At 71.1% G+C, this 54,919-nt stretch carries 50 protein-coding genes and 1 pseudogene (1 of these 51 cut by a window edge); 17 read left to right on the plus strand and 34 right to left on the minus strand.

The window, feature by feature from the left end:
• The 6 genes from JW613_RS25090 to JW613_RS25115 form a co-directional block, all read left to right on the plus strand.
• Positions 1-472, plus strand: the final stretch of a protein-coding gene (locus tag JW613_RS25090) for a helix-turn-helix transcriptional regulator (protein WP_209213176.1). Its footprint begins 521 nt before the window's first position; 472 of the gene's 993 nt are visible here — the last part of the coding sequence; its start codon lies off the left edge, out of view; the stop codon is at positions 470-472.
• A 173-nt stretch (positions 473-645) separates the two neighbouring features.
• On the plus strand, positions 646-1,566 hold the full coding sequence (locus JW613_RS25095; RefSeq protein ID WP_209213177.1) for a TetR/AcrR family transcriptional regulator: 921 nt from the start codon (positions 646-648) through the stop codon (positions 1,564-1,566).
• 39 nt (positions 1,567-1,605) lie between these two features.
• Positions 1,606-2,496 (plus strand): beta-keto acid cleavage family enzyme, encoded by an 891-nt coding sequence (locus JW613_RS25100; protein ID WP_209213178.1) that lies wholly within the window; start codon positions 1,606-1,608, stop codon positions 2,494-2,496.
• Positions 2,497-2,558: 62 nt separating this feature from the next.
• Complete coding sequence (locus JW613_RS25105; protein WP_209213179.1) at positions 2,559-3,521, plus strand: 3-hydroxyacyl-CoA dehydrogenase NAD-binding domain-containing protein; 963 nt, start codon at positions 2,559-2,561, stop codon at positions 3,519-3,521.
• Complete coding sequence (locus JW613_RS25110) at positions 3,518-3,976, plus strand: thioesterase family protein (RefSeq protein ID WP_209213180.1); 459 nt, start codon at positions 3,518-3,520, stop codon at positions 3,974-3,976. Before JW613_RS25105 ends, JW613_RS25110 begins: the two co-directional genes overlap by 4 nt.
• A 209-nt stretch (positions 3,977-4,185) precedes the next feature.
• The gene (locus tag JW613_RS25115; RefSeq protein ID WP_209213181.1) at positions 4,186-5,124 is read left to right on the plus strand and encodes a TauD/TfdA dioxygenase family protein; all 939 of its coding nucleotides are present in this window, start codon (positions 4,186-4,188) and stop codon (positions 5,122-5,124) included.
• Between the two features lie 74 nt (positions 5,125-5,198).
• Here the strand turns inward: JW613_RS25115 and JW613_RS25120 are convergent, their stop codons facing one another.
• From JW613_RS25120 to JW613_RS25165, 10 genes are all read right to left on the minus strand, one after another.
• Positions 5,199-6,188, minus strand: coding sequence for a zinc-binding dehydrogenase (locus JW613_RS25120; protein WP_209213182.1), 990 nt, complete (start codon positions 6,186-6,188; stop codon positions 5,199-5,201).
• Between the two features lie 96 nt (positions 6,189-6,284).
• The gene (locus JW613_RS25125; RefSeq protein ID WP_209213183.1) at positions 6,285-7,271 is read right to left on the minus strand and encodes a hypothetical protein; all 987 of its coding nucleotides are present in this window, start codon (positions 7,269-7,271) and stop codon (positions 6,285-6,287) included.
• A gap of 109 nt (positions 7,272-7,380) precedes the next feature.
• Positions 7,381-9,264, minus strand: coding sequence for an AMP-dependent synthetase/ligase (locus tag JW613_RS25130; RefSeq protein ID WP_209213184.1), 1,884 nt, complete (start codon positions 9,262-9,264; stop codon positions 7,381-7,383).
• 454 nt (positions 9,265-9,718) lie between these two features.
• Positions 9,719-10,372 carry a TetR/AcrR family transcriptional regulator gene (locus JW613_RS25135; protein ID WP_209213227.1) on the minus strand — a complete coding sequence of 218 codons (654 nt, stop codon included), beginning with the start codon at positions 10,370-10,372 and terminating at the stop codon, positions 9,719-9,721.
• A gap of 187 nt (positions 10,373-10,559) precedes the next feature.
• On the minus strand, positions 10,560-11,954 hold the full coding sequence (locus JW613_RS25140; RefSeq protein ID WP_245226270.1) for a dicarboxylate/amino acid:cation symporter: 1,395 nt from the start codon (positions 11,952-11,954) through the stop codon (positions 10,560-10,562).
• A gap of 443 nt (positions 11,955-12,397) precedes the next feature.
• Positions 12,398-12,739 (minus strand): DUF4229 domain-containing protein, encoded by a 342-nt coding sequence (locus JW613_RS25145; protein WP_209213185.1) that lies wholly within the window; start codon positions 12,737-12,739, stop codon positions 12,398-12,400.
• A 177-nt stretch (positions 12,740-12,916) separates the two neighbouring features.
• A complete protein-coding gene (locus tag JW613_RS25150; RefSeq protein WP_209213186.1) occupies positions 12,917-13,615 on the minus strand; it encodes a UdgX family uracil-DNA binding protein in 699 nt (232 codons plus the stop codon).
• Positions 13,616-13,725: 110 nt separating this feature from the next.
• Positions 13,726-14,544 carry a hypothetical protein gene (locus JW613_RS25155; protein WP_209213187.1) on the minus strand — a complete coding sequence of 273 codons (819 nt, stop codon included), beginning with the start codon at positions 14,542-14,544 and terminating at the stop codon, positions 13,726-13,728.
• A 94-nt stretch (positions 14,545-14,638) separates the two neighbouring features.
• Positions 14,639-15,091 carry an Lrp/AsnC family transcriptional regulator gene (locus JW613_RS25160; protein WP_099883380.1) on the minus strand — a complete coding sequence of 151 codons (453 nt, stop codon included), beginning with the start codon at positions 15,089-15,091 and terminating at the stop codon, positions 14,639-14,641.
• A gap of 42 nt (positions 15,092-15,133) precedes the next feature.
• The gene (locus JW613_RS25165; protein WP_209213229.1) at positions 15,134-15,832 is read right to left on the minus strand and encodes a UbiX family flavin prenyltransferase; all 699 of its coding nucleotides are present in this window, start codon (positions 15,830-15,832) and stop codon (positions 15,134-15,136) included.
• 175 nt (positions 15,833-16,007) lie between these two features.
• Here JW613_RS25165 and JW613_RS25170 point away from each other — a divergent pair, with 175 nt between their 5' ends.
• Together JW613_RS25170 and JW613_RS25175 are read left to right on the plus strand one after the other, a co-directional pair.
• On the plus strand, positions 16,008-17,180 hold the full coding sequence (locus JW613_RS25170) for a hypothetical protein (protein WP_209213188.1): 1,173 nt from the start codon (positions 16,008-16,010) through the stop codon (positions 17,178-17,180).
• Between the two features lie 155 nt (positions 17,181-17,335).
• A complete protein-coding gene (locus tag JW613_RS25175; protein WP_209213189.1) occupies positions 17,336-17,950 on the plus strand; it encodes a rhomboid family intramembrane serine protease in 615 nt (204 codons plus the stop codon).
• Between the two features lie 21 nt (positions 17,951-17,971).
• Here JW613_RS25175 and JW613_RS25180 read toward each other — a convergent pair whose 3' ends face one another.
• From JW613_RS25180 to JW613_RS25190, 3 genes are read right to left on the minus strand one after another with little or no spacing between them, the layout of a single operon-like run.
• Positions 17,972-18,547, minus strand: a complete 576-nt coding sequence (locus JW613_RS25180; RefSeq protein ID WP_245226237.1) for a Uma2 family endonuclease — start codon at positions 18,545-18,547, stop codon at positions 17,972-17,974.
• 48 nt (positions 18,548-18,595) lie between these two features.
• Positions 18,596-19,516: a menaquinone biosynthesis prenyltransferase MqnP gene (gene mqnP / locus JW613_RS25185; RefSeq protein WP_209213191.1), complete on the minus strand. Its 921-nt coding sequence runs from the start codon at positions 19,514-19,516 to the stop codon at positions 18,596-18,598.
• Positions 19,517-19,565: 49 nt separating this feature from the next.
• Positions 19,566-21,017, minus strand: a complete 1,452-nt coding sequence (locus tag JW613_RS25190) for a menaquinone biosynthesis decarboxylase (protein WP_209213192.1) — start codon at positions 21,015-21,017, stop codon at positions 19,566-19,568.
• Positions 21,018-21,163: 146 nt separating this feature from the next.
• On the opposite strand from JW613_RS25190, the gene JW613_RS25195 reads away from it, so the two are divergent.
• Entirely contained in the window at positions 21,164-21,580 is a 417-nt protein-coding gene (locus tag JW613_RS25195) for a PLD nuclease N-terminal domain-containing protein (RefSeq protein ID WP_307866033.1), read from the plus strand.
• Between the two features lie 54 nt (positions 21,581-21,634).
• Here JW613_RS25195 and JW613_RS25200 read toward each other — a convergent pair whose 3' ends face one another.
• From JW613_RS25200 to hemL, 7 genes are all read right to left on the minus strand, one after another.
• On the minus strand, positions 21,635-22,216 hold the full coding sequence (locus JW613_RS25200; RefSeq protein WP_209213193.1) for an SRPBCC family protein: 582 nt from the start codon (positions 22,214-22,216) through the stop codon (positions 21,635-21,637).
• A 40-nt stretch (positions 22,217-22,256) separates the two neighbouring features.
• Entirely contained in the window at positions 22,257-23,375 is a 1,119-nt protein-coding gene (gene ccsB, locus JW613_RS25205; protein WP_209213194.1) for a c-type cytochrome biogenesis protein CcsB, read from the minus strand.
• On the minus strand, positions 23,372-25,204 hold the full coding sequence (gene resB, locus JW613_RS25210) for a cytochrome c biogenesis protein ResB (protein WP_209213195.1): 1,833 nt from the start codon (positions 25,202-25,204) through the stop codon (positions 23,372-23,374). Before resB ends, ccsB begins: the two co-directional genes overlap by 4 nt.
• A gap of 3 nt (positions 25,205-25,207) precedes the next feature.
• Positions 25,208-26,020 (minus strand): cytochrome c biogenesis CcdA family protein, encoded by an 813-nt coding sequence (locus tag JW613_RS25215; RefSeq protein ID WP_372447999.1) that lies wholly within the window; start codon positions 26,018-26,020, stop codon positions 25,208-25,210.
• Between the two features lie 7 nt (positions 26,021-26,027).
• Complete coding sequence (locus tag JW613_RS25220; protein ID WP_099883370.1) at positions 26,028-26,630, minus strand: TlpA family protein disulfide reductase; 603 nt, start codon at positions 26,628-26,630, stop codon at positions 26,028-26,030.
• A gap of 93 nt (positions 26,631-26,723) precedes the next feature.
• A complete protein-coding gene (locus tag JW613_RS25225) occupies positions 26,724-27,380 on the minus strand; it encodes a histidine phosphatase family protein (protein WP_245226274.1) in 657 nt (218 codons plus the stop codon).
• 95 nt (positions 27,381-27,475) lie between these two features.
• Complete coding sequence (hemL, locus tag JW613_RS25230) at positions 27,476-28,831, minus strand: glutamate-1-semialdehyde 2,1-aminomutase (RefSeq protein WP_209213197.1); 1,356 nt, start codon at positions 28,829-28,831, stop codon at positions 27,476-27,478.
• A gap of 421 nt (positions 28,832-29,252) precedes the next feature.
• Between hemL and JW613_RS37065 the strand changes: the two genes are divergently transcribed.
• The gene (locus JW613_RS37065; protein WP_016472851.1) at positions 29,253-29,687 is read left to right on the plus strand and encodes a hypothetical protein; all 435 of its coding nucleotides are present in this window, start codon (positions 29,253-29,255) and stop codon (positions 29,685-29,687) included.
• 128 nt (positions 29,688-29,815) lie between these two features.
• On the opposite strand, the gene JW613_RS25240 is transcribed toward JW613_RS37065, so the two are convergent.
• Positions 29,816-31,612: a BCCT family transporter gene (locus tag JW613_RS25240; RefSeq protein WP_209213198.1), complete on the minus strand. Its 1,797-nt coding sequence runs from the start codon at positions 31,610-31,612 to the stop codon at positions 29,816-29,818.
• Between the two features lie 392 nt (positions 31,613-32,004).
• Here JW613_RS25240 and JW613_RS25245 point away from each other — a divergent pair, with 392 nt between their 5' ends.
• The 3 genes from JW613_RS25245 (at position 32,005) to JW613_RS25255 (ending at position 35,413) form a co-directional block, all read left to right on the plus strand.
• Positions 32,005-32,910: a hypothetical protein gene (locus tag JW613_RS25245; protein WP_209213199.1), complete on the plus strand. Its 906-nt coding sequence runs from the start codon at positions 32,005-32,007 to the stop codon at positions 32,908-32,910.
• A 246-nt stretch (positions 32,911-33,156) separates the two neighbouring features.
• A complete protein-coding gene (locus JW613_RS25250; protein ID WP_209213200.1) occupies positions 33,157-33,870 on the plus strand; it encodes a DUF3558 domain-containing protein in 714 nt (237 codons plus the stop codon).
• Between the two features lie 193 nt (positions 33,871-34,063).
• Entirely contained in the window at positions 34,064-35,413 is a 1,350-nt protein-coding gene (locus JW613_RS25255; RefSeq protein WP_372448000.1) for a DUF2637 domain-containing protein, read from the plus strand.
• A gap of 103 nt (positions 35,414-35,516) precedes the next feature.
• On the opposite strand, the gene lysS is transcribed toward JW613_RS25255, so the two are convergent.
• Positions 35,517-37,262 carry a lysine--tRNA ligase gene (lysS, locus tag JW613_RS25260; RefSeq protein WP_209213202.1) on the minus strand — a complete coding sequence of 582 codons (1,746 nt, stop codon included), beginning with the start codon at positions 37,260-37,262 and terminating at the stop codon, positions 35,517-35,519.
• A gap of 148 nt (positions 37,263-37,410) precedes the next feature.
• On the opposite strand from lysS, the gene argS reads away from it, so the two are divergent.
• Positions 37,411-39,189 (plus strand): arginine--tRNA ligase, encoded by a 1,779-nt coding sequence (argS, locus tag JW613_RS25265; protein ID WP_209213203.1) that lies wholly within the window; start codon positions 37,411-37,413, stop codon positions 39,187-39,189.
• A 97-nt stretch (positions 39,190-39,286) separates the two neighbouring features.
• Here the strand turns inward: argS and hemB are convergent, their stop codons facing one another.
• The 6 genes from hemB to JW613_RS25295 all read right to left on the minus strand — a co-directional run bounded on the left by hemB (position 39,287) and on the right by JW613_RS25295 (position 45,740).
• The gene (gene hemB, locus JW613_RS25270; RefSeq protein ID WP_209213204.1) at positions 39,287-40,288 is read right to left on the minus strand and encodes a porphobilinogen synthase; all 1,002 of its coding nucleotides are present in this window, start codon (positions 40,286-40,288) and stop codon (positions 39,287-39,289) included.
• A complete protein-coding gene (locus JW613_RS25275) occupies positions 40,285-41,937 on the minus strand; it encodes a bifunctional uroporphyrinogen-III C-methyltransferase/uroporphyrinogen-III synthase (RefSeq protein WP_099886698.1) in 1,653 nt (550 codons plus the stop codon). Before JW613_RS25275 ends, hemB begins: the two co-directional genes overlap by 4 nt.
• 86 nt (positions 41,938-42,023) lie before the next feature.
• Positions 42,024-43,034 (minus strand): hydroxymethylbilane synthase, encoded by a 1,011-nt coding sequence (gene hemC / locus JW613_RS25280; RefSeq protein ID WP_209213205.1) that lies wholly within the window; start codon positions 43,032-43,034, stop codon positions 42,024-42,026.
• The gene (locus JW613_RS25285) at positions 43,031-44,338 is read right to left on the minus strand and encodes a glutamyl-tRNA reductase (protein ID WP_209213206.1); all 1,308 of its coding nucleotides are present in this window, start codon (positions 44,336-44,338) and stop codon (positions 43,031-43,033) included. The genes hemC and JW613_RS25285 overlap by 4 nt, the downstream gene beginning before the upstream one ends.
• Complete coding sequence (locus tag JW613_RS25290) at positions 44,335-45,147, minus strand: redox-sensing transcriptional repressor Rex (RefSeq protein WP_099883356.1); 813 nt, start codon at positions 45,145-45,147, stop codon at positions 44,335-44,337. The genes JW613_RS25285 and JW613_RS25290 overlap by 4 nt, the downstream gene beginning before the upstream one ends.
• Positions 45,148-45,503: 356 nt before the next feature.
• Entirely contained in the window at positions 45,504-45,740 is a 237-nt protein-coding gene (locus JW613_RS25295; RefSeq protein WP_099883355.1) for a glutaredoxin family protein, read from the minus strand.
• Positions 45,741-45,975: 235 nt separating this feature from the next.
• Here JW613_RS25295 and JW613_RS25300 point away from each other — a divergent pair, with 235 nt between their 5' ends.
• The 3 genes from JW613_RS25300 (at position 45,976) to JW613_RS25310 (ending at position 49,861) form a co-directional block, all read left to right on the plus strand.
• Positions 45,976-46,914 (plus strand): HAD family hydrolase, encoded by a 939-nt coding sequence (locus tag JW613_RS25300; protein ID WP_185017823.1) that lies wholly within the window; start codon positions 45,976-45,978, stop codon positions 46,912-46,914.
• Between the two features lie 382 nt (positions 46,915-47,296).
• Positions 47,297-48,283: an ECF subfamily RNA polymerase sigma factor, BldN family gene (locus JW613_RS25305; RefSeq protein WP_209213207.1), complete on the plus strand. Its 987-nt coding sequence runs from the start codon at positions 47,297-47,299 to the stop codon at positions 48,281-48,283.
• 228 nt (positions 48,284-48,511) lie between these two features.
• Positions 48,512-49,861: a DUF5667 domain-containing protein gene (locus JW613_RS25310; RefSeq protein ID WP_209213208.1), complete on the plus strand. Its 1,350-nt coding sequence runs from the start codon at positions 48,512-48,514 to the stop codon at positions 49,859-49,861.
• A 77-nt stretch (positions 49,862-49,938) separates the two neighbouring features.
• Here JW613_RS25310 and JW613_RS25315 read toward each other — a convergent pair whose 3' ends face one another.
• The 6 genes and pseudogenes from JW613_RS25315 to JW613_RS25340 all read right to left on the minus strand — a co-directional run bounded on the left by JW613_RS25315 (position 49,939) and on the right by JW613_RS25340 (position 54,894).
• Positions 49,939-51,201, minus strand: coding sequence for a lysophospholipid acyltransferase family protein (locus JW613_RS25315; protein WP_209213209.1), 1,263 nt, complete (start codon positions 51,199-51,201; stop codon positions 49,939-49,941).
• On the minus strand, positions 51,194-52,261 hold the full coding sequence (locus JW613_RS25320) for an NAD-dependent epimerase/dehydratase family protein (protein ID WP_209213210.1): 1,068 nt from the start codon (positions 52,259-52,261) through the stop codon (positions 51,194-51,196). Before JW613_RS25320 ends, JW613_RS25315 begins: the two co-directional genes overlap by 8 nt.
• A gap of 133 nt (positions 52,262-52,394) precedes the next feature.
• On the minus strand, positions 52,395-52,493 hold the full coding sequence (locus tag JW613_RS25325; RefSeq protein WP_003948845.1) for a 30S ribosomal protein bS22: 99 nt from the start codon (positions 52,491-52,493) through the stop codon (positions 52,395-52,397).
• A gap of 184 nt (positions 52,494-52,677) precedes the next feature.
• Positions 52,678-52,887 carry a helix-turn-helix domain-containing protein gene (locus tag JW613_RS25330; protein WP_157846443.1) on the minus strand — a complete coding sequence of 70 codons (210 nt, stop codon included), beginning with the start codon at positions 52,885-52,887 and terminating at the stop codon, positions 52,678-52,680.
• A 128-nt stretch (positions 52,888-53,015) separates the two neighbouring features.
• A pseudogene (locus tag JW613_RS36905) lies at positions 53,016-53,192 on the minus strand (phosphatase); the annotation flags it as partial.
• 523 nt (positions 53,193-53,715) lie between these two features.
• Positions 53,716-54,894, minus strand: coding sequence for an acetoin utilization protein AcuC (locus JW613_RS25340; protein WP_209213232.1), 1,179 nt, complete (start codon positions 54,892-54,894; stop codon positions 53,716-53,718).
• Positions 54,895-54,919 lie beyond the last annotated feature (25 nt).

The raw sequence follows: 54,919 nt of genomic DNA on the forward strand, positions 1-54,919 counted from the left end.
CGTCCTCAAGGGCGGCATCTGGTACGCGGTCGCGGTCGCCGCGGCCCAGAACGCGGACGGCGAGGGCGCCGTCCGTACGTACCGGATCTCCCGGCTGGTGGAGGTCAGCACCGCCGACGAGACCTTCGAGCGGCCCGCGGGCTTCGACCTGCCCGGCTACTGGGAGGCGTCGACGCAGCGCCTGGAGGCGATGCTCCGCCAGGAGGTGGCCCGGCTCCGGCTCTCCCCGGCGGGCCGACGGCTGCTCGTCGCGAAGTTCGGTACCTCGGGCGAGCGTGCGCTGGAGGGCGCGGGACCGTCGGGCGAGGACGGGTGGGCCGAGGTGGAGCTGGCCGTCGAGTCGCTGCCGGTCGCCGTCTCCGATCTGCTCAGCCTGGGCGCGGAGGCGGAGGTGCTGGGGCCGCCCGCACTGCGGGAGGCCGTGGTCGAAGCCGTCCGCGCCCTGGCGGCCCGCTATCCACCAAAAGTCTGACGGCACACCGGCGACGAGATCGGGCAGCCCAGGGCCGGAGCGTGTTGCGCTCCTGACTGATGCATCAGTCAGGAGCACAATCACCTCTGATTCACCGGGTATACCTGCGCAAACGCAAACAAAGCGACCACCCGATCATTGCGCTTATCTCAACGTGCCCGTACGGTGGCCGCATGCGGAACACAGCGGGCGACAGGATCCAGGACGGCGCGGGCGAGATCGCCGAGCGCGTCCGCAAGGTCGTCGAGGCCGCCGGATGCAGCCAGCGGGAGTTCGCCCGGCGCATCGTGATGGACCCGTCCAAGCTCTCCCGTTCGCTCGGCGGCACCCGCCGCTTCACCGTCGCGGAACTGGCGCGGATCGCCGACGCGGGGCAGGTCGACGCCGGATGGCTGCTCGGATCCGGCAGCACCGGGTCCGACGAGCCGAAGACCCCGAGCGTCGCGCCGCCCCCCACCGGCGGGACGCGGACGACTGCGCTTCCCGCCGCCGGACGCCCGCTGCAGATCGTGCGGGAGACGGTGCGGCTCATCGCGGAGCACGGTTTCCATGCCGTCCGGGTGGCCGACATCGCCGCAGCGTGCGACACCAGCACCGCCGCCATCCACTACCACTTCCCCGGCCGCGCCGAGCTGCTGGAGGCGGCGGTGCGCTGGTGCATGGACGAGGACACCGCCCGCCGCGCTGCGCGGATCGCCGAGGCCGGCGCGGACGAGGACGCCGCCGCGGAACTGGACGAGCTCCTCGCCCTGCAGACACCTCGTACCGAGCAGCAGCGGCGGCAGTGGCTGGTGTGGCTCGACCTGTGGGCCGAGGCCGCGCGCTCGACCGCGATCGGAAAGCTGCACGTCGAGTACTACCGGCAGTGGCGCACCACCGTCGCCGACGTCGTCCGGCGCGGTATCGCCCAGGGCGTCTTCCGCGAGGTCGACCCCGAGTTCAGCGCCCTGCGGCTGACCGCGCTCGTCGACGGACTGGCCTCCCAGGTGCTGGCCAGCGCAGCCGGAGCCGAGGACGGTACCGGCCCCGACGACATGTACGCGGCGCTGCGCGCGTATGTGCGCACCGAGCTCCTCCCCAAGCCCACCGACTGAGCACCGACCACTCCGCCCACCCCTCCCGGAGGTATCGCCATGCCCATGAACGAGAACGTCATCATCACCGCCGCCCTCACCGGCGCCGGTGACACCGTCGGACGCAGCCCGCATGTGCCCGTCACCCCCGAGCAGATAGCCGTATCGGCCGTCGAGGCGGCCGAGGCGGGCGCCGCCGTCGTGCACATCCACGTACGCGACCCCGAGACCGGCGCCCCCTCGCGGGACCGGAAGCTGTACCGCGAGGTCGTCGAGCGGATCAAGGAGACCGGTACGGACGTCGTCATCAATCTGACCGCCGGCATGGGCGGCGATCTGGTGCTCGACGCGGACCAGCCGCTGGAGAAGGGCGCACTGGAGGGTACGGACCTGGTCGGCGGCCTCGACCGGCTGCCGCACGTGGAGGACCTGCTGCCCGACATCTGCACCCTGGACTGCGGGTCGCTCAACTTCGGCGACCAGCTGTACATCTCCACGACGGAGATGCTGCGCAAGGGGGCACGGCGCATCCAGGAACTCGGCGTCAAGCCGGAGCTGGAGATCTTCGACACGGGGCAGCTGTGGTTCGCCAAGCAGCTGCGGGACGAGGGGCTGCTGGACGAGCCGACCCTCTTCCAGCTGTGCATGGGCATCCCGTGGGGCGCCCCGGCGGACCCGGGTGTGCTGCAGTCGATGGTCAACTTCCTGCCGGCGGGTGCGCAGTGGGCCTCGTTCGCGCTGGGGCGGATGCAGATGCCGTGGGTGGCGCAGTCGATTCTGCTCGGCGGAAATGTGCGGGTGGGGTTGGAGGACAACCTGTATCTGAGCCGGGGTGTGAAGGCGACGAACGCGCAGTTGGTGGAGCGCGCCGTGACCATCACCGAGTCCCTGGGAGCCTCGGTGGCCTCCCCCGCCGAGGCCCGCACCCGGCTGGGACTCGCGCCCCGGTGACCCCCACCCCGCCCCGTCCCCCGTCCCCCGAGATACAGCACGAGCACGAAGGAGCCCACACCATGACAACAGCACTCCCTCCCGATGAGGTGCGCCGGGTCACCTGTGTCGGCGCCGGTGTCATAGGCGGCGGCTGGGTCGCCCATTTCCTGGCCCGCGGTTACGACGTCACCGCGTGGGACCCCGCACCGGACGCCCCCGAGAAGCTGCGCCGCCTGGTGGACGCGGCCTGGCCGGCGCTCACCCGGCTGGGGTTGGCCGAAGGCGCGTCGCCGGAGCGGCTCACAGTCGCGCCGGCCCTCGAAGAGGCCTGTGCGCAGGCGCAGTTCGTCCAGGAGAGCGCGCCGGAGAAGCTGGAGCTCAAGCGGGACCTGCTGGCACAACTGGACGCGGCGACGCCGAAGGATGTCGTCATCGCCTCGTCCACGTCCGGCTACCCGATGACGGACATGCAGACGCAGGCCGCGGACCCGCAGCGGCTGCTGGTGGGGCACCCGTTCAACCCGCCGTATCTGATCCCGCTGGTCGAGGTGGTCGGCGGGCGGAGCACCGCGCAGTGGGCCGTCGAGTGGGCGTCGCGGTTCTACGAGGTGGCGGGCAAGTCGGTGATCACGATGGAACGGGAGCTGCCCGGGTTCATCGCCAACCGGTTGCAGGAGGCGCTGTGGCGGGAGGCGCTGCACATGGTCGCCAACGGAGAGGCGACGGTGAAGGAGATCGACGACTCGATCACCGAGGGGCCGGGGCTGCGATGGGCGTTCATGGGCCCGTGCCTGACGTTCGCGCTGGCGGGCGGCGAAGGCGGAATGGGTCATATGCTCGACCACTTCGGGCCGTCCCTGAAGTCTCCGTGGACCCGGCTGGAGGCTCCCGAGCTGGACTCCGCCCTGCGGGAGGCGATGGTCGCGGGGTGCGAGGAGGCGGCCGACGGGCGCAGCATCGCCGAACTGGTCGCCGAGCGGGACCAGGGCGTCATCGACGTGCTGCGGGCCACCGGCCGGCTGCCGGGTGGGGATGCCCGATGACGCGGCTGCCTTCCTTCGAACAGACGGTCCGCCCCGAGTGGATCGACTACAACGGCCATATGAGCGAGGCGTTCTACGTCCTCGTCTTCGGCCACGCGACCGACGCGATGATGGACGCTGTGGGCCTGGGCCCCACGTACCGGGAGCGCACGGGCTGTTCGCTGTACACCGTCGAGGCGCATGTGCGGTATCTGAGTGAGGTGCCGGAGGGAGCGCCGCTCGCGGTGCGGACCCGTGTTCTCGGTGTCGCCGGGAAGAAGCTCCGGTTCGTGCACGAGATGAACGTCGAGGAGCAGGTGGTCGCCACCAGCGAGCTGTTCGCGCTGCACGTCGGGGCCGAAGGCAGCGTGCCGTTCCCCGACGAGGTGGAGCAGCGGCTCGCGGACCTCGTCGAGGAGGCACCGGAGTGGGCGGGTCGGGCCATCGCGCCGGTCGGCTGGCCTGGGCGATGTTGACGTTTCAGGGTGGGAATCCGACAATGAGCCCCATGGTCGCGCACTCCACCTCACCGCTCGGACGCCACGGCGTCCCGTGGCGGCGTGGGTGCGAGCGATCCGGTCTCTAGGTGTGACGCCGGCTCCCCGTGCGGGAGCGACGGAGCCACCGCGCCATGGCGCGGTAGGTGCATTGTCCACCGTTGATCGGATCCGCTGGAGGACCTTTCATGAGCACCACCATCCCTGAGACGACTGCCGCTCTTCGTGACGCCCGCGTTCCGGAGGGCGGCCTGTACGAAGGCGTGCGTATTCTGCGGCCCTTCCCCGAGAGCTGGGAGGAGCGCCCCTACGAGCTGATCGAGGTCGTGCCGCAGACGCGCGTCATCGGCGCGGAGATCCGGGGCGCCGATCTGTCCCGGCCGCTGAGCCCCGCGCTGCGTGCGGAGCTGAACCGGGCGCTGCTGGAGTGGAAGGTCCTCTTCTTCCGCGGCGCCGACCTCACCCCGCAGCAGCAGGCCGCGTTCGCGCGGCACTGGGGCGAGTTGGAGACCAACCCGCTGCTGGCGCGCGGCTCCAGCGACGAGATCGTCCGCTTCGACAAGGGCGCCGCGACGCGGCCCACGTACGAGAACGTGTGGCACACCGACGTCACCTTCCGTGAGCGGCCCGCGATGGGTGCGGTGCTGCAGCTGCGGGAGGTGCCGCCGCTGGGTGGGCACACCATGTGGGCCGACATGGCCGCCGCGTACGACAATCTGCCGTCCCATGTGCGGGAGCGGATCGACGGGGCGACGGCGGTGCACGACTTCATCCCCGGGTTCGCACGGTTCACCTCGGCCCAGCGGCTGGCCGAGCTGCAGGAGCAGTTCCCGCCGGTCGAGCACCCGGTGGTGCGAACGCACCCGGAGACGGGCCGCAAGATGCTGTTCGTGAACACCTCGTTCACCACCCACATCGTGGGGATGGAGCGCGAGGAGAGCGACCAGCTGCTGGCCGAGCTGGTCCGTCAGGCGCATGTCCCGGAGTACCAGGTGCGGTTCGCCTGGCAGCCCGGTGACATCGCGTTCTGGGACAACCGGGCCACCCAGCACTACGCCCTGTTCGACTACGCGCCGCACCGGCGGGTGGCCGAACGGGTGGCCATCGTCGGCGACAGGCCCTTCTGAACCGCCGACCTCAAGCCGCTTCGCCCGCCCCCCTTCCCCCGGAGGGGCGGGCGAAGCCGTCCCCCGCGCGGGTTTCACCCCACCGTCAGCAGCGTCTTGCCCAGCACTTCGCGGGCCTCGATGGCGGTGTGCGCCTTGGCGGCGTCCTCCAGCGGGAAGGTCTGCCCGACCACCGGGCGCAGCCGGCCTGCCGCGGCCTCGGACAGGGCGCGGTCCAGCAGGGGCTTCGCCTCGGCCGGGGACAGCTGGACCTGTTCGATACCTGCCAGCGTGACCTCGCGGGCCTCGGCCGCCTCCGGGTCGACCTCCGCGAAGCCGCCGGAGGGTGCCCCGTGCGCGGAGAAGCGGGCTCCGCGTGCGGCCAGCTCGAAGGCCCGGCTGCCGATGGTGCCGCCCACGCCGTCGAACACCACATGGACGCCGGCTTCGCCGACCGCCTCCCGCACCCGGTCCGGCCAGTCGGGCCGCGCGTAGTCGACCACCGCGTCGGCGCCCAGCTCCTGCTGGGCGAGGGCGAGTTTCCGTTCGCCGCGAGCAGCCGCGACGACCCGGGCGCCGGCGGCCTTGGCCAACTGCACCAGCAGTGCGCCGAGCCCACCGCCCGCCGCCAGGACGAGCACCCAGGCGCCGGGGCGCAGATTGCCTGCGCCGACGGCGTTGTCGAAGAGCCGTACGGCGGTGGGGCCGTCGTGCACCAGCGCGGTCGCCGTGGCCAGGTCGAGCCCCGCGGGTACGACGCTGACCGTCTCGATCGGGGCGAGCGCGCGCTGCGCGTACCCGCCCGCGGCAGGCGCTGCGGTCTTGCTGACGACCTGCCTTCCCCGCCAGGCGGCACCGATGTCCGCGCCCAGCAGGTCGATCCGGCCGCCGACCGCGCCGCCGGGTACATACGGCAGCGCGGGGTCGAAGAAGGCACCGTCCCGCCTGATCTGGGTCTCCAAAAAGATCACGTCGGCGTAGGCGACCTCGATGACCACCTGCCCGGGGCCGGGGGCGGGGTCGGGCAGTTCGACGACCTCCAGCACTTCGGGACCGCCGAAGCGCGATACCTGGATTCCACGCATTGCAACCACTCTCCTCACGCCGACGACCGTCGGCTGGACACGAGAGCAGTCTTCAACTTGAACAAAGGTTGAGGTCAACTCGGGCGGGCGAGGCGGTCAGGCGGGCGTACGCACCTCGTCGCGGATGCGGCTGACGCGCTCCGCCCAGGCCTCAAGGTCCACGCTCTTCGGGTCGACCGAGTAGGTGTCGGCGCTGTCCTTGGCGACGTAGGCCGCGGTGCCCGGGTCGCTCCAGGCGCAGACGGGGATCGTCAGCTTCCGGCCGGCCTGCGACTTGACCAGCACCTCGCAGGTCAGCGGGTCGCCACCGGCCGGGGTGATGTCGCGGCGCTTGACGGCCACCTCCATGGCCGAGCCCGACTCCATGCCGTCCATCATCTGGTTCTTGGACAGCTCCGGGTTTCCGTAGTCCTCGCCGGTGGCCGCGCCGTAGAGGAGGCGGGAGGTGTCGGAGGAGTTGGAGTAGGAGCCCAGATGGGCCGTCTCGCCCGGCCGTGCGGGCTTGACCGAGTCGCTGAGGTCCTTGCGGAGCCGGTACCGGCCGTCCTCCAGCGTCTTGGGGAAGCTCAGCTTGTAGGTGGTCCTCGACTCGCTGGGGCTCGGCGTCGGCTCCTCGTCGTCGGAAGGCTCCTCGGAGGGCTCGCCGGAGGACTCGTCGGAGGGCGAGCCGGACTGCTCGGAGGAGGCCTTGTTGTCGGCGGAGTCGTTCTTGTCGTCGTCACCGCCCGAGAGGGCCAGCAACGTCCCCGCCACCGCGACGGCGACGACCAGGACGGCGGCCACCACGATGCCGACGACCTTGTTGCTGCGGTTCGGTGAGGGCGGCGGGCTGCCGTACGGGGCCGGGAAGCCACCGGGGCCGTACGGTGCTCCGGGCCCGCCCGGTGCTCCGGGGCCGACCGGTGCTCCAGGGCCGACCGGTGCTCCGGGCCCGGCCGGTGGCTGCCCGTAACCGCCGCCCGGCGGCCCGCCGAAACCGCCGTTCTGCGGCTCGCCGAAGCCACCCCCGGACGGGGGGCCGAAACCACCGCCGCCCGGAGGGTGGCCCGGGGGCTGGTTCGGTGGCTGCGGGGGTGTCGTCATCCCGTGTCCCTCCCGGCGAGGGAGGAGTTCCCCGTCCCCCGACCGTGCTCTGCCTGCGCTGAGGTCACGGTACCGCCGTTGGCCAGAGGATGACTCTCGGGATATCCGCTCAGCGCACGTAGAGCTTGTCGATCTCCGCGGCGAAGTCCCGCACGATCGCTGCACGTCGCAGCTTCATCGACGGCGTCAGATGTCCGTCCTCCTCGCTGAAGTCGCGCTGCAGCACGGCGAATCGCCGGATCGACTCGGCCCGCGACACCAGCGAGTTGGCCTCGTCCACGGCCTGCTGGAGACTGCGCAGCAGATCGCCGTCGACGACCAGCTCGGCCGCGCTCAGATGCTGCTTCTTGTGCATCCGCTGCCAGTGCGCGAGCCCGTCCGGCTCCAGCGTCACCAGCGCCGTCACGTACGGCCGGTTGTCACCGATCACCAGGCACTGGCTGACCAGCGGATGCGCCCGCAGCCAGTCCTCCAGCGGGGCCGGCGCCAGGTTCTTTCCCGCGGAGGTGATGATGATGTCCTTCTTGCGCCCGGTGATGCTCAGATACCCCTCCGAGTCGAGCGCGCCCAGGTCCCCGGTGGGCATCCACCCCTCCGCGTCCCGGTGCGGGGTCACGCTCCCGGTACGGGCGTCCCAGTAACCGGCGAAGACGTGTTCGCCCTTGATCAGCACCTCGCCGTCGTCGGCGATCCGCACCGCCGTGCCCGGCACCGGCCAGCCGACCGTGCCCAGGCGCGGTTTGAGGGGTGGGGTGGCGGTGGTCGCCGCGGTGGTCTCGGTGAGGCCGTAGCCCTCGAACACCGTGACCCCCGCCCCCTCGAAGAACGCCGCGAGCCGGTGCCCCAGCGGGGAGCCGCCGCAGATCACATAGCGGCAGCGCCCGCCGAGCGCCGCCCGGATCCGCCGGTAGATGAGCGCGTCGTAGAGGCCGCGCGCGGCACGCAGCCCGAACCCCGGGCCGCTGCCGAAACCGTGCTCCTGCGCCTCGACGGCCTCTCCGTACCGCTGCGCGATACGGGCGCCCCGGTCGAAGGACGAGGCGCGGCCCATCTGCTCGGCCCTCGCCCGGCCGGTGTTGTAGATCTTTTCCAGCACGTACGGAATCCCCAGCAGGAACGTCGGCGCGAAGCCCGCCAGATCGGGGAGCAGGTCCTCGGTCCTGATGCTCGGCGCGTGCGCGAGCCGGACCCGGGCCCGCAGACAGCCGATGGCCACCATCCGGCCGAACACGTGCGACAGCGGCAGGAACAGCAGCGTCGAGGCGGGCTCGGAGTGTTCGGCTCTGAAGACCGGGTGCAGCAGCTCGATCGCGTTGTCGACCTCGGCGAAGAAGTTGCCGTGGGTGAGGACGCAGCCCTTGGGCGGGCCGGTGGTGCCCGAGGTGTAGATGAGCGTCGCGATGTTCCGCGGACCCAGCTGTGCACGGCGCTCCGTGACCAGCGCGTCGGGTATCTCCCGCCCCGCGTCCACCACATGGCCCACCGCGCCCGCGGTGAACTGCCACAGATGCTCCAGCGCCGGCAGGTTGCCCCGCTCGGCGCTGAGCATCCGGGTCTGTTCGACGTCCTCCACGAAGCAGGCCCGGGTCAGGGAGTCCTGCAGGATGTGCCGGGCCTGCGAGGCCGACGAGGTGGGGTAGACCGGCACCGTGACCAGGCCCGCCGCCCAGGCGGCGAAGTCGGTGAGGGTCCACTCGTAGGTCGTACGGGCCATGATGGCCAGCCGGTCCCCCGGCTGCAGCCCCAGCGCGATCAGGCCCTTGGCCATCGCCTGGACCTCGGCGGCGAAGTCGCGGGCCGCCATGTCCCACCAGGCGCCGTCCCGTCCCTTGCGGCCGAGGACCGGTTCGCCAGGGGCCTCGGCGGCGTTGGTGAAGGGGATGTCGGCGAGCGAGCCGGCGGTCACCCGGGGCGCCAGCGGCGGGACGGAGACCTCGCGGACCCTGCCGTCCTCCACCTTCTTGTGCGGCTCGACCAGTTGCACCGGTTGCATGGTGATGGCTCCTTCATCACAGGTGCGGAGAGCTGTGCCTGGGCCAAACTCCTGACGGGGCAGTAACCTTCGCTTCGGTAACCTTACTGAGAGGTAAAGCTACGGGAGACGAGGGAGTTCGGGGAATGGCCGGTCGCCACCTTCATCGGACGCACACACCGGCCCGCCACCTCGCCAAGGCCGCTGTCACCGCACCGCTCGAACGCGGCCCGTACACCGGAGCCCGGCTGCCGCAGGAGCGGTTCTCCCTCCCGCCCACCGCTTCGGACCAGGAGCGGGTCCGCCGCTACGCGCAACTGTGCGGCCACGACCCGGGATCCGAGGCGTTACCCCCCGCCCAACCGCACGCCCCTGCCCCGCCGCTCGCCGCCCGCCGGCGGCTTCCCCCGCGCCCTCGCACACGGCATGTGGACGGTCGCCCTACGGGGCGGCCCGGACGCCGGGAAGCCGCACCTCACCGGCCGTGCGGGGCCGGTGCCACGCCAGGCACCCACCGGGCGCCCTTCATCAGATTCTCCAGGCCCGCCCAGCAGAAGTTCATCAGCGTCGCCGCGGTCTCCTTCGCCGAGGGTGCTTCGATGTGCTCGCCGGTACGGGAGTTGGCCCACTCGGCAAGCGACTCGGCCGCACCGACGAGCGCGTGCGCCAGGCCGGAGACCTCCCGTTCGGCCAGTTCGCCGTCGCACCCCGCGTCCTGCGCCGCCTGTCCCAGCAGCGTCGTTACGATCGTGACGACCTCCACCCGCATCGCGGCGACCTCGCGGGCGAAGGGCTCGCCCTGCGTACGGGCGCGGTAGAGCACCGCCACACCGTCCGGACGGGCCGCCGTGTGGGTGAAGAACGCGGTCAGACCGTTCCACAGCTGCTGGTCGGCGGGGAGCCCGCGCTCCCGCGTGCCCTGCCGTACGGCCGCGACCAGTGCTCCGACCTCCCGCCGGACGCAGGCCATGAACAGGTCTTCCTTGGACTTGAGATACAGATAGACCAGCGGTTTGGAGACACCTGCCGCCTCGGCTATGTCGTCCATGGACGCGGCCTGGTACCCCTGCCGCGCGAACGCCGCCACCGCGGCGTCCAGCATCTGGCGCTCCCTCACCTCGCGCGGCATGCGCTTCTGCCCCACGCGCTTCCATCCCTTCGCCCCGTGTGCCCCGTGACCCCCTTGCCGGTCCGGTGACGCCGACTCGGACAGCGCCCCGTTCCCCCGCCGACTCCGGCTCCCCGCAAGCGTACGCGCCCCCGGCAGCGGGGCCGGGGGCGCGAGGCGGGACGCGGGACGGAGGGAAAACTTCAGGTCAGCTCGCCGTGGCCGGTTCCCTGGGGGCGGTCACCCGCGGCTCCGCCGCGGTGTCGTCGGCCTCCTCGATGGAGAAGCTGCGCGCGGTGGCGAACGCCTCGCGGTCCAGGATCTTCTCCTTGGCCGAGACGAGGACCGGGATCACCGCTTGGCCCGCCACGTTGGTGGCCGTACGCATCATGTCCAGGATCGGGTCGATGGCCAGCAGCAGGCCGACGCCTTCCAGCGGCAGGCCCAGCGTGGAGAGGGTGAGCGTCAGCATCACGGTGGCGCCGGTGAGGCCCGCGGTGGCGGCCGAACCGATGACCGAGACGAAGACGATCAGCAGGTACTCCTTGATGCCCATGTCCACATGGAAGAACTCGCCCACGAAGATCGCCGCGATGGCCGGGTAGATGGAGGCGCAGCCGTCCATCTTCGTCGTCGAGCCGAACGGCACCGCGAAGGACGCGTACTCCTTCGGCACGCCGAGCCGCTCGGTGACCTTCTGGGTCAGCGGCATGGTGCCCACCGAGGAGCGGGAGACGAACGCCAGCTGGATGGCGGGCCAGGCGCCCTTGAAGAACTGGATCGGGTTGACCTTGGCGACCGTGCCGAGCAGCAGCGGGTAGACGCCGAAGAGGACCAGGGCGCAGCCGATGTAGATGTCGGCGGTGAAGGTCGCGTAGCTGCCGATCAGGTCCCAGCCGTAGTCCTTGATCGCGGTGCCGATCAGGCCGATGGTGCCGATCGGGGCCAGCCGGATGATCCACCACAGCGCCTTCTGCAGCAGCGCCAGTACGGACTCGCCCAGATTGAGGATGGGTTCGGCCTTCTCGCCCAGCTTGAGCGCGGCGATACCGACGACGACCGCCATGAAGACGATCTGCAACACCTTCAGCTCGGTGAACGGCGTGATCACGTCGGTCGGGATGATCCCGGTGAGGAAGTCCAGCCAGGAGCCCTGGGTGTCCGGCTTGGCCGCGTCCTTCGCCGACAGCCCGGTGCCGGAGCCCGGGTTGGTCAGCAGGCCGATGACCAGCCCGATCGCCACCGCGATCAGCGAGGTCGCCATGAACCACAGCAGGGTCCTGGTGGCGAGCCGTGCCGCGTTGTGCACATTGCGCAGGTTGGTGATGGAGATGGTGATCGCGAAGAACACCAGCGGTGCGACGGCCAGCTTCAGCAGCTGGACGAAGATCTCACCGATCTTGGTGAGGGTGGTGCCGAGCCAGGCCACGTCCCAGTTGCGCGCGGCCCAGCCGAGGACCACACCGAGGACGAGACCGAGCAGGATCTGCGCCCAGAACGGCACTTTGGGTATGCGGGACCGCTTGTCGGGCGCGGCACCGCCGACGGCGGCGGCCGCGGACGGCGAAGAAGGCGAGGACGACGAGGACGAAGACACGGACAGACTCCGGGGCGTCAGGAAGCGGACTCTTGGGGGAAGGGACGTCGCGAGCAGGAGATCGCGTAACGAGGCGGTCGCAGGAGCGTGCGGCCGCGCGGCGATGCGGTCGCGCCGGAGGGTAGTCCGGCCGCGCTGTCAGCGACAGGTCGCCGACATGCAGCGGCAGAGATCGACATGCAGCCGCGCCACGAGCGCCAGGCCCGGCCGGGCCGGATGCGCGTCGGAAGTGGTGGCTGCGTTCGTCATGGCCGTCACGCTAACACTCCGTCTTTGGCTTACCCAAAGTTCTCCTTTGGGGGACAGTTACGGAAAAGCTCAACGCCCCACCGGGGAAAGCACATTCCCGATGGGGCATCGACGGCGGTGTGACGAGGGTTACACGGGCCTCGGCCCGGTATGCGGGCGCCCCGGCATGCGCTCAGGGGCCGTCGTACAGGTGGGACCGGTCAGGCGGAGCCCGTCCGCGGTTCGGCCTGCGGCTTCGCGGCCTGGGGGGCCTGGACCTCGTCCTCCTGGCTCTGGTTGGCCGCCAGCCGCGCCTTGGCCCGGCCCACGCCGCCCGCGATCTGCTCCGCCATGGCGGCCCGCTGCTTGCGCAGCAGCACATAGCTGAGCGGCGCCGAGATGATGAGCGCGAGGAGCACCACCCAGATCGGGTTCGACTTGCCCACCCCGGCGGGCACGACGCCGAAGTGTGTCAGCAGCCCGACGACGACGAGGCAGCCGACGAAGATACCGATCCGCATGGCTGTGTAGCGGAGCGTCGCGTGCGAAGTGCTGCTGCTCACGGGAGTTCTCCATGCATTCGGGCGTTTCGCGGTTCTTCACCAGTCAAGCACAGTCCCAAAAGTGATCTACGCGCACCCCGAAGGGGCACGGGGCCGTGTCTGATATGCGGCTCCGCCGCGTGGGCGCGCCCAGCCGAGCACCACCCCGCAGGCTGCAGCGACACAAAGGGTGCACCCCTACTCCAGCACCCGCGCAGCGACCCGCAGATCGGCGAGGAACCCGCCGTAGACCTCATCCTGGTCGTCCGCCCGCAAGATCGCCGAGGGGTGGATCGTGGGAACGACCAGCTCGGTCCGCCCGTGCACCTCACGCTCCGTGCAGGAACCCCGCTCCTTGGTGACCCGGAACGACGAACCGAACAGCGCCTTGCCCGCCGTCGCCCCCAGGACCACGAGCACCTCGGGCTCGGTCAGCGCGAGCTCGGCCGCGAGCCACGGCCCGCAGGCCGTCATCTCGCGCAGCGTCGGCGGCTTGTGGATACGCCGCTTCCCGCGCCCTTCCTCGTGCGCCCACTTGAAGTGCTTGACGGCGTTGGTGACGTACGTCTGCGCCGGGTCGATGCCGACCTCGTCCAGCGCCCGGTCCAGCATCCGGCCCGCAGGTCCGACGAACGGGGCTCCCTTCCGGTCCTCCTGGTCGCCCGGCTGCTCCCCGACGAGGAAGACCCGGGCGTGCGCGTCACCGGTGCCGAAAACGGTCTGTGTCGCGTTCTCGTGCAACGGGCAGCCCCGGCACCCGGACGCCGCTTCCCGCAGCGCCCGGAGCCCGGCGTTCCCGCTCGTGCGCCGCTCCGCCTCGGGGAGAAAGGGCGTCGCGTCGTACGCCTCCTCGGGCCGCTCACCGTCCGTAGCGCCCTTTGCCGCCTTCGCTGCCATACGGCTCGCGGTACCCCGCGGAAAGCTGACATAACAGCGCCTTCGCAGCAGATTGCGCATTCTCCAGCCGGCACGGCCGGACTCCCCAGCCCCGAGGCCGGGGAAGCACGTCAGACCCGCATGGGCTGGGGGGACTCGCGCCGCTGCGGGTCCGGCCCCTCGTGGCTGCGCACCGCGCCGTAGTGGGCGTCCCGCTCGACGGGCCGGAAACCGGCGTCGCGGATCGCCGCCAGCAATTCCTCGCGGGTGAGCGCACCGGCAACCTGCTCCGCCGCGCTCCCGTCGTCCACGTCATCGCCCACGACGCGGCCGGTCAGCTCGTCCGCACCGTGCTGGAGCGCGAGCTGCGCGGTCTGCTCGGTGTGCAGCGCCCAGTCGGCCGCCAGGTGCGGCACGTTGTCCAGCAGCAGCCGGGCGACGGCGAACGCCTTGAGCACCTCGGCCCCGGTCGCGCCGTGCGGCCCGTCCTGCAGCAGCGGTACGGCGACGTGGAACCCGCCCGCCGCGTCCTGCAGTTCGCGCAGCCGCAGCAGCTGCTCGACGAGGGCCACCGGGTCTACGGGGGCGCCCGCGCCGCCGTAGCGCAGGGCGTACGCCGTCAGCGCGAGCCCCTCGGGCAGCGCCGCCCGCAGCACGCGCACCCCCTCCGCGAGGGCGCTGCCGTCCACCTCCGTGCCGACGTCCAGCCGCAGCTCGGTGACGCCGTCGGCCGCCCACCGGGGGGCGAGCGCCACCGCCTCTTGCAAGTCCGTCACATCCTGCGGGCAGCGGGCGGCGAAGTGGGCGACGTCGCCGCTGCGCCGGCCGCGCACCTCGTGTGCGAGGCCGCCGAGCCAGGCCAGGTCGTCGCAGTCGTACAGGGCGATACCGTCCTCGCGGCTCAGCCGCTCGCCGGAGCGGACCTTCCGCTCGATGTCCGCCGCGTCCATTCCTCGCGCCACCTGCCTGCCTCGGTCCGTCATCCGTCGTGCCGTCGTCCGTCCTGATCCCCGCGCCCGACACTACGCCAGGCCCCGCCCGCGGCTATTCCTCGGGCAGCTCCCCGACCCTGTTCTCCCACTTGGTCGACAGCACGATCGTCGTCCGCGTCCGCGAGACGCCCTTGGTGCCCGACAGCCGGCGGATGGTGCGCTCCAGATCGTCCACGTCACCGGCGCGCACCTTGAGCATGTACGAGTCGTCACCGGCGATGAACCAGCAGTCCTCGACCTCCTGCAGGTCACGCAGCCGGGTGGCCACCTCCTCGTGGTCGGTGGCGTCGGAGAGCTGGATGCCGATCAGCGCCGTCACCCCCAGGCCGAGGGAGGGCGCGTCGACGGTCGCGCGGTAGCCGGTGATCACCCCGGCGGCCTCCAGCCGGTTGATCCGGTCGGTGACGCTGGGGCCCGACAGGCCCACCAGCCGCCCCAGTTCGGCGTAGGACGCTCTGCCGTTCTCCCGCAGCGCCTGGATGAGCTGCCTGTCCACCGCGTCCATGGATGCCGCTGCCTCCTGTACATAGAAGTCCGGGGAACGAATCTAAGGCATCGGCCCGGTACCGCCCCGCCCCGTACCTCCCGCTCCCCGACTGCTGTCGCGCCCGAGCTCCCCCTCCCACCGCCGGTACAGCTCGTGCGGCACCCCGGCCGCGTCCAGCACCCGACCGGCCACGAAGTCGACCAGGTCCTGGATGTGCCGGGCACCCGCGTAGAAGGCGGGCGAGGCGGGGAGCACGACGGCACCGGCCTCGTCCAGCGTCACCAGGTGCCGCAGCGTCTGGCCGTTGAGCGGGGTCTCGCGTACCGCGACGACGAGCGGGCGGCGCTCCTTGAGCGTCACACCGGCCGCGCGCTGCAGCAGGTCCTTCGACAGCCCCAGCGCCACCCCGGCCACGCACGCCGTACTCGCCGGAACCACCAGCATGCCCTTGACCGGGTACGAGCCGGACGACGGTCCCGCCGCCAGATCGCCAGGCGACCAGTGCCGCACCCGGGCCGGGTCCGCATCGAACGCGTCCGGGCTGCCGTCCGCGCCGCGGGCCAGCCAGCGGCGCAGGTCCTCCTCCGCGTGGGCGTCGCGGAAGGGATGACCGGTCTCGTCCAGGATCGTCAGCCGGGACGCCCGGCTCACGATGAGGTCCACATCCTCGCCCGCGTCCAGCAGCCCACGGAGGACCGCTGCCGCATAGGGCGTACCCGACGCCCCGGAAACCCCCACGACCCAGGGGACCCGTCCCATGTCACTCACACCGCCGACCCTACGTCCCGGCCGCGCACCGCCGCCGCACGCACCCTCGCGCCGCTCGCCGGGACCGGCCACGTCCCTGGCCGTGCGCGCTGCCGCCCGGCCGGTTCGTCCGCGCACCGGAACGATGCGTACGTCCGTGCGCGCGAGGACGCGTACGCTCTGAGGCATGCGTGTCTCCCGCCCCAGCCACACCGCCGCGGCAGCAACGTGCGTGACCGTACTGGCCGTCGCCGTCACCGGCTGCTCACTCGCCGAGAAGGTGACCACGGGACTCAAGGTCAAGCACGCCTTCGAGAAGCTGGGCGAGCAGCCTGCGGCCTCCGTGCTGGTCTCCGTGGACGGCAACAGGGCCGAGGCCGAGAAGTTCCTGCGTGCCGCGGGTGCCGAGGACGACTCCTCGACCCGCCAGGCGGCCCGGCTGCTGACCCGGGGCGAACTCACCTTCGCCGTCGGCTCTGACCGGGAGGAGACCCCCCTCAAGGAGCTCAGCCGCTCCGAACGCCTCCGGTTCGCGACGGCCCTCAACTTCGGCGGCAGGGACGTGCTGGCGGCCAAGTCGGTGGAGGAGAAGCTCTACGTCCGGATGAACCTGCGCTCCCTCGTCGCGCAGACGGGCGGCTCGGCGGCGGACCGACAGCGCGCCCGCACCATCGTCGCCCTCGCCAAGGACCTGCCCACCTCGCTCGGTTCGGCCAAGGACGCGCTCAAGGGCAAGTGGGTGGAGATCGACCCGGAGGCGTTCGACGACTTCGCACGGGCCGCGCAGCAGATCGCCGCCGAGGAGAAGAGGGGCGCGAAGAAGGGCGAGTTCGGCCGGCACGACCGCGGAGCCGCGGGCCCGGGCGGCTCCGAGCAGAGCGACGAGACCAGCAAGCGCCTGAGCCGGGCGACGGCGGCCGGCCGCGCGCTCAACGGGGAGTCCGAGCGGGAGTTCCTGGAGGGCCTGGAGAAGACCCTGGGCGAGCACGCCCGGTTCCGCAAGGCGGGCGAGTACGGCGGCGCCGAGCATGTGACGGTCTCCATGCCGGCACGCAGGGCCGCCCCCGACCTGTCGCGGGCGCTGGAGGCCCTGGGCGCCCGGCTGGACCCCGCGACGGTGCCCGACAAAACCGTCAGCGCCGACCTCCAGATCCGGCGCGGCCAGCTGACGGGCCTCACCGTCGACCTGGGGCAGTTCCTCAGCGGCAAGCGGGCCGAGAAGGTGGACCTCCCGCTGCGGATGGTCTTCGGCAGCGGCGACGCCGTCACCGTGCGGGCGCCCGACGGCGCACGGGAGCTGAAGCCGCAGGACCTGATGGCCGCCGTGATGTACGGCGCCCTGGGCACGGGCGGCATCTGAGGCATCCTGGAGACCAGGACGGTTCGCCGGCTGCCGGTTCTCCGGGGCGGCGGTTGTGGTTTTCCGGGGTGACGGGAACCGTCGGCGCACCGTGCGCCGTTGTAGAGCGTGACGAGGCATGTCCTGCCAGGGACGCTCTCGCGAGGGAGGCGAGCATGGCGAAGGGCTCAGGGGGCACCGGCAGCACGGGCGGCGCCAAGGCGTTGGCGGCCGGGAAGCTGATCGTCGGCTGGGTGGCGCTGCTGTGGGTGCTGGAGGCCGTGGACCAGGCGTCGGGCAACGCGCTGGACTCCTTCGGCATACAGCCCCGCCGCGTCGGTGAGCTGGTGGATGTGATCCCCAGCGCCTTCATGCACTTCGGCTTCGAACATCTGATAGCCAATACGCTGCCGCTGCTGGTCCTCGGCTTTCTGGCGGCACTGCGCGGGGTGGGGCGCTTCCTCGTCGTCGCCGCGATCATCGTCGTGGTCAGCGGACTCGGTGTCTGGCTGATCGCCCCGGAGCACAGCAACACCGCCGGTGCCTCCGGCCTGATCTTCGGCCTCTTCGGCTATCTGCTGGCCCGCGGTTTCGTCGACCGCCGTATCACCGACGTCGCCCTCGGCACGGTCGTCGCCGTCTTCTACGGCTCCATCCTGTGGGGCGTCCTGCCCACCGACTCCGGCATCTCCTGGCAGGGCCACCTCTTCGGGCTGATCGGCGGCCTCCTCGCCGCCCGCCTCACCGCCGAACCCCGCCGCCTGGACGCGGGCAAACCAGCCTGGCACTGACGCGGCTCCCGGCGCCGGGGGTCACATGTCCCGGCGCTGGATGCGGGTCTCCCGGTCGATGGGCAGCTCGTCCGTCTCGATCTTCGCCCTGCCGATCTCCAGGGCGACCTCGACCGGCTTGCCGTACGGGACGACGTCCCGGCCCCGGTAACCGTCCGGCCCCGGGTGCCACAGCATCGTGCACTCGGCCTGGTACGGATCGAAGATCAGATAGTGCGCGATCCCGCGCTGGGCGTACAGCCGGTCCTTGACGACGTAGTCGTGGCGCACGCTGCTCGGCGAGACGACCTCGACAGCCAATTCGATCAGGTCGGGCGAGTAGGCGCTGAGGTTGCGGTCGGCCTCGACCCGCGGGACGAGGGCGAGGTCCGGGCAGAGCTCATCGTCGTCCCCGAAGACGAAGGTGACGTCCGAGACCGGCCGCCACTCGCCTCCGAGCTGCCTCAGCGCTGCCTGGATCTGGAAGATCGTCTCGCCGTGAAACGGCCTGACCGGACTCATCATGATGTTGCCCCCCACGATTTCCGTCCGGTAGCCCGGGAACCGGTCTTCCAGACGGCTGAGCTGCGAGTGCAGGCGGTCGGTCTCCGAGCTCATCACGGCGCTCTCCCTTCCCTGCTCCCGATGGTAGAGGGGGCAGGCTACTCAGACGCTGAATCCGCGCACCGCCAGATCGAGCAGGGCACACCCGAACAGGGCAATCCCGATGAAGCTGTTGACCTGGAAGAAGGCGCGGTTGAGGCGGGAGAGGTCGTGGGGGCGGACGATGGTGTGCTCGTAGACGAAGGCGACCGCGACGATCAGCAGGCCGAGCCAGTAGAAGACGCCCGCGTCGGTGACCAGGCCGAAGGCGAGCAGCAGGCCCGTGGTGACCAGATGGGCGGCGCGGGTGGCGTGGATGGCCGCCGCGGTGCCGAAGCGGGCGGGCACCGACTTGACCCCGTTGGCGCGGTCGGCCGTCACGTCCTGGCAGGCGTAGATCAGGTCGAAGCCGCCGATCCAGATGCCCACGGCCAGCCCGAGGAGCACGGCGTGCCACGACCAGGCGCCGGTGACGGCGATCCAGGCGCCGGTGGGCCCGATGGCCTGGGCCAGCCCCAGGATGGCGTGCGGGTAGTTGGTGAACCGCTTCCCGTACGGGTAGACGACCATCGGGAGGACGGCGAGCGGCGCCAGGGCGAGGCACAGCGGATTGAGCAGGGCCGCGGCGCCCACAAAGACCACGAGGGCGACGACGGCACCCGTCCAGGCCGTGCGGACGGACACCGCGCCGGTGACCAGCTCGCGCCCGGCGGTGCGCGGGTTACGGGCGTCGATCTCGCGGTCGATGATCCGGTTGGCGGCCATCGCGAACGTCCGCATGCCCACCATGGCGACGGTCACCAGGAACAGCTGCCACCAGTGCACGCTGCGGCTGTCGCGGTACATCGCGGTGAGTGCGGCGATGTAGGCGAACGGCAGCGCGAAGACCGAGTGCTCGATGACCACCAGGCGGAGGAAGGCCCGCACCCGGCCGATGTCCGCGCCCGGACCGGGCCCGAGCACTCCCTCAGCTGTGCTGCTCACGCGTCTCTCCGTTCGCCTCTTTCGACCTCCGGCCGGGGGTACCCGCGGTTCACAGGCCGTACTCCTTCCAGCGGCGGCTCACCAGCTCGGCCACCCGCGGGTCCGACTCGACCATCTCCGGCCAGCCCCCGTCGCGCGTGTAGCCCTCCTCGGGCAGCTTGCGGGTGGCGTCGATGCCCGCCTTGCCGCCCCAGAACTGCTGGTAGGAGGCGTGGTCGAGATGGTCGACGGGGCCCTCGACCACCGTCAGGTCACGCGCGTAGTCCACATTGCCCAGCGCCCGCCAGGACACCTCGTGCAGGTTCCGCACATCGCAGTCCTTGTCCACGATCACGATGAGCTTGGTCAGCGACATCATGTGCGCGCCCCAGATGGCGTGCATGACCTTCTGCGCATGCTTGGGGTACCGCTTGTCGATGGCGACGATCGCGCAGTTGTGGAAGCCGCCCGACTCCGGCAGGTGGTAGTCGACGATGTCGGGGACGACGACCTTCAGCAGCGGCAGGAAGAACCGCTCGGTGGCCCGGCCCAGCGGCCCGTCCTCGGTCGGCGGCCGGCCCACCACGATGGACTGCAGCAGCGGGCGCTTCCGTGTCGTCACACAGTCGATGGTCAGCGCCGGGAACGGCTCCTGCGGCGTGTAGAAGCCGGTGTGGTCGCCGAACGGGCCCTCCGGCCGCATCTCGCCCGGCTCCAGCCAGCCCTCCAGTACGACCTCGGCCGCGGCGGGCACCTGGAGCGGGACCGTCTTGCAGTCGACCATCTCGACGCGCTTGCCCTGCAGGAAGCCCGCCAGCAGATACTCGTCGATGTCGGCGGGCAGCGGGGCCGTGGACGCGTAGGTGACGGCGGGCGGGCAGCCGAAGGCGATGGCGACGGGCAGCTTCTCGCCGCGCCGGGCGGCGACCTGGTAGTGGTTGCGGCTGTCCTTGTGGATCTGCCAGTGCATCCCGATGGTGCGGCGGTCGTGCCGCTGGAGCCGGTAGAGGCCCAGGTTCCGTACGCCGGTGTCGGGGTCCTTGGTGTGGGTGAGGCCCAGGTTGAAGAACGAGCCGCCGTCCTTGGGCCAGGTGAACAGCGCGGGCAGCCGGTCCAGGTCCACCTCGTCGCCCTGCTGGACGACCTCCTGGACGGGCGCGTCCTTCACCTTCTTCGGCGGTACGTGCGTCATCGCGCCGAGCTTTCCGAACGCCTCCCGGAAGCCGACGAAGCCCTGCGGCAGCTCGGGCTTGAGCAGACCGCCGATCTTCTCGCTGATCTCGTCGTAGGAGGCCAGGCCGAGCGCCTTGAGCAGGCGCCGGTCGGTGCCGAAGACGTTCATGGCCAGCGGCAGGTCCGAGCCCTTGACGTTCTCGAACAGCAGCGCGGGGCCACCGGCCTTGTTCACCCGGTCGACGATTTCCCCGACCTCCAGCCGGGGATCGACCTCGGCCTTGACCCGTACGAGATCGCGGTCACGCTCCAGGGCCCGCAGGAGCGAGCGGAGATCGTCGTATGCCATACGCCTCAGTATCCTCCCCGATGTCCGCGGCCTGAGCGCCGGGGGTTTGTCCCGGACCATTACGCTGGCCCCGTGGGGACCCGCGAGTCGGGCCCCCGTCCCGCATCCGTCCGGCGGCATCTCGCACCCAGGGGGCGTTCCGCGTGATCATCAGGCTCTTGCCCTTTCTTCTGATCCTCGCCCTGTGGATCTACGCCTTCATCGACTGCCTGAACACCCCGGAGAACGAGGTGCGCAAGCTGCCGAAGGTGGTGTGGGTCATCATCATCCTGCTGTTCGGCCAGGTTCTGCTGGGACCCATCGCCTGGTTGGTGGTGGGGCGCCCGCGCCGGAACGCGCCGTACGGCGCGGTGCGCGCCGATGAGCGCAGGTGGGTCGCACCGGACGACAACCCGGACTTCCTCAAGTCCCTGGGCGAGTCCCCTGCGGGGGGCCGGCCGACGGATGAGGCGGAGCCGCCCCGCGCGGAGCCGCCCGATGCGGAACCGCCCCGTGCGGAGCCGCCCCGCGCGGACCGCCCTGATGAGGAGCTCCGCAATCGACGGGACGCCGACGAGGGCTGACCCGGGCGTGCCGCCGTTGCGGCGACAGAAGTTCGCGGCAGGGGCAGGTGCAGCTCAGCTCGGAGAGAGTGCGTACTCGGCGCGGAGTTCCGCGAAGCGGGCCGGGGTCCAGGTGGACCAGTCCGTCGGGCGGCCCCGCAGTTCCTCGCCCAGCAGTTCGAAGTGCTGGTGCCAGTCGGCGAGGGCCGCCGGGAGCGTTTCGACGTCCCCCGTGAAGTCGTTGCGGAAGCGCACCCGGGTGCGGTCGTCGTCGAGCGTGCCGCGCAGGGTGAAGCCGAAGGAGCCGCGTCCGTCGACCGTGTACTCGGCGAGTCGTCGCCGCGACCAGGCGGTGATCCTCCCGGGCGTGGCGAAGCCCTCGTCGGAGGCGGGGCCGCCCTCCCGCAGGGCTCCCCGCGGGCCGCGGTTCAGCCAGCGCAGCGTGACAGCTCCACCGGGGCCCGGTTCGAACGGATCGGCGGCGGCCAGCCACCCCCGCAGCCCGGCGGGGGTGGCGACAGCCGCCCAGACGCTCTCCAGCGGATGCGGGAAGGACAGCTCGAAGCCGATCGTGTGCGCCGCACCGTCTGCGCTGCTGCGCGCGGTGCCGTGCGGGATGTCGTAGGAGAGGGCCCGCGGCCGGCTTTCGGTGCTCATAGCTCCGCCTTCGTCGCTCGCCCGGGTATCGGCGGGTGTGTCAGACGCCCGCGTACGAGTGCTTGCCGTTGAAGAAGATGTTGACGCCGTAGTAGTTGAACAGGAAGCAGGCGAAGGCGAGAAGCGCGAGGTACGCCGCCTTACGGCCCTTCCAGCCCGCTGTGGCGCGCGCGTGCAGGTAGCAAGCGTAGGCGACCCAGGTGATGAACGACCAGACCTCCTTGGGGTCCCAGCCCCAGTAGCGACCCCAGGCGTCGCCCGCCCAGATGGCGCCCGCGACGATGGTGAAGGTCCAGAAGGGGAAGACGGTCGCGTTGATCCGGTAGGCGAACTTGTCCAGCGAGTTCGCCGAGGGCAGCCGCTCCATGATCGAGGAGCGCAGCTTCCCGGGCTTGCGGCCGGCCAGCAGATGCGTCTCGTAGGCGTCGCGGAACAGGTAGAGCGCGGAGGCGACGAAGCCGAGGTAGAGCAGCGCGCCGCAGATGATGGCCAGCGAGACGTGGATCCACAGCCAGTAGGAGTGGAGCGCGGGGACGAGCTGGTCGCTGTCGGTGTACAGGACGGTGACGGCCAGGCCGAGGTCCAGCAGGACGGTGGTGACCAGCGGCAGCCCGATCCAGCGGACGTTCTTCTTGGCCAGCAGGAAGCCCAGGTAGGCGCCGACGGCCACCATCGAGAAGGCCGTCGAGAACTCGTACATGTTGCCCCAGGGGGCACGCTGCACCGACAGCGAGCGGGTCAGCACCCCGGCGAAGTGCAGCAGGAACGCCAGCACCGTGAGGGAGACGGCGATCCGCCCGTACATGTCGCCCTGCTCGTCGCCAGCCGCCGCGCCGGGGCCGTCGGGCAGCTCGCCGCGGCGACCGTTGCCGGAGCGGGTGACGATCTTCGGCGGGGCGGGCTTCTCCAGCACCGCCGTGCTGCCGCCCTTCGCCTCGGCACGGACGGCGGCGCCGCCCTCCTGGGCCGGAACGGCGGTCCCGGCCGTGGGCTGCTTCGTCAGCGCGGCGGCCGTACGGCCGACCTTGCTGCGGGAGCCGAACGTCCATTCGGCGATGTAGGCGAAGAAGGCCAGTACGTAGACGGCCATCGCCGAGTAGATCAGATAGTTGCTGATCTGGGCGAGCTGCTCGTTGGGGTCGGCTGCGAGGAGGTTCACTTGCCTGCTCCTTCGGGGGCATCAGCAGGATCGGCGGTGTCCGCAGGGTCGGAGGACTCCGCAGCGTCGGGGGACTCGGCGGCGTCGGGGGACTCCGCGTCGTCGGCAGGCTCCGCGGCGTCCGCGGCCGCGACGGGCGCCGCGTCTTGCATGGCGGTGGCCAGGGAGGCGAGTTCGTCGGGCAGGCGGGCCGACTCGCTACGGCCGAGCCCGGCCATCTCGACGACCGTACGCCCGTCGTCGGCCGCGTAGGCCCGCACCCACACCCTGCGGCGCTGGATGAACAGCGAGCCCGCGAGCCCCGCGATGGCGGTGAGGGCACCGCCCAGCGCCCAGCCGTTGCCCACCTGGTGGGAGACCTGGAAGTTGGCCCACTTCTTGACGCCGTCGAAGGTGAGGCTGCCGGCGCCGTTCGGGAGGGTCATGGTGTCGCCGGGAGTGAGCTTCTTGGCGAAGGGGTCGCCGTCCTTGTCCTTGAACTTGGTCATGTTCTCGGTGTTCAGCTGATACACGTTCTGGGCCGGCCCGCCGTCGACGCCCAGGTTGCCGTGGTAGGCGGTCAGGAACATCGTGGGGTTCTTCAGGCTGGGCGACTGGGAGAACATGGTGCCGCTGTTCGGCTCGAAGTCGGGGACGAAGAAGCCCTGGAAACCGAGCTGGTCCTTGCGACCCTTGGCGTTCACATAGTCGGTGACCTTCACCACGCCGCTGGAGGTCTGGTTGTTGTCCTGCTGCAGGAAGGGCACCGGGCCGCGGTAGGCGATGTTGCCCTTGCCGTCCTTGACGGTGACGGAGGGCGCATAGCCGTTGGCGATCAGGTACACCTTGGAGGAGCCGATCTGCAGCGGGTGGTTCACCTTGATCGAGGTGTGCTTCTCCTTGCCGCTCGCGCCCTCGGTGTAGGCGATGTCGGCGCGGTAGTCGCGCGGGGTGCCCTTGTTGGGGCCGCTCTCCTCGTAGGTGGCGTGGAACTTCTTCAGCCGGAAGGCGAACGGGTCGAGCATGTCGGGGCTGAACAGCGAACCCGACTGGAAGTCGTCGTACTGCGTCAGGACGTTGGAGAAGCCGTCGCCCTGCACGATCAGCTTGCGGCCCTCGGACTTGAACAGCTGCCCCGAGGCGAAGGCCAGCAGCAGCACGATCAGCGCGATGTGGAACAGCAGATTGCCGACCTCGCGCAGATACCCCTTCTCCGAGGCGACGGCGTTGCCGTCCTGGTGCGCACGGAACCGCCTGCGCCCCAGCAGCGAGCGGGCCGCCCCCAGCACCTTGTCCGGCTCCGCCTCGGTGCGCCAGGTCGTGTAGACCGGCATCCGGTCCAGCCGGCGCGGGGCGCGCGGCGGACGGGCGCGCAGCTGGCCGACGAACTGCCAGGTGCGCGGGACGATGCAGCCGATCAGCGAGATGAACAGCAGGATGTAGATCGCCGAGAACCAGACCGACGTGTAGACGTCGAAGAGCTGGAGCTTGTCGTAGAGCGGGGCGAGGGTGGTGTGCTCCTCGCGGAACCGCTCGACCTTGAGCGCGTCGACGGGCGTCTGCGGGATGACCGAGCCGGGAATGGCCCCCAGCGACAGCAGGAAGAGCAGGATCAGCGCCACCCGCATCGAGGTGAGCTGTCGCCAGAACCAGCGCAGCCAGCCCAGCGGGCCGAGCGAGGGAACGTTCAGCCGCTCCTCGGTGGGAGCCGTCGACAGCTGGGCCGAGGCCGCCCGGTCACCGGCGGACTCCCGCTCGGCGGCGGCCGTACGCTCCTCCGCCCCGGTCGCCTCACCGGTCTGGTCGGCTGCCGCCTCGGCGACGCCCTTGCCGCTACCGGTCGTGCTCATGGATCAGATCCCCACCGTGAAGTCGGACGACCAGACCGTGATCTCGTAGACGATCCGGTCCCAGATGCCTGTGACGAGCAGGACACCGACGGCGACGAGCATCCCGCCACCGATCCGCATGACCCACGCGTAGTGCCGCTTCACCCAGCCGAAGGCGCCCAGCGCACGGCGGAAGGCGACGGCGGCGACGACGAACGGGACGCCCAGGCCCAGACAGTAGGCCACCGTCAGCAGCGCGCCCCGCCCGGCGCTCGCCTGGTTCGAGGAGAGCGTCAGGACGGCGGCGAGCGTGGGCCCGATGCAGGGCGTCCAGCCGATGCCGAAGAGCACCCCGAGCATCGGCGCACCGGCCAGCCCTATCGCCGGCCGCTTGTGGATGCGCAGCTCCCGCTGGGTGAAGCGGGTCAGCGGCCCCAGCGCACCCATGAAGGCGAGTCCGAGCAGGATCGTCAGGCCGCCCATCACCCGGGAGATGAGGACGCGGTTCTCCTGGAGGGTGGCGCCGAAGCCGCCGAAGAGGGCGCCGCCGGAGACGAAGACGGCGGTGAAGCCGAGCACGAACAGTCCGGCGCCCAGGAACATCCGTCCCCGCCGCGCCTCGGCCAGGTCGGTGCCGCTGACGCCGGTGACGTAGGAGAGGTAGCCGGGGACCAGCGGCAGCACGCACGGCGAGAAGAAGGAGACCAGCCCGCCGAGGAGGGCGATGGGCAGGGCCAGCAGCAGCGCGCCGTTGAGGACGGTGCCGTTCATCCCGGCTGCCGCCAGCGGGATCGTCGCCGGCGAGGCCGTCGCCAGCGGGGCCGCGAGCAAGGTCATGGGGTGGTCACTTCGCGTCGATCAGGGGGGCGAGCGCCGAGCGCAGTTCCTTCTCGCTCAGTTCCTTCAGGGCCCGCACCGCGACCTTCCCGTCCTTGTCGAGGATCAGGGTGGAGGGGATGGCCTGCGGGGAGAGGGTGTTCTTGGGGAACTTGAGGATGAGCTTGCCACTGGGGTCGTAGAAGCTCGGGTAGTCGATGTCGTAGTTCCGCTCGAACGCCTTGGCGTTGGCCTTGTCCAGGTCTCGGGTGTTGATGCCGAGGAACTGGACACCCTCGTCCTTGGTGTCCCGGGCGACCTTGGCGAGGTTGGGTGCCTCGGCACGGCAGGGACTGCACCACGAGCCCCAGACGTTCAGCACGATGACCTTGCCCTTGTAGTCGGAGAGCTTCAGCTTCTTCCCGTCGACCGAGGGGCCGGTCAGATTCGGCACCGAGGTGCGCTCGTCCTTGGCGACCTTGGTGATCTGGCCCGTCCCCTGCACGAACTTGGTGTCGCCGGAGGACGAACCGGTCTGCTCGTCGCCGCAGCCGGACAGCAGCAGCGCACCGGCGGCGACCCCGGCGGCCAGCAGGGTGGTGCGGCGGCGGGAGGCGCGGGTCTGGCTCATGTGAAAAGTTTCGCATGCGCCCGTCGGGGATCTTTCGCGCCCCCCTCCCCCCTTGCCGACGCCCACCCGCGGCGGGGCCCCGGGCGGGAGCGATCAGGCGCCGGCGGCCCGGTTCTGGGCGCCGCCGCCCTTCTGGCGCTTGGCACCGGCCCGCAGATGGGCGGGCACCAGATCGCGGGCCGGCTCGGTGTAGCCGACGGAGACGATGCGGTCGCCGAGGAAGGTGAAGCTCGTCAGCGAGGCGAGCGTGCACTGGCGCCGGCGCGGGTCGTGCCACAGCCTGCGGTGCTCGACGAAGCTGCGCAGGATCCAGATGGGCAGCTGGTGGCTGACGCAGACGGCCTCGTGACCGCGCGCCGCGTCCTTGGCGCTCTCGATCGCACCCCGCATCCGTACGACCTGATCGATGTACGGCTCGCCCCAGGAGGGCCGGAAGGGGTTGCGCAGATGGCGCCAGTTCTCCGGGCTGCGCAGTGCCCCGTCGCCGACGCCGAAGGTCTTGCCCTGGAAGACGTTCCCGGCCTCGATCAGCCGCTGATCGGTGCCGACGTCCAGGCCGTGTGTCTTGGCGATGGGCGCCGCGGTCTCCTGCGCGCGCTCCAGCGGGGAGGCCACGACATGGGTGATGTCGCGGCGGTCCAGGTGCTCGGCGACCCGGTCGGCCATCCGGCGGCCCAGGTCGGAGAGGTGGTACCCGGGCAGCCGCCCGTAGAGGATGCCCTCGGGGTTGTGGACCTCGCCGTGCCGCATCACATGGACGACGGTGACGGTCTTGTCGGCGGCCTCGCTCCCGCCGTCGAACGCCGCGCCGTCGAGTCTCTCCTGTGCTCGGTCGATGTGCTCGCTCATGCCGGCACCGCCTCGGCCGCGGCGCGCGCTGCGGCGGGCAGCGCGTCGGCGATGCGCTCCAGGGCCCGCTCGTCGTGCGCGGCGGAGACGAACCACGCCTCGAACCCGGAGGGCGGCAGGTAGACGCCCTGGGCGAGCATCGAGTGGAAGAAGGCGGTGAAGCGGAAGGACTCCTGGCGCCGGGCCGCCGCGTAGTCGGTGACGCCGGCGTGGCCGAAGTCCCCGAAGAAGACGGAGAACATGCTGCCCGCCGTCTGCACCGTGTGCGCCACGCCTTCCTTGTTCAGCGCCTCGGTGGCCAGCTGCCGCACCTGGCGGGAGGCGGCGTCCACCACGGCGTGCGCGGCGAAGTCGTCGGCGGCCAGCAGCCGCAGCTGGGCCAGTCCGGCGGCGGTGGCGACCGGGTTCCCGGACAGGGTGCCCGCCTGGTAGACGGGGCCGGCCGGCGCCAAATGGTCCATCACGTCCTTGCGGCCGCCGAACGCGGCGGCCGGGAAGCCGCCGCCCATCACCTTGCCGAAGGTCATCAGGTCCGGGGTGACGCCGTCGATGCCGTACCAGCCGCGCGGTCCGGCGCGGAAGCCGGTCATCACCTCGTCGGAGATGAACAGCGCGCCGTCCGCCCGGCACAGGTCCTTCAGCCCCTGGTTGAAGCTCGGCCTGCCGTCGGCGGCGGGCAGCGGCGGAACGATGCCCATGTTGCCGGGGGAGGCCTCGGTGATCACACAGGCGATCTCGCGGGGGTACGCGGCGAACGCCTCGCGGACCGCGTCCAGATCGTTATACGGCAGCACGATGGTGTCGCCCGCCTGTGCGCCGGTGACGCCCGGGGTGTCCGGCAGACCGAGGGTGGCGACGCCGGAGCCGGCCGAGGCGAGCAGCGCGTCGACGTGCCCGTGGTAGCACCCGGCGAACTTCACCACCTTGGAACGGCCGGTGAAACCGCGCGCCAGCCGGATCGCCGACATGGTCGCCTCGGTGCCGGAGGAGACGAGTCGTACCTGCTCAACGGGGTCGATACGGTGCACGATCTCCTCGGCGAGCGCCACCTCGTCCTCCACGGGCGTACCGAAGGAGGTGCCGCGCTCGACGGCCCTGCGCACGGCGTCCGTCACCTCGGGGTGTGCGTGGCCGAGGATCATCGGCCCCCAGGAGCAGACCAGGTCGACGTACTCCCTGCCGTCCGCGTCCGTGAGGTAGGGACCGGAACCGGACACCATGAACCGGGGCGTACCGCCCACTCCGCGGAAGGCGCGGACCGGGGAGTTCACGCCTCCTGGCGTCACGGCGGCGGCGCGGTCGAAGAGCGACTGCGATACTGGGGCGCTGTACGAGTAAGTCACGAAAGCCATGGTGTCAGAGCCCGGTGTGCGGGGGCCTGGGGGCGTTTCACACTCCGCGGGGCGGGGAGGTCTCTGACACGATGATCGGGCCGCACGGGGACGGCTGTGCGGCCCGGATGAGCAGTCGGGTGGTGACATGCATCGCGGTGGCGGACTGGGAGAGGGGCCCGGCCCCTCGGAGACTGGCCCGGAGCGAGCCCAGGGGCGCCACAGGCGCACTGCGGCCGAGAGTGGAACCACGGCGGGGAGCGGCGCGAACAGCGGTACGGGGGACGGGGGAACGACGGGCGGCGGCACACCGTCCGAGAGCGGCACGGCGGGCGGCGCCACGAGCGGCAGCACCACCAGCGGCAGCGGGATCGTGCGGGGCGGCGGCCTCGCGGGCATCGGGAGCACGGCGAAGACCAGGAGCGGCAGGGGTGGCGGCCGAGTGGGGGTGACCTACAAGTACTTCGGGGCACCGGACGGTGCCACGGCCGCGCGCGTACCCATCTCGATGCGCCCCGAGGAACTGGGCGGGGACGAGCTGGGGCAGGGCATGTTCACCAAGATCAAGCCCGAGACGATGGCGGCGATGGTGCTGACGGGGATCGAGGGGATACCGCTGCACCGCGTACCGCCGCTCGAACTCGTCGTCCTGCACCCGGACTACGCGGTGGTGAAGCTCCCGATGACGGTCGTGGACCCGCTCCGCGGCGTCGGGGAGGAGACGGTCGGCGCCGCGGCCTTCATCTGGTCCACGGTCCCCGACCGCGCCGGACCGCAGGACGCCTTCAACGTCTACCAGCTCCTGCACCGCTGGCAGGACTTCTCCGACCGCCTGCACGAGGCGGGCCATCAGGCCTACTGCCTGGTCTGGCCGTAGCACAGCACCGCGTGGCGCCCCGGTGACGGGGGCGCCCGGGTGTACGACGCACACGACGGGCGCCCCGGCACCGGTGTTGTGCGGTGGCGGGGCGCCCGTCGTACGCGAGCCGGGCAGGATCCGCAGGCTCAGCCCTTGTTCCGGTCCGCTCCTGCGTCGTCCGAGTCGCCGGAGCCGTCCGAGCCGCCGGAGTCCTCCGCCGAGACAGCGGCGTCGGCGACGGCCTGGGCGACCTCCTCGTCCAGCACCTCGGCGTCCAGCTTCGGGGCGTCGGGGTCCACCGGGCCGATACGGAACTCGAACTCGCCGCCGTACTGCTCATGGGCGGCGACGACCGCGCTGCCCACGGCCTCCTCGCCCCGCTCGGTACGGATGATCAGCGGGTCCCGGCGCAGATCCTTGGTGAGCGCGATGCACAGTCCGACCATCACGATCGTGAACGGCACCGCCACCAGGATCGTGAGGTTCTTCAGCCCTTCGAGCGCTTCGTCACCACCGCCGCCGATCATCAGCATGATCGCGCCGACGGCGCCCGTGAGGACACCCCAGATGATGACGACTCCCCGGCCGGGCTCCAGCGTGCCCTTCTGGGAGAGCGTGCCCATCACGATCGAGGCGGCGTCCGCACCGGAGACGAAGAAGATGCCGACCAGGATCATCACGATGAGGCCGGTGACGCTGGCGATCGGGTACTCGTTCAGCACGTTGAAGAGCTGGGCCTCCTGGGTGTCGCCCAGCTGCACGCCGTCCGACTGCAGCTTCATGGCGGTACCGCCGAAGATCGAGAACCAGATGAGGCTGACGACGCTGGGCACCAGGATCACACCGCCGACGAACTGGCGGATGGTGCGTCCCCGGCTGATCCGGGCGATGAACATGCCCACGAACGGCGTCCAGGAGATCCACCACGCCCAGTAGAAGACCGTCCAGCCGGAGAGCCACTCGGCGACTCCCTTGCCGCTGCTGGAGTCGGTGCGCCCGATCATCTGGGGCAGATCCCCCAGATAACTGCCGATCGAGGTCGGGACCATGTTGAGCATCAGGATCGTCGGCCCGACGACGAACAGGAAGACCACCAGCAGCGCTGCCAGCACCATGTTGATGTTGGACAGCCACTGGATGCCCTTCTCCACGCCGGAGACGGCCGAGGCCACGAAGGCGACGGTCAGCACGGCGATGATGGCGACCAGCACACCGGTGCTGACCTTGCTCGCCCAGCCGGCCTGCTCCATGCCGCTGCCGATCTGGAGCGCGCCCAGACCCAGCGAGGCCGCGGAGCCGAACAGGGTGGCGAAGATCGCCAGGATGTCGATGACCTTGCCGAGACCACCGTTGGCCGACCGCTCGCCGATGAGCGGGGTGAAGACGGCGCTGATCGTCTGCCGCCGGCCCCGACGGAAGCAGCTGTAGGCGATGGCCAGGCCCACGACCGCGTAGATCGCCCAGGGGTGCAGCGTCCAGTGGAAGAGCGTGGTGGCCAGCGAGGTCTCCATGCGGGCCGCGTCGTTGCCCGGGTTGGTACCGGGCGGAGGCGCACCGAAGTGACTCAGCGGCTCACTGACCCCGTAGAACATCAGACCGATGCCCATGCCCGCGCTGAACATCATCGCGATCCAGGACACCGTCCTGAACTCCGGCTCCTCCCCCTCCTTGCCGAGGGTGATCCTGCCGTAGCGGCTGAAGGCCAGCCACAGCGAGAAGACGACGAAGCCGGTGGCGGCGAGCACGAAGGCCCAGCCTCCGTTGTGCATCGTCCAGCTCAGCATCTCGGACGAGACGTCGCCCAGGGAGTCCGTTCCGACCGCGCCCCAGATGACGAAGGCGAGCGTGAGGAGCGCGGTGACACCGAACACCAGCCGGTCGGTCTGCGGTCCCCGGGGCAGTCCCCCGTTGGAGGCGGGTGCCTCCTCTGTCTCATGCTTCACGTTTGTCTGTTGCCCCTTCCTCCGAGGGATCGGGGAGGCTCCGAACTGATGTAGGGGAGGCTCCCATGGTTCGGGGGGCCGCTACCCGACGCATAGGAAAATAGTCCGGCCGAAAACCCCTCTCCGAGCTGAGAAATCCCGCCCAACTACCCTGTTTCGCACAACCGTTGGAGCCGTCGGTCGGGACGCGACAGCCCGGGCGGGGAACCCCGGAAAGGTGACGGACCGGAAAAATCTGACTTCGCGCACCATAGAGGCCAGGCGACCGGACGTCCGAGCTGCGGGTGCGGTAGACATGTGCCGTCGCCCCGTCGGCGGAACGCCTTTGGGGCGTACCCCGATCCCGGTGACCCGGACGACCCGGAGGACGACCCCGAACGAGGAGGCCAGCCGTGCCGCGGAGGGCAAAGAGGTATGCGACGCGCGGGACATTCGCGTCGTACGCGACCAGCGCCGCACTGGCCCTCACCCTGGCCGGAGCCCTCACCGCCTGCACCGGCTCCTCCGGTCCCGACGACGGCGGGGACGGCAAGCAGGGCAGCTCCTCCGCCTCACCCTCGGCGGCGGCACCCGGCAAGTACGACACCCTCCCCGAGCCGTGCGGCACGGTCGCCGTCAGCCAGCTGCGCGAGATGCTCCCCGGTGCCGCGGCGGCCGAGGAAGAGGGCACCCCGGCCCCCAGCGACAGCGCCAGCCCCTACGAGGGCGAGGCGAGCGTCACCTACGACACCGACCGGCGGGTGGGTTGCCGCTGGAAGAGCGCCACCACGCTCAGCACCCGGCACCTGGCCGTCGACTTCGAGCGGGTGGTCTCCTACGACCCGGCCGTCAGCGACGACGAGCAGGCCGAGCGGCTGTACGCCAAGAAGGCGCGCAAGGCCGGTATCGCCGTCACCTCCGAGGGCTCCGCCTCGGGCAGCCCGTCCGGGAAGACGCCTGAGGGCCACGCCTCCCCCACCAACAAAAAGGGCAGTTCGGACGAAGGCGGCGACAAGGGCGGCTCCCAGGACCCGGAAGGCGAAACCGAGGAGAGCGCCTCCCCCACCCCGGACGAGGACCTGGCCCCCCGCGCCCTGGACGACATCGGTGACGCCGCCTACGTCGACGACAGCCTGCACACCGCGGACTCCGGCCTGCACCGGGACATCACCCTGGTCTTCCGGAAGGCCAATGTGATCGCCACCGTCGAGTACGACCAGTGGGTGACCGACAAGCACCGGATCCCCGACAGCCACGAACTCCAGGAGAAGGCACGCGAGCTCGCCGAGCAGCTCGCCGGGCGTTTCGAGGAGGACTGATCCCGCCTCGTCCGGCCCTGTGACGACTCCCACCACGGCGGACTCCCCCGCTACGCGGCAGACCCCGCTCGCGGGCCGCTCCCGCCGCGGCCGGCCCATGTGGCCAGTCCCACCTGTGGGCAGTCCCACGCTGTGGAAGGTGCCATGAAACGCCCACACCGCCCCAGGCGCCGCGTACCGTGCCGTCAGCACCGCGGCCACTTTCGGCTCGGCACAACTGGTGAAGACCCCGGAAGCGAAGGAACCATGCACCGTAACGCCCCGCGCAACGCCCCTCGACGGAGCAAGACCGTCAGGAACTCGCTCGCCTGTGCGGCAGTGGCGCTCCCCGTCCTGCTGGTCGCCGGCTGCTCCGACTCCGACCAGGACAAGGAGGCCGACAGCCCCTCGGCCTCCGCGAGCAAGTCCCCCACCGTGGCGCCCGCGAAGTTCAAGGAGCTGCCCGACTCGTGCAAGAGCCTGGGCAAGAAGACCGTGAAGGACCTGGTGCCCGGCACGGACAACGCCTCGGGCAAGCGCGTCGGCACCGGTGACACCAACGACTCCAACAGCTGCCTGTGGAGCGGGCTGGACAAGTACGACTACCGGCAGCTCACCCTCTCCTTCAAGCGTTTCGACTCCGACCCGGCGATCGGCTCCGGCGACAAGCGGGCCGCGGACTACGTCAAGCAGCAGGTCGAGGAGAAGACCGGCAACAAGGACAACAAGAAGCCCAAGCAGAAGCAGGTCTCGGGCATCGGCGACGACGCGGTCTCGGTCGCGTACGAGACCAAGAAGAAGGACGCCAAGGGCAAGTCGGAGGAGTACCGGGCCGAGCGCCTGATCGCCCGCACCGCCAATGTGGTGATCACCGTCGACTACGAGGGAGCGGGCTTCGAGGACGCCAAGAAGCCCGACGCCGACGAGGTGAACAAGCAGGCCGAGAAGGCGGCCGAGGAAGCGGTCAAGCAGATCAAGTAACCGCCCGCCGCCTTCCACCGCCGCATCGGAGCCCGGCCCTCCCCGTGGGGGCCGGGCTCCTGCGCGCATCCGCACCCGCAACATGTGCCAGGCTGGGCCCGCCAGTTTCCGAGGGTGGGGGACAACTCCTGTGCAGGGCGTACAACTGACCCGAATACACCGCATACTCATCGCCGTGGTGATCGCGGGTGCCATGGTGATCGCGGCGATCGGTTTCGCGGGTTCCTATGCGGCGGTCCGTGATCTGGCGGAACGGAAGGGGTTCGGGGCGTTCGCCCCCTTCTTCCCCATCGGCGTGGACGCGGGGATCGTCGTCCTGCTCGCCCTGGACCTGCTGCTGACCTGGATCCGCATCCCCTTCCCGCTGCTGCGCCAGACCGCCTGGCTGCTGACGGCCGCCACGATCGCCTTCAACGGCGCCGCCGCCTGGCCCGACCCGCTCGGAGTGGGCATGCACGCGGTCATCCCGGTCCTCTTCGTCGTCACCGTCGAAGCCGCCCGGCACGCCACCGGACGGGTGGCCGCCATCACCGCCGACAAGCACATGGAAGGCGTACGCCTCTCCCGCTGGCTGCTGGCCTTCCCCTCGACCTTCCGCCTGTGGCGACGGATGAAACTGTGGGAACTGCGCAACTACGACGAGGTGATCCGCATGGAACAGGACCGCCTCATCTACGAAACCAGACTGCGCGCCCGCTACGGCCGCTCCTGGCGCCGCAAAGCCCCCGTCGAAGCACTGATGCCCCTCAAACTCACCCGCTACGGAGTACCGCTGCACCGGACGGCACCCCGGGCGACGGCGCTCCCGGAGCCGGAGCCGATACCGATCGCGGACCCGGACGCCGTGCCGGGCCCGGTGGCCGGGCAGGACGTGGCCGACCGGGAACCGGCCCCTCATCAGACCGCGCACGGGACCGGCACCGAACCCGCCCACGAGCACGTGCCGACGCCCGAACCGGAGCCGGGGCCCGAGCCCGAGCCCGCGCCGGTGCCCGAGTCCGCGCCGACGCCGGAGGCCGTACAGCTGACCAAGGCCGTGCCCGTGCCGGAGGCCGCGCCGACGCCGGAGGCCGACACCGCGGCGGAGTCCGTGCCGCCCACCACCGAGTTCCCCGTACCCGTGTCCCCCGGCCGCTACCGCACCCTCGCCGTGCCCACCCCGGCCCGGGAACAGGAACTGTTCATCGAACCCGCCCCGCTCCGGCCGGAAGCGGAGGCCGAACCGGAACCGGAACCGGAGGCCGGGTACGCGGACCCGCCCGAGTACACCGACGCGCCGGGGTACGCCGACGCGCCCGATCTCGGTGACGAGCCCGTCGGGGTACCCGACGGGGTGCCGCGCGAGGAGTTCTACTTCTCCGCGTACCGCGAGTACGTCGCCTCGCACGGCGAGTTCCCGACGGCACGACTCCTCTCCCGCACCCTCTACGAGGGCTTCGGGGTCACCTCCGCGGACGGCAATCTGCTGAGCGAGACCTATCTCGGCGGGTACATGCGGGAGTTCAAGGACCGCTACAACACCGAGATGGGCCTCGCGGGCTGAGGCGGAGCGCCCCACCAGGGGCGCGGGGAACGGCGCGCGCAACCACCATCCATCCGCACCCCTCCGCGAGGAGCACCGCCCCAGCCCGGCGACCCGACCGGCGTCAGCCGCCGAGCAGCTTCCGCACCCGGTCCGCGCCGACCGCCAGCAGCAGGGTGGGCAGCCGGGGCCCGGTCTCGCGGCCGACCAGCAGCCGGTAGACCAGCGCGAAGAAGCTGCGCTGAGCGGCCTTCATCTCCGCCGTCGGCTTCGCGTCCGGCGCGAACCCCGCCCGCACCTTCGGTACGCCGTACACCAGCGAGGTCAGACCCTCCAGCGACCAGTGCTCGTCCAGTCCGTCGAGCAGCAGCCGCAGCGACTCGCGCTGCTCCTCGTCCAGCGAGGCCAGCAGCTCGGTGTCCGGCTCCTCGCGGACCCGGGTGCGCTGGTCGGCCGGGACCTGGGTGTTGATCCAGCGCTGTGCGCGATCCAGCCGCGGGCGAACCTCGTCCAGCGAGTGCACCGGGTGCTCCGGGTCCAACTCGCTGAGGATGCGCAGCGTCTGCTCCTCGTGGCCGCCGGTGATGTCGGTGACCGAGGCCAGCGTGCGGTAGGGCAGCGGGCGCGGGGTGAGGGGCAGCGGGCCCAGCGCGGTGGACGAGGCGCGGGTGTGCGCGGCGATGTCGGCGGGCTGCGCCGAGCCGTCGGCGATCTTGCGGCCGAGTGCGTCCCACTCGTCGTAGGTGCGCTGGATCTCCTGGTCGAAGGCGACCTTGAAGGACTGGTTCGGCTTGCGCCGGGCGTACATCCAGCGCAGCAGCGGCGCCTCCATGATCTGGAGGGCATCGGCCGGGGTGGGCACGCCGCCCTTGGAGGAGGACATCTTGGCCATGCCGCTGATGCCCACGAAGGCGTACATCGGGCCGATGGGCTGCTCGCCGCCGAAGATCTCCTTGACCAGCTGTCCGCCGACGACGAACGACGAGCCGGGCGACTGGTGGTCGACGCCGGACGGCTCGAAGACGACGCCCTCGTAGGCCCAGCGCATCGGCCAGTCGACCTTCCACACCAGCTTGCCGTGGTGGAAGTCGCGCAGCTCGACCGTTTCGCCGTGCCCGCACCGGCAGGTGTAGGACAGCTCGGTGGTCTCGTCGTCGTACGCCGTGACGGTGGTCAGGTCGCGGCCGCAGACGGTGCAGTAGGGCTTGTACGGGTAGTAGGCGGAGCCCGATCCGGCGCCCGAGCCGTCGTCCTCGGCGGCGGCGCCCGAGCCCTCGGCGGCCTGGACCTCGGCCGCGTCCATGGAGGCACCGGGCTTCTGCTGCTGCTTCTTGCCGCCCTTCGCGCCCTTCTCCAGCGTCCGGTAGCGGTCGAGCACGGCGTCGATACGGGCGCGCTCGCGCATCGCGAAGAGGATCTGCTCGCGGTAGGCGCCCGAGGTGTACTGCTCGGTCTGGCTGATGCCCCGGTACTGCACGCCCAGCTCCAGCAAGGACGCCTCCATGGCGGCCTTGAAGTGCTCGGCCCAGCTGGCGTACGGGCTGCCGGGCGGCGCGGGCACGGCGGTCAGCGGGCGGCCGATGTGCTCGCTGAAGGACTCGTCCACGCCCTCGACACCGGCCGGGACCTTGCGGAACCGGTCGTAGTCGTCCCAGGACAGAATGTGCTCGCACGGGACGCCCCGGCGCCTGATCTCGTCGGCGACCAGGTGCGGCACCATCACCTCGCGCAGGTTCCCCAGGTGGATGGGGCCCGAGGGGCTCAGTCCGGACGCGCAGACCACTGTTTTCAGACCGCGACGTTCCGCCTCTGCGATGACCTCATCGGCGATACGGGAGACCCAGTCGGCCTCATGGGTGGTCTGAGCCACGTCCGGCACTTCCTTCTCGTTCTTCTCGGGGGACTCTTCAAGCCTGCGGGCCCATTGTCCCACCCCCGGAACTCGGCGGCGGTCCCCTGTGCGCGCGTGGGATACTGGGCCCCGTATCCAGCCACCCCGACGGAACGGTCAGCACTTCATGGCTACGGTCCCCTCTCTCGCCGCTACGGTCCACCAGCGTGTCTCGGACGCCCTCTCGGCAGCGCTGCCGGAGGCGGCCTCCGCCGACCCGCTGCTGCGACGCAGCGACCGGGCGGACTTCCAGGCCAACGGGATGCTGGCGCTGGCCAAGCAGCTCAAGGGCAATCCGCGGGAGCTGGCCGCCAAGGTCACCGAGGCGCTGCCGGCGCACGACGAGAACGCGGTGATCGCCAACATCGAGGTTTCGGGCCCCGGCTTCCTCAACATCTCCGTCGCCGACAAGGCGATCATGGAGAACCTGGTGGCGCGGCAGCGGGACGAGCGCCTGGGCGTGCCGTACAAGGACGATCCGGGCACCACGGTGATCGACTACTCGCAGCCGAACGTGGCCAAGGAGATGCACGTCGGGCACCTGCGTTCCACCGTGATCGGCGACGCGATCGTGCACCTGCTGGAGCACCGGGGCGAGAAGGTGATCCGCCGCCACCACATCGGCGACTGGGGCACCAACTTCGGCATGCTCATCCAGTATCTGATCGAGCATCCGCACGAGCTGGACCACGAGTCGGACACGGCGGGCGCCAAGGACGCCGGTGAGGCCGCCATGGCCCGGCTCAACCGGCTGTACAAGTCCTCGCGCGCCCTGTTCGACTCCGACGAGGACTTCAAGTCCCGCGCCCGGGACCGGGTGCCCGCGCTGCAGGGCGGCGACCCGGAGACGCTGGCGCTCTGGCACAAGATCGTCGACGAGTCGAAGACGTACTTCCAGGGCGTCTACGACCAGCTCGACGTGGAGATCCGGGACCCGGACATCGTCGGCGAGAGCGCCTACAACGACGACCTCCAGCAGGTGGTCAAGGACCTGGAGGAGTCCGGTGTGGCCGTCCGCTCCGAGGGCGCGCTGTGCGTGTTCTTCGAGGACGTCAAGGGCCCGGACGGCACCCCCACGCCGCTGATCGTCCAGAAGTCCAACGGCGGCTTCGGCTACGCGGCCACCGACCTGGCCGCCATCCGCAACCGCATCGGCGAGCTGAAGGCCGACACCCTGCTGTACGTGGTGGACGCCCGGCAGTCGCTGCACTTCCGGATGGTCTTCGAGACGGCGCAGCGCGCGGGCTGGCTGCCCGAGGGCGCGGCGCGGCAGCTGCCGTTCGGCACCGTACTGGGCAAGGACGGCAAGCCGTTCAAGACCCGCGAGGGCGAGACGGTACGGCTGGTCGACCTGCTGGACGAGGCGGTCGAGCGCGCGGCGGCCGTCGTACGGGAGAAGGCCGACGAGAGCGTCGGCGAGGACGAGATCCAGCAGCGGGCGCAGCAGGTGGGCATCGGCGCGGTCAAGTACGCGGACCTGTCCAACTCGATGACCCGGGACTACGTCTTCGACCTGGACCGGATGGTCTCCCTCCAGGGCGACACCAGCGTCTACCTGCAGTACGCCTACGCGCGGGTCAACTCGATCTTCCGCAAGGCGGGCGAGCTGGAGCCGGTGCCGCGCCCCGAGTTGGAACTGGCCCCGGCCGAGCGGGCGCTGGCCCTGCATCTGGACGCGTTCGGGGACACGCTGGTGACGGCGGCCGACGAGTACGAGCCGCACAAGGTGACGGCGTATCTGTACGAACTGGCCACGCTCTACAGCCGGTTCTTCGAGAACTGCCCGGTGCTCAAGGCCGACACCCGGGAGCAGACCGAGAACCGGCTGTTCCTGTGCGACCTGACCGCCAAGGTCCTCCACCAGGGCCTGGCGCTGCTGGGCATCCGCACCCCCGAGCGGCTCTGACAGCTGCTCGGGCACGGCCGCTCAGGCTCCTGCCGTACGCATAAAAGGGGCGCCGTCCGCTCGGCGGACGGCGCCCCGGTTGCGTTGCCGGATCGGTTCAGCGCCGTGCGCGCAGCAGCCCGGCGGCCTCCGTCGCCCAGTATGTGAGGATCATGTTCGCCCCGGCGCGGGTGAAGCTCGTCAGCGTCTCCAGGATGGCCGCCTCGCGGTCGATCCACCCCTTCTCCGCGGCGGCCTCGACCATCGCGTACTCGCCGGAGATCTGGTAGACGCCGACGGGGACCTCCACCCGCTCGGCGAAGTCCCGCAGGATGTCCAGGTACGGCAGCCCCGGCTTGACCATCACCATGTCCGCGCCCTCGGCGAGGTCGAGCGACAGCTCGCGCAGCGCCTCCCGGGCGTTGGCCGGGTCCTGCTGGTAGGTCTTGCGGTCGCCCTGCAGCGAGGAGCCGACGGCCTCCCGGAAGGGCCCGTAGAACGCGGAGGAGTACTTGGCGGTGTAGGCGAACACCGCCACGTCGGTGTGCCCGGCCTCCTCCAGCGCGGCGCGCACGTGCGCGATCTGGCCGTCCATCATGCCGCTGGGGCCCAGCACATGGGCGCCCGCCTCGGCCTGTACGCGGGCCATCTCGGCGTACCGCTCCAGCGTCGCGTCGTTGTCCACGCGGCCGCCGGCGGTCAGCACCCCGCAGTGGCCGTGGTCGGTGTACTCGTCCAGACACAGGTCGGACATGAGCACCAACTCGTCGCCCACCTCGGCCCGGACGTCGCGCAGCGCGACCTGGAGGATGCCCTCCGGGTCGGTGCCCGCGCTGCCCTGGGCGTCCTTCTTCGCGTCGTCCGGCACGCCGAAGAGCATCAGTCCGCCGACGCCCGCCTCGACGGCCTCCACGGCGGCCTTGCGCAAGGTGTCGCGGGTGTGCTGCACGACCCCCGGCATCGAGCCCACCGGCACCGGCTCGCTGATGCCCTCCCGCACGAAGGCGGGCAGGATCAGATCGGCGGGCCGGGTGTGGTGCTCGGCGACCAGGCGGCGGATGGCCGCCGTGGAGCGCAGCCGCCTCGGCCGGGCCGCCGGGAAGCTGCCGTACGTGCTCATGATGTGCGTGCCCTCCTCCTGGCCGGGCGCTTCTCGCTCGGCCGCTTCACCTGTTCACCCGCCTCGACGGCGGCGGCTCGGCGCTGGGCGCCGAAGTCGGCGAGCGCCTCGGCCAGCTTGTGCACCGACGGCTCGGGCGACATCACATCCACCCGCAGCCCGTGCTCCTCCGCGGTCTTCGCGGTGGCGGGGCCGATACAGGCGATGACCGTGACGTTGTGCGGCTTGCCCGCGATACCGACCAGGTTCCGCACCGTGGACGACGAGGTGAACAGCACCGCGTCGAACCCGCCGCCCTTGATGGCCTCCCGGGTCTCGGCGGGCGGCGGCGAGGCGCGCACCGTGCGGTAGGCGGTCACGTCGTCCACCTCCCAGCCCAGCTCGATCAGGCCGGCCACCAGGGTCTCGGTGGCGATGTCGGCGCGCGGCAGGAACACCCGGTCGATCGGGTCGAAGACCGGGTCGTAGGGCGGCCAGTCCTCCAGCAGCCCGGCCGCCGACTGCTCGCCGCTGGGCACCAGGTCGGGCTTGACGCCGAACTCGATCAGCGCGTTCGCCGTCTGCTCGCCCACCGCCGCGACCTTGATCCCGGCGAAGGCCCGCGCGTCCAGCCCGTACTCCTCGAACTTCTCGCGGACCGCCTTGACGGCGTTGACGGAGGTGAACGCGATCCACTCGTAGCGGCCCGTCACCAGGCCCTTGACCGCGCGCTCCATCTGCTGCGGCGTGCGCGGCGGCTCCACGGCGATGGTCGGCACCTCGGCCGGTACGGCGCCGTAGGAGCGGAGCTGGTCGGAGAGGGAGGCCGCCTGCTCCTTGGTGCGGGGCACCAGGACCTGCCAGCCGAACAGCGGCTTGGACTCGAACCAGGCCAGCTGCTCGCGCTGGGCCGCGGCGCTGCGCTCACCGACCACGGCTATGACCGGCTGCCCGCCGTCGGCGGAGGGCAGCACCTTCGCCTGCTTGAGGGCCTGGGTGATCCCGCCGAGCGTCGCGGTGAAGGTGCGCTGCCGGGTGGTCGTCCCGGCCAGGGTGACGGTCAGCGGGGTGTCCGGCTTGCGGCCGGCGGCCACCAGCTCACCCGCGGCGGAGGTGACCTTCTCCAGCGTGGTGGAGACGACGACGGTCGCGTCGCTGACCCCCAGCTCGGTCCAGCACCGGTCGTCCGCCGTGCTCGCGTCCACGAACCGCACGTCGGTGCCCTGCGCGTCGCGCAGCGGCACCCCGGCGTACGCGGGCACGCCCACAACGGCGGCGACACCCGGTACGACCTCGAACGGAATGCCCTCGTCGGCCAGGGCGAGCATCTCGCGGGCGGCGTCCGAGTCCAGCCCGGGGTCCCCCGCGACCGCACGGACGACCCGCCTGCCGGCGCGTGCGGCGGCTATGGCAGACTCGCCCGGGTCGAGGGCTGCATCGTCGGCCGCTGCGCTGGCAGTTGACGTCTCATCAGTCACGGCCTGCAGCGGTGTGTCCACACCTGGACGGGTATGGGCACGTACGACGTCGTACACGCGTGGGTCGGCGACGAGGACGTCGGCCCGCCCCAGCGCCTCGACGGCGCGCAACGTCAGCAGCCCCGGGTCTCCGGGCCCGGCACCCAGGAAGGTGACGTGTCCGTGTGCACCGTGCAGGTGCTGTCTGTTCACGACTGCCGTCTTCTGTGCGGTGCTCGACTTGTCGGCGCGCGCTGTGCCTGGCTTGTCGGCGCGCGACCTGTCGGCGGCGGTGGGGCTCAAAGTGCTCGCTCCCCCATCAGACCGGCCGCACCCTTGGCGAGCATCTCCTCGGCGAGTTCCTGGCCCATGCGCGCGAAGGGCGCAAGGTCGGCAGAACCGCCGTCGGACGCCGGTGCGGGACCGGTGGTGGACAACTGCACCAGCGTGCGACCGTCGGTGGTGCCGACGACGCCGCGCAGGCGCATTTCAGTGACAACCTGCCCCTCGACAAGCAGGTCGGCCAGCGCCCCCACAGGTGCGCTGCAGCCGGCCTCCAAGGCGGCGAGCAGGGTTCGCTCAGCGGTGACGGCCGCCCGTGTGCACGGGTCGTCCAACTCCGCGAGCTGTGCGGCCAGGTGCGTGTCGGACGCCACACACTCGACGGCCAGTGCCCCCTGTCCGGGGGCGGGAAGAACCTGGTCGGGCTCGATCAGTTCGGCGGCCTCCTCGTCGAGGCGACCGATGCGCTCGAGACCGGCGGCGGCGAGCACGACGCCGTCGAGCTCACCGGAGCGCACGTACCCGATCCGGGTGTCGATATTCCCCCGGATCGGTACGGTCTCGATCTCGACCCCGAGGGTACGCGCCCAGGCGTGCAATTGCGCCATCCTGCGGGGCGAGCCCGTGCCGATACGCGCGACGCCGGGCGCACAGGCGCCGATCAGCGCCTCGAAACCGAGCCCGTCCCGGCCCACCAGCACATCCCGGGCGTCGGCCCGGGCAGGCACGGCGGCCAGTGCGAACTCCGCCGGCTGGGTCGTCGGCAGATCCTTCAGCGAGTGCACGGCGAAGTCGATCTCACCGCGCGCAAGCGCGTCCCGCAGCGCGTTGACGAACACCCCGGTGCCGCCGATCTGCGCGAGCTGCTCCTTGCTGATGTCCCCGTACGTGGTGATCTCCACCAGCTCGACGGGCCGCCCCGTGCGCCTGCGCACCTCCTCGGCGACCAGCCCGGACTGCGCCATCGCGAGCTTGCTGCGGCGGGTGCCCAGCCTCAGTGGGGGGTTGGCTGTGGCGTCGGTGTTCATTGCCGCTCCTGTTCCGGATTGCTGACAGCGGCGACCGCCTGCGGGTCGAGGTCGAAGAGTTCACGCAGCGCGTCGGCGTACCCGGCACCGCCGGGCTCGCCCGCGAGCTGTTTCACGCGCACGGTCGGCGCGTGCAGCAGCTTGTCCACGACACGGCGCACGGTCTGCGTGATCTCCGCGCGCTGCTTGTCGTCCATACCGTGCAGCCGCCCCTCCAGCCGCGCCATCTCACTGGCGACGACATCGGCGGCCATGGTGCGCAGCGCCACGACGGTCGGCGTGATCGTCGCCGCCCGCTGCGCGGCGCCGAACGCGGCGACCTCCTCGGCGACGATGCGGCGGACGGCTTCCACGTCCCCCGCCATCGGCGCGTTCGCCTCGGCGTCGGCCAGCGACTCGATGTCCACGAGCCGCACTCCGTCGATGCGGTGCACCGCTGCTTCGACATCGCGGGGCATGGCGAGGTCGAGCACGGCCAGGGCGGAGGTGCGCCCGCGCACCGCGCCCTCGATCTCGGCGGCGCCCAGCACCAGGCCCGCGGCACCGGTGCAGGACACCACCACGTCGGCCGAGGCCAGCTCCTCGGCGACGGCGGCCATCGGCAACGCCCTCGCCCCCAGGCTCTCCGCCAGCCGCTGGGCCCTCTCCAACGTCCGGTTGACGATCACCAGTTCGCCCACACCGGCGCGCGCCAGCGTCACCGCGGCGAGCGAGGACATGGATCCGGCGCCGATCACCAGCGCCCGGCGTCCGCGTACCCACGCGTCGACAGCCGCTCCCTGGGCCAGCTGTTCGAGGCCGAAGGTCACCAGCGACTGCCCGGCCTTGTCGATACCGGTCTCCGAATGGGCGCGCTTGCCCACCCGCAGGGCCTGCTGGAACAGGTCGTTCAGCAGGCGCCCGGCGGTGTGCTGCTCCTGGGCGACGGCCAGCGCGTCCTTGATCTGGCCGAGGATCTGCCCCTCGCCCACGACCATCGAGTCGAGCCCGCACGCCACCGAGAACAGGTGGTGCACGGCCCGGTCCTCGTAGTGCACGTACAGATACGGAGTGAGCTCCTCCAGCTCCACTCCGCTGTGCTGGGCCAGCAGCGTCGACAGCTCGGCGACACCGGCGTGGAACTTGTCGACGTCCGCGTACAGCTCGATCCGGTTGCAGGTGGAGAGCACGGCGGCCTCGGCCGCGGGCTCGGCCCCCAGGGTGTCCTGCAGCAACTTCCCCCGGGCCTGCGGGGCCAGCGCCGCCCGCTCCAGCACGCTGACCGGTGCGCTGCGGTGGCTCAGGCCGACGACGAGCAGGCTCATGCCGGCATCACGGCGGGCAGATCCCCGTCAGTTCCGGACTCGGGAGGGCGCTTGGTGACGGCCACGGCGGGCGGCGCGGCGGGCGGCGCCGTGTCCGCCTCGGGGCCCTCCCCCGGTCTCCGGCCGGGAGGCGCTCCCAGCTCCTCCCCCGCCTTGCGCTGCTCGTGGAAGGCGAGGATCTGCAGCTCTATCGACAGGTCGACCTTGCGTACGTCGACCCCTTCGGGGACGGACAGCACGGTCGGTGCGAAGTTGAGGATGGAGGTGATACCGGCGGCGACGAGCCGGTCGCACACCTGCTGGGCCGCGCCGGCCGGGGTGGCGATCACCCCGATGGACACCCCGTTGTCGGAGATGATCTTTTCCAGCTCGTCGGTGTGCTGGACCGGGATGCCCGCGACGGGCTTCCCGGCCAGACCCGGGTCGGCGTCGATCAGCGCCGCCACCCGGAAGCCGCGTGAGGCGAAACCGCCGTAGTTGGCGAGCGCCGCGCCGAGATTACCGATACCGACGATCACAACCGGCCAGTCCTGGGTGAGGCCCAGCTCGCGGGAGATCTGGTAGACGAGATATTCGACGTCGTAGCCGACCCCGCGGGTGCCGTACGAACCCAGGTAGGAGAAATCCTTGCGCAGCTTGGCCGAATTGACGCCCGCCGCGGAGGCCAGCTCCTCCGAGGAGACCGTGGGCACCGAGCGCTCGGACAGCGCGGTGAGTGCCCGCAGATACAGCGGAAGACGGGCGACGGTCGCCTCGGGGATCCCTCGGCTCCGACTCGTCGCCGGACGGTGATTTCGGCCAGTTGCCACGGTGCTCCTGCCGGTTGCGCGAAGCGGTGAGCGGTCGTATGTGAGGCACTCTCCCGGACCGCTCCGTCGCGCCCAGGCTATGCCTTTGTGAACGCGTGCACAAAGATTGTGTCCGGTTTGTCCGGCCAACGTGACCGGCGCCACAGGCACCAACGGGGACACCCGGCCACACTCCTCACGTATACGCCCCCGGACGGCAAAACGCCCTCGATACTAATCGAAACGAACTCGAACCCTGACCACATTCCCACTGGACAAGCCCGCCCTCGGCGGTCCTTGAGCGGAATTCGAGCGGCCGCGGAAGAGTCACGCGCCGGGCACGTATACGGGTACGTACGGCGGGTGTCGGCGGCGCGTCACCCGGTGAGCGCGCTACGGAGACGTTCGGGGTCGACGCGCCAGAAGTCGTGCTGCTCACCGTCGACCAGCACCACCGGGATCTGCTCCCAGTAGAGGCGGTAGAGCTCCGGCTCCTGGTTGATGTTCTTCTCCTCCCAGGTGGCGCCCACTTCGTCGCACACCCGGACCACCACGTCCCGCGCCACGTCACACAGATGGCATCCGGGCTTTCCGATGAGGGTCACAGTCTTCATCCCTCCATTCTCCAGCCCACCCGCCGCCGAGCCCGAATCCCCGACGGACCGGCCGCCCACCGCCACCACCCCCGGCCGTTCACCGCCACCACACCCCCGGCAACCCACGCGCAACCGCCTGACCTCACGCTGCGATCCCCGGGGGCAACCCCCGGACCCCGGCCGTTCACCGCCACCACACCCCCGGCAACCCACGCGCAACCGCCTGACCGAACAGACTGGCTATGCTCGCGGCATGGCCCTTCCTGCATGGCTCACCTCTCGCAAGCGCTCGGCGACCGCGCGCAGCGTGCTCGCAGGCGAGGCGGCCGCCGAAGCGGCGCGCAAGCAGGAGCAGGAGCTGGCGGCAGCGGGGCGGGAAGGCGCGGAGGGCGCCTGGGAGGCGGAGTTCCCCGTGGCGGGGGACGTGCGCGCTGCCGCCTTCTTCGACCTGGACAACACGGTCATGCAGGGTGCCGCCCTCTTCCACTTCGGCCGCGGCCTCTACAAGCGGAAGTTCTTCCGGAAGCGCGAACTGACCCGCTTCGCCTGGCAGCAGGCGTACTTCCGGCTGGCCGGCTCCGAGAACGCCGACCACATGCAGGACGCCCGGGAGAGCGCGCTGTCCATCGTCAAGGGGCACCGGGTCTCGGAGCTGATGGCGATCGGCGAGGAGATCTACGACGAGTACATGGCGGGCCGCATCTGGCCGGGCACCCGGGCGCTCGCGCAGGCGCATCTGGACGCGGGACAGAAGGTGTGGCTGGTGACGGCGGCGCCGGTGGAGACGGCGACGATCATCGCGCGCCGGCTGGGGCTGACCGGCGCGCTGGGCACGGTCGCCGAATCGGTGGGCGGTGTCTACACCGGGCGGCTGGTCGGCGAACCGCTGCACGGACCGGCGAAGGCGGAGGCCGTACGCGCGCTGGCCGCGGCCGAGGGGCTCGACCTGGACAGGTGTGCTGCGTACAGCGACTCGGCGAACGACATCCCGATGCTGTCGCTTGTCGGTTATCCGTATGCGATCAATCCTGACAGTCGTCTTCGGGCGCATGCTCGTGAAATGGGCTGGCGACTGCGGGACTACCGCAGGGGCCGCAAGGCGGCCAAGGTGGGCATCCCGGCGGCGGCCGGGGTCGGCGCGCTGGCGGGCGGTGCGGTTGCCGCCGCCGCGGTCCAGCGCCGTCGCCGCTGACCCTCCTCACTAGGGCCGCCGTCCGCGCACCCGCGGCGGGCAACACCCGTGGCGCGTCCGGCGTGTGCCGCCGTGGACGGGGCAATCCAGCAGTGTTACCCGGCGCTCCCGGCCGGCAGTCACGGTCTGCTCGGTCGGGCGGAACACATCAAGTAGGCGTCAGATTCAGCCAGGAAAACGATCAAAAACTGTCCTCGATTCGTACCTGAATGCGGCTTCAATCCGTAACGGAACGAACCGAAGCGACGTTTTTGGCAACTAGGTGTAGCGCAGCCTGTACGAAGCGTTATTCTCCTCAGACGCAATTCGGTACCCATCCGTCCCTACGCCGGGTGAACGGTCCCGCACTGCACGTGATGGAAGCTCTGCCTCTGGGAGTCCCGTGTACCCACACGTCGGGGTTGACGCCTCGGGCCTGGCTACGCTGCGCACGACAGTCATCGACCAACTGCGTGCGTTCGTCCCCACCGCGTACGCCGTCCCTGCCCTTGCCGCAACAACCGCACCTGTCCCCGCAGGAGCCTCAACTGTCCCCGCAGGTCCCTGCCATGCCCTCGCCCGCCGCGCCGCCCGCGCCCTGACCACCGCAGCCGATCCGGCCGCAGCCGCCACGTCCCCGGCGGTCTCGTCCCGTACGGCGTCGTCCGCCTCCGCTGCCGCCGCCGCTACCACTGCCGCCTCCACCGCCTCCGCGGCCTCCTCGCCGACTCCGTCGGCAGCCCGCTCGAACGCGGCAACCGCCTCCCGCACCTCCACCGCGAGCGGCAGGCGCGCCCGCGGCACCGGTGCGACCGCACGGCGCCCCGCCGCCTCGGACACCGACAGCCGCCGGATGATGGACCTGGTCGAACGCGCCCAGGACGGCGAGGCCGAGGCGTTCGGCAGGTTGTACGACCAGTACAGCGACACCGTCTACCGCTACATCTACTACCGCGTCGGCGGCCGGGCGACCGCCGAGGACCTGACCAGTGAGACCTTTCTGCGTGCCCTCCGTCGCATCGGAACCTTCACCTGGCAGGGCCGCGACTTCGGGGCGTGGCTGGTGACCATCGCCCGGAACCTCGTCGCCGACCACTTCAAGTCGAGCCGCTTCCGCCTCGAAGTGACCACCGGCGAGATGCTCGACGCCAACGAGGTCGAACGCTCCCCGGAGGAGTCGGTCCTCGAATCCCTCTCCAACGCCGCCCTGCTGGAGGCCGTACGTAAGCTCAACCCCCAACAGCAGGAGTGCGTAACGCTCCGATTTCTGCAGGGGCTGTCCGTGGCCGAAACGGCCCGGGTGATGGGCAAGAACGAGGGCGCCATCAAGACACTCCAGTACCGCGCCGTCCGCACGCTCGCCAGACTCCTGCCCGACGACGCGCGCTGAGTGCCCGCCGAGCACTCCGCCGGGCACTCCGCCGAGCGGCGCCCAGCACCGGTCACATCATCGTGACATCCGACTCCGTAACCCGAGTGGCTTGCGCTCGTTGTCGGGGTTGCAGACTCCCCGAAGCCGTGGCTGCCCGGGTCCACTCACCCCTGAGTGAACGCGGTCGGCCGCGCTCACGCCTGTGTGGTGGGGAGCCGACCGTGCTGACGAGAGGAGGTGCCGCCGGTGATCGGATCCGTGCCGACGAGCCGACGGGCCATCGCCTTCGCCCAAGCCCTGGACGAGCAGGAGCGCGACGCGGGCGCGGCGGCCGAGGCAGGGCCCGAGGAGTCCCCGGCCGGGGGTACCTCCCGGCCCGACTCCCCCAGCTCCCGCTGGGAGGCGCCCCCAGGGGGAGGGAACGGCGAAGGGACACCGCCGACGGGCACACCGCACAGCCACCGGGCCGACGACGGTGCGGACCGGTCGCTGCTCGCCCTGGCGAACTCACTGGGCGGGGTGCCCCGTCCCACGCTGGACCCGCAGGTCAAGACGGTCCAGCGCGCCCAGCTGATCGCGGCCATGGAAGCCGCGTTCGGGGAGGGCGAGACGGCGGCGCACGGCGCGCACTTCCCCGAGCAGCGCGACGCCCGCACCGGCTCCCGCGGCCGGGGCGCACACCGCGCGCCCGGTCTCGGGCCGCTCGGCAAGCTGCGGCCCAAGTCCCGGCTGGGCAAGGGACTCGCGGCCGGCGGCCTGAGCGTCGGGGTGGCCGCCAGCGCCTTCGGCGGCGCCACGGCGGCCAGCACGGACGCCCTGCCCGGCGACTCGCTCTACGGCCTCAAGCGCGGCATGGAGGACCTCCGGCTCGATCTGGCCGGAGACGACGCCGACCGCGGCAGCCTGCTGCTGGACCACGCCTCGACGCGGATGAACGAGGCCCGCCGCCTCATGGAGCGGGACCGCTCCGGCGGGCTGGACCACGAGGCGCTCGTCGAGGTCCGCAAGACGCTGTCCGGGATGCGGCAGGACGCCTCCGAGGGCCACCGGCTGCTGAGCGCCGCCTTCCGGAAGAACGGCGACCTCGCCCCGATCCGGTCCCTGTCCAGCTTCTCCAAGAACCACCGGGCGAGCTGGTCCCGGCTGCGCGACCGGCTGCCGGTGCAGCTGCACGACGTGAGCGACGAGGTCAGCTCCGTCTTCGACGCCATAGACCAGGACGTGAGCCCCCTGCGCTCGCTCCTCCCCCGCGATCGGGAGGAGGCCCCGTCCGAACGCGAGCCGGGCACCGGCGACCGTACGGGCGAGGAGCAGCCTTCCGCCCGACCGAGTTCCCCGTCCGCGGACGGCATGTCCGGGCGGCGCGACGGGAGCAGCGAGGAGCCGTCCCCGTCCGACTCGCAGCGGGAGCGCGAGGGCCTGCTCGGCGGCGGACTGCTGGAGCCGCCCGAGGAGTCCGGCAGGCAGGGCAGCCCGTCGCACTCCGGCCCCGACTCCGAGAGCCCGTCCACCCCCGACGGCGGGCCGAAGGTGACCCTGCCTCCCCTCGTGCCCGATGTGCTGCCCCGCCTCGACCTGGGCGGCGACAACAGGTAGCCACGGCAGCCCGGTGCGGCGGCGGACGGGTTCGGAGCAGCCACGGGAGCGCTGGGAAGGATCGCTTCCGGAAACGCTCAGAAGAAGACCGACCGCCGCCGCACCAGCAGCTTGTACAGGGTGTGCTGGATCGTTTCCCGCACCTGGTCGGTGAGGTTGAACATCAGCATCGGATCCTCCGCCGCCTCCGGCGGATAGTCGTCGGTGGGCACCGGCTCGCCGAACTGGATGGTCCACTTCGTCGGCAACGGCACCGCCCCCAGCGGACCGAGCCAGGGGAAGGTCGGCGTGATCGGGAAGTACGGGAAGCCGAGCAGCCGCGCGAGGGTGCGGGAGTTGCCGACCATCGGATAGATCTCCTCGGCGCCCACGATCGAGCACGGCACGATCGGCGCGCCCGCCCGCAGCGCCGTGGAGACGAACCCGCCCCTGCCGAACCGCTGCAGCTTGTAGCGGTCCGCGAAGGGCTTGCCCAACCCCTTGAAGCCCTCCGGCATCACACCGACGACCTCCCCCCGCTCCAGCAGCGTCTGGGCGTCCTCCGCGCAGGCGAGCGTGTGTCCGGCCTTGCGTGCCAGCTCGTTGACGACCGGCAGCACGAACACCAGGTCGGCGCCGAGCAGCCGCAGATGGCGGTCGGCGGGGTGGTGGTCGTGCACGGCGACCTGCAGCATCAGACCGTCCAGCGGCAGCGTGCCCGAGTGGTTGGCGACCACCAGCGCCGCGCCGTCCGCGGGTATGTTCTCCACTCCCCGCACCTCGACGCGGAAGTACTTCTCGAAGACCGGGCGCAGCAGCGTCATCAGCACCTGGTCGGTCAGCTCCTGGTCGTAGCCGAAGTCGTCGACCTCGTACTCGCCGGTGAGCCTGCGCCGCAGGAAGGCGAGGCCGCGCGCGGCCCTGGTCTCCCAGTCCGTACCGAGCACGCGCTCCAGCAGCCCCTCGGGCTCCGCGCCGCCTTCCGCCGGGTCGCTCCCCTCCGGGCCGGCGCCGGGGCCCGAACGGTCGGGCCCACCCTGCTCCGGCGGCTCCTCGGCCTCCTCAGCCGCGTCCGGCTGCGTCCCCGGCACGGTCGTCAGAGGCGAGCGGCGGCCCGTACGGCCGCTTCTGCGCCGCCCGCCGAGCCCCGCACCCGGGCCGGAGGTCGCCCCCGGATCGGAAGCGGTACCCGAACCGGAAGCGGAACCGGCCGTGTCGGAGGGCTGTGCGGCGCCGGAGCGGCCCGTACGCGCGGCGCGGCCCTCGCCCGAGGGCCCGCGTCCGGCAGCGGCTCCGGAGGCTCCCGAGCCGCGCGAGCGGTCCCTGTCGTCGTCGAAGGGTATGACCTTCGCGTCAGCCATCCTGGCGCACCTCCTCCGGGCCCGGCTTCCCCGGCAGCAGCGCGACGAACCGGTCGACCGTTTCGGCCAGTCTGCGCGGTGGCAGCAGGCCCGGGCCGCGTTCCCGTACGAAGGCGTCGAGCGTCTCGGCGGTCGTCCGGCGCGGCGTGAACCCGAGGACGTCGCGGGCATGCGCCGTGTGCACCACCCGCCCGTGGGTGAGCAGCCGTATCTGCTCGGGCGAGAAGTCCGTCGCGCCCACCGAGCGCAGCACACTGCGGCTCCATCGGATCGCCGGCAGCAGCATCGGCGCAGTCGGCCGCCCCAGACGCCGTGCGCACTGCGACAGCAGCAGCACACCCTCGCCGGCGATGTTGAACGTCCCGGCGTTGAGCGTGCCCCGGCGCGGCTCGCCCGCCGCGAGTCGCAGCACCTCGATCACGTCGTCGTCGTGCACGAACTGCAGCCGGGGGTCGTACCCCAGGACGGTGGGCAGGACGGGCAGCCCGAAGTAGGCGGCGAGCGGCGACTCGGCGGCGGGACCCAGGATGTGGGCGAACCGCAGCACGGTCACCGCGACATCCGGTCGGCGCCGCGCGAACCCGCGTACATAGCCCTCGACCTCGACGGCGTCCTTGGCGAAGCCGCCGCTGGGCAGGTCCCTGACAGGGGTCGTCTCGTCGAAGACGGCGGGGTCGCGGGGCGCGGAACCGTACACACTCGTCGTCGATTTGATCACCAGACGACTGATGGTGGGCGCTTTCTGACAGGCGCCGAGCAACTGCATGGCACCGATGACATTGGTCTCCTTGACCGCGCCACGCCCGCCGCCGCCCAGCGTCGGCGGGGTGCCGTGCACATCCATGTGGACAACCGTGTCCACGGCGTGCTCGGCCAGCACCTTGCCGATGGCCGGCTGCCGTGTGTCGGCCCGCACGAACTCCGCGTCGCCGAGGTCGTGCACGGGAGGCTGGGCGTCCACACCGATCACCCGGCTCACATCGGGCTCACGCTGGATACGGCGCACGAAACGGCCACCGAGCGGTCTGGCCACCCCGGTGACGAGCACCACCTTGCCCACGTTCCCTCCCTGACACCCCGGACGCGGTCGCCGCCCCTCGGGGCAATACCGCGAATCCATAGCAGAACCGCCGCCTTTCTCTCCGAACTGAACGGAGAGAAAGGCGGCGGTCAGTGGCGTGCGGTGCGCTCGCTCACTTCTTGTTGCGACGCTGCACTCGCGTCCGCTTCAGCAGCTTGCGGTGCTTCTTCTTAGCCATCCGCTTACGCCGCTTCTTGATGACAGAGCCCACGACTACCCTCGCTCACGAATCACCCCCGCAGGACGCGGGGCGAACTCATTTCGATACTCGGTGCGGGGCGTCCGAGCCCACACGACCTACATGGGTCCACCCTACCCGCCACGCGGGAATGGTCGTGAATCGAGGGGGCACCGGGGCTCCGGTGCAGCGGTGACCGATCACACCCGATGTCGGCCTAGGCGCTCTCCACCCCCACGTACGACTCCTCGAGGTACTCATGGACAGCCTTCTCCGGCACCCGGAAGGACCTGCCCACCCGGATCGCCGGCAGATGACCGCTGTGCACCAGCCGGTACACAGTCATCTTGGAGACTCGCATCACCGCGGCGACCTCCGCCACGGTCAGGAACACGACCTCGTTCAACGGCCGTTCGTCAGCAGCCATGTCACACCTGAACCTTCCGCACATGTCGGGCACCGGCTTCCCCTCCGGTGTCTCCTGCTCGCATGTGCGCTCCTCCCCAGATTAGGGGCGCGTGATGCAAGTGGTGAAGAGGAGTAGCGATCGTCCGCCTACCGTGACAGACACGCTCGATTGAGTACATAGCGAGTAAGCGCGCGGTAGTAATCGGATTGCTCAGCGTCATCCGACGGAACGCCCGAGCGCCCTCGCCCCTCCGCTGTCTCCCGCCGCCCCACGCCGAGCGCCGCCCCCTGCGCACCCGGCGGCCCCGGAGTCCCGCTACCGCGCTGACCTGCACTGACAGCTCAACCATCGCCTTCGGCAAGCCCCTTGGCCGACGAGCTCGCGCAACAGCCACTCCTGTCGGCTCCCCCCGGGAGAGTCACGGGGCGCGCACATTCGCGCCCCGCGCACGGACCGTTGAGCAAGCGCTGGTTTCACAGAACAGCACAACCCCCCTTACGTAGGAGAAGCCGCACTGACGTACCCCGAATCGCATCGCTATGTCGACACGTCCGCCCTGCGTCGGTGCTAGGCCGAGGCATCCGGACGACGACAGGGATGGGGCCAATGTGACGTAGTAGACCGGGAGTCGGTCCGAAGACAGCACCGGGCCGACGACGAGCGCACCGTTGCCCGGCCCCCACGCTGACACAACCGACCACGATGCGCCGGGAAACAGTCCCGGGACTGCCGATACCCCACACCGACCGGCCCTCAACCGGCCCTCTTACGGAACCATTCGCTCCCACACCGTCACAGCCGCCGACGTTCAGGGCAGCCGACAACCCTCCGGGCAGCCGCCGACGTTCAGGGCAGCAGGCCGTGTGCCGGGAACACCGCCCGGCGGGTCGCCCGTACGGCCTGGTCCAGCCGGTCCGCGGGGTCGTACCCCGCCCCCCAGCCCCGCCAGTGCGGCTCCAGCCCGTCCGTCATCCGCTGCTGGGCGCCGGTGCGCCCCGTACGCGCGTACACCTCCTGCAGCCACTCGGCTGGCACTTCGGTCTCCCGCGGCACGGGCGTCCCCGCCGCGATGGCCACCAGGTGCGTCCATGTCCGCGGCACCACGTCGACCACCGCATAGCCCCCGCCACCGGTCGCCAGCCACCGGCCCTCCGCATACGTGTGCGCCCACTCGTGCGCGGACTCGGCCGCCAGCCGCTGGGCGTCCACGCTGACCGCCAAGTGCGCCAGCGGATCCTCGACATGGGTGTCCGCACCATGCTGCGAGACCAGCACCTGCGGCCCGAAGGCCTCCAGCAGTTCCGGCACCACCGCGTGCACCGCACGCAGCCAGCCCTCGTCCCCCGTTCCGGGCGGCAGCGCCACATTCACCGCGCTGCCCTCCGCGCCCTCGCCACCGCACTCCTGCGGCCACCCGGTACCTGGAAAGAGCGTGCCCGGGTGCTCGTGCAGCGAAATGGTCAGCACACGGGGGTCGTCCCAGAACACCGCCTCGACGCCGTCACCGTGATGCACATCCAGATCGACGTAGGCCACCCGCTCGGCCCCCAGCTCCAGGAGCCGTGCGATGGCGAGCGCGGGATCGTTGTAGACGCAGAAACCCGACGCACTCCCCGGCATCGCATGATGCAACCCGCCGGCGAAGTTCACGGCGTGCAGCGCCCTGCCCTGCCATACCGCCTCGGCCCCGCCCACCGACTGCCCGGCGATCAGTGCGGAGACCTCATGCATACCCGCGAACGCCGGGTCGTCCGGGGTACCGAGGCCGTACCGCTGGTCAGCGGAGGCGGGATCGAGCGAGGCACGGCGGACGGCGTCGATGTAGTCCGCCCGGTGCACCAGCCGCAGCGTCGAGTCCCCGACAGGTTTCGCCGCCACGACGCTCAGGTCCGGGCCGCGCTCCACCCCCAACGACTCGATCAGGCGCTTCGTCAGCGCGAGCCGTACCGGGTCCATCGGATGGCCACGGCCGAAGTCGTAGCCGATGACGCCCTCGTCCCACATCAACTGCGCGCGGCCGCTCATGCCGCCACCGTATCGGGCCGGGTCC

The sequence above is a fragment of the Streptomyces smyrnaeus genome (genome assembly GCF_017676345.1).
Classification (GTDB): domain Bacteria; phylum Actinomycetota; class Actinomycetes; order Streptomycetales; family Streptomycetaceae; genus Streptomyces; species Streptomyces smyrnaeus.

What these genes read in the sequence shown, in the direction of transcription:
- JW613_RS25100 (WP_209213178.1), top strand. Translation starts at nt 1,606, where the DNA reads ATGCCCATGAACGAGAACGTCATCATCACCGCCGCCCTCACCGGCGCC.
- hemL (WP_209213197.1), bottom strand. Translation starts at nt 28,831, where the DNA reads ATGGCTTTCGTGACTTACTCGTACAGCGCCCCAGTATCGCAGTCGCTC.
- JW613_RS25105 (WP_209213179.1), top strand. Translation starts at nt 2,559, where the DNA reads ATGACAACAGCACTCCCTCCCGATGAGGTGCGCCGGGTCACCTGTGTC.
- JW613_RS25215 (WP_372447999.1), bottom strand. Translation starts at nt 26,020, where the DNA reads ATGACCTTGCTCGCGGCCCCGCTGGCGACGGCCTCGCCGGCGACGATC.
- JW613_RS25200 (WP_209213193.1), bottom strand. Translation starts at nt 22,216, where the DNA reads ATGAGCACCGAAAGCCGGCCGCGGGCCCTCTCCTACGACATCCCGCAC.
- JW613_RS25170 (WP_209213188.1), top strand. Translation starts at nt 16,008, where the DNA reads ATGCGTGTCTCCCGCCCCAGCCACACCGCCGCGGCAGCAACGTGCGTG.
- JW613_RS25135 (WP_209213227.1), bottom strand. Translation starts at nt 10,372, where the DNA reads ATGCCGCGCGAGGTGAGGGAGCGCCAGATGCTGGACGCCGCGGTGGCG.
- JW613_RS25300 (WP_185017823.1), top strand. Translation starts at nt 45,976, where the DNA reads ATGGCCCTTCCTGCATGGCTCACCTCTCGCAAGCGCTCGGCGACCGCG.
- argS (WP_209213203.1), top strand. Translation starts at nt 37,411, where the DNA reads ATGGCTACGGTCCCCTCTCTCGCCGCTACGGTCCACCAGCGTGTCTCG.
- JW613_RS25295 (WP_099883355.1), bottom strand. Translation starts at nt 45,740, where the DNA reads ATGAAGACTGTGACCCTCATCGGAAAGCCCGGATGCCATCTGTGTGAC.
- JW613_RS25125 (WP_209213183.1), bottom strand. Translation starts at nt 7,271, where the DNA reads ATGACGACACCCCCGCAGCCACCGAACCAGCCCCCGGGCCACCCTCCG.
- JW613_RS25180 (WP_245226237.1), bottom strand. Translation starts at nt 18,547, where the DNA reads ATGAGCTCGGAGACCGACCGCCTGCACTCGCAGCTCAGCCGTCTGGAA.
- JW613_RS25160 (WP_099883380.1), bottom strand. Translation starts at nt 15,091, where the DNA reads ATGGACGCGGTGGACAGGCAGCTCATCCAGGCGCTGCGGGAGAACGGC.
- JW613_RS25130 (WP_209213184.1), bottom strand. Translation starts at nt 9,264, where the DNA reads ATGCAACCGGTGCAACTGGTCGAGCCGCACAAGAAGGTGGAGGACGGC.
- JW613_RS25220 (WP_099883370.1), bottom strand. Translation starts at nt 26,630, where the DNA reads ATGAGCCAGACCCGCGCCTCCCGCCGCCGCACCACCCTGCTGGCCGCC.
- JW613_RS25250 (WP_209213200.1), top strand. Translation starts at nt 33,157, where the DNA reads ATGCACCGTAACGCCCCGCGCAACGCCCCTCGACGGAGCAAGACCGTC.
- resB (WP_209213195.1), bottom strand. Translation starts at nt 25,204, where the DNA reads ATGAGCACGACCGGTAGCGGCAAGGGCGTCGCCGAGGCGGCAGCCGAC.
- JW613_RS25330 (WP_157846443.1), bottom strand. Translation starts at nt 52,887, where the DNA reads ATGGCTGCTGACGAACGGCCGTTGAACGAGGTCGTGTTCCTGACCGTG.
- hemB (WP_209213204.1), bottom strand. Translation starts at nt 40,288, where the DNA reads ATGAGCACGTACGGCAGCTTCCCGGCGGCCCGGCCGAGGCGGCTGCGC.
- JW613_RS25315 (WP_209213209.1), bottom strand. Translation starts at nt 51,201, where the DNA reads ATGGCTGACGCGAAGGTCATACCCTTCGACGACGACAGGGACCGCTCG.
- JW613_RS25120 (WP_209213182.1), bottom strand. Translation starts at nt 6,188, where the DNA reads ATGCGTGGAATCCAGGTATCGCGCTTCGGCGGTCCCGAAGTGCTGGAG.
- JW613_RS25150 (WP_209213186.1), bottom strand. Translation starts at nt 13,615, where the DNA reads ATGGCAGCGAAGGCGGCAAAGGGCGCTACGGACGGTGAGCGGCCCGAG.
- JW613_RS25165 (WP_209213229.1), bottom strand. Translation starts at nt 15,832, where the DNA reads ATGGGACGGGTCCCCTGGGTCGTGGGGGTTTCCGGGGCGTCGGGTACG.
- JW613_RS25340 (WP_209213232.1), bottom strand. Translation starts at nt 54,894, where the DNA reads ATGAGCGGCCGCGCGCAGTTGATGTGGGACGAGGGCGTCATCGGCTAC.
- JW613_RS25175 (WP_209213189.1), top strand. Translation starts at nt 17,336, where the DNA reads ATGGCGAAGGGCTCAGGGGGCACCGGCAGCACGGGCGGCGCCAAGGCG.
- JW613_RS25285 (WP_209213206.1), bottom strand. Translation starts at nt 44,338, where the DNA reads ATGAGCCTGCTCGTCGTCGGCCTGAGCCACCGCAGCGCACCGGTCAGC.
- JW613_RS25110 (WP_209213180.1), top strand. Translation starts at nt 3,518, where the DNA reads ATGACGCGGCTGCCTTCCTTCGAACAGACGGTCCGCCCCGAGTGGATC.
- JW613_RS25115 (WP_209213181.1), top strand. Translation starts at nt 4,186, where the DNA reads ATGAGCACCACCATCCCTGAGACGACTGCCGCTCTTCGTGACGCCCGC.
- JW613_RS25190 (WP_209213192.1), bottom strand. Translation starts at nt 21,017, where the DNA reads ATGGCATACGACGATCTCCGCTCGCTCCTGCGGGCCCTGGAGCGTGAC.
- JW613_RS25225 (WP_245226274.1), bottom strand. Translation starts at nt 27,380, where the DNA reads ATGCGGCACGGCGAGGTCCACAACCCCGAGGGCATCCTCTACGGGCGG.
- hemC (WP_209213205.1), bottom strand. Translation starts at nt 43,034, where the DNA reads ATGAACACCGACGCCACAGCCAACCCCCCACTGAGGCTGGGCACCCGC.
- JW613_RS25155 (WP_209213187.1), bottom strand. Translation starts at nt 14,544, where the DNA reads ATGGACGCGGCGGACATCGAGCGGAAGGTCCGCTCCGGCGAGCGGCTG.
- JW613_RS25255 (WP_372448000.1), top strand. Translation starts at nt 34,064, where the DNA reads ATGGTGATCGCGGCGATCGGTTTCGCGGGTTCCTATGCGGCGGTCCGT.
- JW613_RS25095 (WP_209213177.1), top strand. Translation starts at nt 646, where the DNA reads ATGCGGAACACAGCGGGCGACAGGATCCAGGACGGCGCGGGCGAGATC.